General features: G+C 70.0%; 53 protein-coding genes and 1 tRNA gene (1 of these 54 running past the window's edge). 25 read left to right on the top strand and 29 right to left on the bottom strand.

Features of this window, described 5'->3' with window-relative positions; all coding sequences use genetic code 11:
- Together WD341_RS20180 and WD341_RS20175 are read left to right on the top strand one after the other, a co-directional pair.
- A protein-coding gene (locus WD341_RS20180; protein ID WP_368427292.1) for a glutathione S-transferase N-terminal domain-containing protein crosses the window boundary here: on the top strand, window positions 1-66 show its final stretch. 630 nt of this gene lie to the left of the window's left edge; only the last 66 of its 696 coding nucleotides appear in the window; the start codon falls outside the window, past its left edge; the stop codon is at window positions 64-66.
- A gap of 203 nt (window positions 67-269) precedes the next feature.
- Window positions 270-890, top strand: coding sequence for a glutathione S-transferase N-terminal domain-containing protein (locus WD341_RS20175; protein ID WP_368427291.1), 621 nt, complete (start codon window positions 270-272; stop codon window positions 888-890).
- A 20-nt stretch (window positions 891-910) separates the two neighbouring features.
- Here the strand turns inward: WD341_RS20175 and WD341_RS20170 are convergent, their stop codons facing one another.
- Window positions 911-1,165: a hypothetical protein gene (locus WD341_RS20170; RefSeq protein ID WP_368427290.1), complete on the bottom strand. Its 255-nt coding sequence runs from the start codon at window positions 1,163-1,165 to the stop codon at window positions 911-913.
- 352 nt (window positions 1,166-1,517) lie between these two features.
- Between WD341_RS20170 and WD341_RS20165 the strand changes: the two genes are divergently transcribed.
- Window positions 1,518-1,609: transfer RNA gene (locus WD341_RS20165), tRNA-Ser, on the top strand.
- A 582-nt stretch (window positions 1,610-2,191) separates the two neighbouring features.
- Here the strand turns inward: WD341_RS20165 and WD341_RS20160 are convergent.
- Window positions 2,192-2,881 carry a winged helix-turn-helix transcriptional regulator gene (locus WD341_RS20160; RefSeq protein WP_368427289.1) on the bottom strand — a complete coding sequence of 230 codons (690 nt, stop codon included), beginning with the start codon at window positions 2,879-2,881 and terminating at the stop codon, window positions 2,192-2,194.
- Window positions 2,882-3,024: 143 nt separating this feature from the next.
- Between WD341_RS20160 and WD341_RS20155 the strand changes: the two genes are divergently transcribed.
- From WD341_RS20155 to WD341_RS20145, 3 genes are all read left to right on the top strand, one after another.
- Window positions 3,025-3,453: a GFA family protein gene (locus WD341_RS20155; protein ID WP_368427288.1), complete on the top strand. Its 429-nt coding sequence runs from the start codon at window positions 3,025-3,027 to the stop codon at window positions 3,451-3,453.
- A gap of 37 nt (window positions 3,454-3,490) precedes the next feature.
- Window positions 3,491-4,363: a class I SAM-dependent methyltransferase gene (locus WD341_RS20150; RefSeq protein WP_368427287.1), complete on the top strand. Its 873-nt coding sequence runs from the start codon at window positions 3,491-3,493 to the stop codon at window positions 4,361-4,363.
- A 104-nt stretch (window positions 4,364-4,467) separates the two neighbouring features.
- Entirely contained in the window at window positions 4,468-5,403 is a 936-nt protein-coding gene (locus tag WD341_RS20145; protein ID WP_368427286.1) for a carbon-nitrogen hydrolase family protein, read from the top strand.
- 173 nt (window positions 5,404-5,576) lie between these two features.
- On the opposite strand, the gene WD341_RS20140 is transcribed toward WD341_RS20145, so the two are convergent.
- A complete protein-coding gene (locus WD341_RS20140) occupies window positions 5,577-5,999 on the bottom strand; it encodes a hypothetical protein (protein WP_368427285.1) in 423 nt (140 codons plus the stop codon).
- A gap of 75 nt (window positions 6,000-6,074) precedes the next feature.
- On the opposite strand from WD341_RS20140, the gene WD341_RS20135 reads away from it, so the two are divergent.
- A complete protein-coding gene (locus WD341_RS20135; protein WP_368427284.1) occupies window positions 6,075-7,064 on the top strand; it encodes an IS481 family transposase in 990 nt (329 codons plus the stop codon).
- Here the strand turns inward: WD341_RS20135 and WD341_RS20130 are convergent.
- The 3 genes from WD341_RS20130 to WD341_RS20120 all read right to left on the bottom strand — a co-directional run bounded on the left by WD341_RS20130 (window position 7,061) and on the right by WD341_RS20120 (window position 9,805).
- The gene (locus WD341_RS20130) at window positions 7,061-8,380 is read right to left on the bottom strand and encodes a recombinase family protein (protein ID WP_368427283.1); all 1,320 of its coding nucleotides are present in this window, start codon (window positions 8,378-8,380) and stop codon (window positions 7,061-7,063) included. The two genes, WD341_RS20135 and WD341_RS20130, sit on opposite strands and share 4 nt — an antisense overlap.
- A complete protein-coding gene (locus WD341_RS20125; protein ID WP_368427309.1) occupies window positions 8,377-8,742 on the bottom strand; it encodes a DUF2924 domain-containing protein in 366 nt (121 codons plus the stop codon). Before WD341_RS20125 ends, WD341_RS20130 begins: the two co-directional genes overlap by 4 nt.
- A 331-nt stretch (window positions 8,743-9,073) precedes the next feature.
- Window positions 9,074-9,805, bottom strand: coding sequence for a glutathione S-transferase family protein (locus tag WD341_RS20120; protein ID WP_368427282.1), 732 nt, complete (start codon window positions 9,803-9,805; stop codon window positions 9,074-9,076).
- A gap of 98 nt (window positions 9,806-9,903) precedes the next feature.
- Between WD341_RS20120 and WD341_RS20115 the strand changes: the two genes are divergently transcribed.
- A complete protein-coding gene (locus WD341_RS20115; protein WP_368427281.1) occupies window positions 9,904-10,794 on the top strand; it encodes a LysR substrate-binding domain-containing protein in 891 nt (296 codons plus the stop codon).
- A gap of 21 nt (window positions 10,795-10,815) precedes the next feature.
- On the opposite strand, the gene WD341_RS20110 is transcribed toward WD341_RS20115, so the two are convergent.
- From WD341_RS20110 to WD341_RS20055, 12 genes are all read right to left on the bottom strand, one after another.
- Complete coding sequence (locus WD341_RS20110; RefSeq protein ID WP_368427280.1) at window positions 10,816-12,009, bottom strand: CDP-alcohol phosphatidyltransferase family protein; 1,194 nt, start codon at window positions 12,007-12,009, stop codon at window positions 10,816-10,818.
- Window positions 12,010-12,016: 7 nt separating this feature from the next.
- Window positions 12,017-13,036 (bottom strand): NAD-dependent epimerase/dehydratase family protein, encoded by a 1,020-nt coding sequence (locus WD341_RS20105; protein ID WP_368427279.1) that lies wholly within the window; start codon window positions 13,034-13,036, stop codon window positions 12,017-12,019.
- Between the two features lie 78 nt (window positions 13,037-13,114).
- Window positions 13,115-14,173 carry a ketopantoate reductase family protein gene (locus WD341_RS20100; RefSeq protein WP_368427278.1) on the bottom strand — a complete coding sequence of 353 codons (1,059 nt, stop codon included), beginning with the start codon at window positions 14,171-14,173 and terminating at the stop codon, window positions 13,115-13,117.
- Between the two features lie 212 nt (window positions 14,174-14,385).
- Window positions 14,386-15,381 (bottom strand): LysR substrate-binding domain-containing protein, encoded by a 996-nt coding sequence (locus WD341_RS20095; RefSeq protein WP_368427277.1) that lies wholly within the window; start codon window positions 15,379-15,381, stop codon window positions 14,386-14,388.
- A gap of 147 nt (window positions 15,382-15,528) precedes the next feature.
- Window positions 15,529-15,912 (bottom strand): carboxymuconolactone decarboxylase family protein, encoded by a 384-nt coding sequence (locus WD341_RS20090; protein ID WP_368427276.1) that lies wholly within the window; start codon window positions 15,910-15,912, stop codon window positions 15,529-15,531.
- 87 nt (window positions 15,913-15,999) lie between these two features.
- A complete protein-coding gene (locus WD341_RS20085) occupies window positions 16,000-17,247 on the bottom strand; it encodes an ABC transporter substrate-binding protein (protein ID WP_368427275.1) in 1,248 nt (415 codons plus the stop codon).
- A 63-nt stretch (window positions 17,248-17,310) separates the two neighbouring features.
- Window positions 17,311-18,018, bottom strand: a complete 708-nt coding sequence (locus WD341_RS20080; RefSeq protein WP_368427274.1) for an ABC transporter ATP-binding protein — start codon at window positions 18,016-18,018, stop codon at window positions 17,311-17,313.
- Window positions 18,005-19,807, bottom strand: a complete 1,803-nt coding sequence (locus WD341_RS20075; protein WP_368427273.1) for an ATP-binding cassette domain-containing protein — start codon at window positions 19,805-19,807, stop codon at window positions 18,005-18,007. The genes WD341_RS20080 and WD341_RS20075 overlap by 14 nt, the downstream gene beginning before the upstream one ends.
- A gap of 2 nt (window positions 19,808-19,809) precedes the next feature.
- Window positions 19,810-20,772, bottom strand: coding sequence for a branched-chain amino acid ABC transporter permease (locus tag WD341_RS20070; RefSeq protein ID WP_368427272.1), 963 nt, complete (start codon window positions 20,770-20,772; stop codon window positions 19,810-19,812).
- Window positions 20,769-22,184: an MmgE/PrpD family protein gene (locus WD341_RS20065; protein ID WP_368427271.1), complete on the bottom strand. Its 1,416-nt coding sequence runs from the start codon at window positions 22,182-22,184 to the stop codon at window positions 20,769-20,771. The genes WD341_RS20070 and WD341_RS20065 overlap by 4 nt, the downstream gene beginning before the upstream one ends.
- Window positions 22,165-23,058 (bottom strand): NAD(P)-dependent oxidoreductase, encoded by an 894-nt coding sequence (locus tag WD341_RS20060; protein ID WP_368427270.1) that lies wholly within the window; start codon window positions 23,056-23,058, stop codon window positions 22,165-22,167. Before WD341_RS20060 ends, WD341_RS20065 begins: the two co-directional genes overlap by 20 nt.
- Before the next feature lie 152 nt (window positions 23,059-23,210).
- Window positions 23,211-23,960, bottom strand: coding sequence for an SDR family NAD(P)-dependent oxidoreductase (locus tag WD341_RS20055; RefSeq protein WP_368427269.1), 750 nt, complete (start codon window positions 23,958-23,960; stop codon window positions 23,211-23,213).
- A 161-nt stretch (window positions 23,961-24,121) separates the two neighbouring features.
- Between WD341_RS20055 and WD341_RS20050 the strand changes: the two genes are divergently transcribed.
- On the top strand, window positions 24,122-24,901 hold the full coding sequence (locus WD341_RS20050; protein ID WP_368427268.1) for a GntR family transcriptional regulator: 780 nt from the start codon (window positions 24,122-24,124) through the stop codon (window positions 24,899-24,901).
- On the opposite strand, the gene WD341_RS20045 is transcribed toward WD341_RS20050, so the two are convergent.
- Both WD341_RS20045 and WD341_RS20040 read right to left on the bottom strand, forming a co-directional pair.
- A complete protein-coding gene (locus WD341_RS20045; protein WP_368427267.1) occupies window positions 24,898-25,698 on the bottom strand; it encodes an N-acyl homoserine lactonase family protein in 801 nt (266 codons plus the stop codon). The two genes, WD341_RS20050 and WD341_RS20045, sit on opposite strands and share 4 nt — an antisense overlap.
- The gene (locus tag WD341_RS20040; protein ID WP_368427266.1) at window positions 25,695-26,609 is read right to left on the bottom strand and encodes an NAD(P)-dependent oxidoreductase; all 915 of its coding nucleotides are present in this window, start codon (window positions 26,607-26,609) and stop codon (window positions 25,695-25,697) included. Before WD341_RS20040 ends, WD341_RS20045 begins: the two co-directional genes overlap by 4 nt.
- Window positions 26,610-26,783: 174 nt before the next feature.
- On the opposite strand from WD341_RS20040, the gene WD341_RS20035 reads away from it, so the two are divergent.
- The 8 genes from WD341_RS20035 (at window position 26,784) to WD341_RS20000 (ending at window position 35,362) form a co-directional block, all read left to right on the top strand.
- The gene (locus WD341_RS20035; RefSeq protein WP_368427265.1) at window positions 26,784-27,809 is read left to right on the top strand and encodes a LacI family DNA-binding transcriptional regulator; all 1,026 of its coding nucleotides are present in this window, start codon (window positions 26,784-26,786) and stop codon (window positions 27,807-27,809) included.
- Window positions 27,810-27,980: 171 nt separating this feature from the next.
- On the top strand, window positions 27,981-28,763 hold the full coding sequence (locus WD341_RS20030) for an SDR family NAD(P)-dependent oxidoreductase (protein WP_368427264.1): 783 nt from the start codon (window positions 27,981-27,983) through the stop codon (window positions 28,761-28,763).
- On the top strand, window positions 28,760-30,382 hold the full coding sequence (locus WD341_RS20025; RefSeq protein WP_368427263.1) for a thiamine pyrophosphate-binding protein: 1,623 nt from the start codon (window positions 28,760-28,762) through the stop codon (window positions 30,380-30,382). Before WD341_RS20030 ends, WD341_RS20025 begins: the two co-directional genes overlap by 4 nt.
- A 56-nt stretch (window positions 30,383-30,438) precedes the next feature.
- On the top strand, window positions 30,439-30,942 hold the full coding sequence (locus tag WD341_RS20020; protein ID WP_368427262.1) for an aromatic-ring-hydroxylating dioxygenase subunit beta: 504 nt from the start codon (window positions 30,439-30,441) through the stop codon (window positions 30,940-30,942).
- 19 nt (window positions 30,943-30,961) lie between these two features.
- Complete coding sequence (locus tag WD341_RS20015) at window positions 30,962-32,212, top strand: Rieske 2Fe-2S domain-containing protein (protein WP_368427261.1); 1,251 nt, start codon at window positions 30,962-30,964, stop codon at window positions 32,210-32,212.
- Between the two features lie 159 nt (window positions 32,213-32,371).
- A complete protein-coding gene (locus WD341_RS20010) occupies window positions 32,372-33,448 on the top strand; it encodes a C4-dicarboxylate ABC transporter substrate-binding protein (RefSeq protein ID WP_368427260.1) in 1,077 nt (358 codons plus the stop codon).
- 79 nt (window positions 33,449-33,527) lie between these two features.
- Complete coding sequence (locus tag WD341_RS20005; RefSeq protein WP_368427259.1) at window positions 33,528-34,034, top strand: TRAP transporter small permease subunit; 507 nt, start codon at window positions 33,528-33,530, stop codon at window positions 34,032-34,034.
- Between the two features lie 2 nt (window positions 34,035-34,036).
- Window positions 34,037-35,362 (top strand): TRAP transporter large permease subunit, encoded by a 1,326-nt coding sequence (locus WD341_RS20000; protein ID WP_368427258.1) that lies wholly within the window; start codon window positions 34,037-34,039, stop codon window positions 35,360-35,362.
- A 15-nt stretch (window positions 35,363-35,377) separates the two neighbouring features.
- On the opposite strand, the gene WD341_RS19995 is transcribed toward WD341_RS20000, so the two are convergent.
- The 3 genes from WD341_RS19995 to dctP all read right to left on the bottom strand — a co-directional run bounded on the left by WD341_RS19995 (window position 35,378) and on the right by dctP (window position 38,300).
- Window positions 35,378-36,736 (bottom strand): MmgE/PrpD family protein, encoded by a 1,359-nt coding sequence (locus WD341_RS19995; protein WP_368427257.1) that lies wholly within the window; start codon window positions 36,734-36,736, stop codon window positions 35,378-35,380.
- Window positions 36,737-36,760: 24 nt separating this feature from the next.
- Window positions 36,761-37,141: a carboxymuconolactone decarboxylase family protein gene (locus WD341_RS19990; RefSeq protein ID WP_368427256.1), complete on the bottom strand. Its 381-nt coding sequence runs from the start codon at window positions 37,139-37,141 to the stop codon at window positions 36,761-36,763.
- Between the two features lie 106 nt (window positions 37,142-37,247).
- On the bottom strand, window positions 37,248-38,300 hold the full coding sequence (gene dctP / locus WD341_RS19985; protein WP_368427255.1) for a TRAP transporter substrate-binding protein DctP: 1,053 nt from the start codon (window positions 38,298-38,300) through the stop codon (window positions 37,248-37,250).
- A 240-nt stretch (window positions 38,301-38,540) separates the two neighbouring features.
- Between dctP and WD341_RS19980 the strand changes: the two genes are divergently transcribed.
- Window positions 38,541-40,598, top strand: coding sequence for a TRAP transporter large permease subunit (locus WD341_RS19980; protein ID WP_368427254.1), 2,058 nt, complete (start codon window positions 38,541-38,543; stop codon window positions 40,596-40,598).
- Between the two features lie 80 nt (window positions 40,599-40,678).
- On the opposite strand, the gene WD341_RS19975 is transcribed toward WD341_RS19980, so the two are convergent.
- Entirely contained in the window at window positions 40,679-41,791 is a 1,113-nt protein-coding gene (locus WD341_RS19975; RefSeq protein WP_368427253.1) for a sensor histidine kinase, read from the bottom strand.
- A 121-nt stretch (window positions 41,792-41,912) separates the two neighbouring features.
- Window positions 41,913-42,725 carry a class II aldolase/adducin family protein gene (locus WD341_RS19970; RefSeq protein WP_368427252.1) on the bottom strand — a complete coding sequence of 271 codons (813 nt, stop codon included), beginning with the start codon at window positions 42,723-42,725 and terminating at the stop codon, window positions 41,913-41,915.
- Window positions 42,726-42,838: 113 nt separating this feature from the next.
- Between WD341_RS19970 and WD341_RS19965 the strand changes: the two genes are divergently transcribed.
- The 3 genes from WD341_RS19965 (at window position 42,839) to WD341_RS19955 (ending at window position 47,443) form a co-directional block, all read left to right on the top strand.
- Window positions 42,839-44,044 carry a hydantoinase/carbamoylase family amidase gene (locus tag WD341_RS19965; RefSeq protein ID WP_368427251.1) on the top strand — a complete coding sequence of 402 codons (1,206 nt, stop codon included), beginning with the start codon at window positions 42,839-42,841 and terminating at the stop codon, window positions 44,042-44,044.
- Window positions 44,045-44,152: 108 nt separating this feature from the next.
- A complete protein-coding gene (locus tag WD341_RS19960; RefSeq protein ID WP_368427250.1) occupies window positions 44,153-45,232 on the top strand; it encodes a PLP-dependent cysteine synthase family protein in 1,080 nt (359 codons plus the stop codon).
- 132 nt (window positions 45,233-45,364) lie between these two features.
- On the top strand, window positions 45,365-47,443 hold the full coding sequence (locus tag WD341_RS19955; RefSeq protein WP_368427249.1) for an ATP-dependent helicase: 2,079 nt from the start codon (window positions 45,365-45,367) through the stop codon (window positions 47,441-47,443).
- A 47-nt stretch (window positions 47,444-47,490) separates the two neighbouring features.
- On the opposite strand, the gene WD341_RS19950 is transcribed toward WD341_RS19955, so the two are convergent.
- Window positions 47,491-48,426 (bottom strand): ketopantoate reductase family protein, encoded by a 936-nt coding sequence (locus WD341_RS19950; protein WP_368427248.1) that lies wholly within the window; start codon window positions 48,424-48,426, stop codon window positions 47,491-47,493.
- Window positions 48,427-48,636: 210 nt separating this feature from the next.
- On the opposite strand from WD341_RS19950, the gene WD341_RS19945 reads away from it, so the two are divergent.
- Both WD341_RS19945 and WD341_RS19940 read left to right on the top strand, forming a co-directional pair.
- On the top strand, window positions 48,637-49,404 hold the full coding sequence (locus tag WD341_RS19945) for an enoyl-CoA hydratase-related protein (RefSeq protein ID WP_368427247.1): 768 nt from the start codon (window positions 48,637-48,639) through the stop codon (window positions 49,402-49,404).
- A gap of 114 nt (window positions 49,405-49,518) precedes the next feature.
- Entirely contained in the window at window positions 49,519-50,355 is an 837-nt protein-coding gene (locus tag WD341_RS19940; RefSeq protein ID WP_368427246.1) for a sulfite exporter TauE/SafE family protein, read from the top strand.
- 19 nt (window positions 50,356-50,374) lie between these two features.
- On the opposite strand, the gene maiA is transcribed toward WD341_RS19940, so the two are convergent.
- Together maiA and WD341_RS19930 are read right to left on the bottom strand one after the other, a co-directional pair.
- Entirely contained in the window at window positions 50,375-51,028 is a 654-nt protein-coding gene (gene maiA, locus WD341_RS19935) for a maleylacetoacetate isomerase (RefSeq protein WP_368427245.1), read from the bottom strand.
- A 33-nt stretch (window positions 51,029-51,061) separates the two neighbouring features.
- The gene (locus tag WD341_RS19930; RefSeq protein WP_368427244.1) at window positions 51,062-51,676 is read right to left on the bottom strand and encodes a glutathione S-transferase; all 615 of its coding nucleotides are present in this window, start codon (window positions 51,674-51,676) and stop codon (window positions 51,062-51,064) included.
- A gap of 208 nt (window positions 51,677-51,884) precedes the next feature.
- On the opposite strand from WD341_RS19930, the gene WD341_RS19925 reads away from it, so the two are divergent.
- Window positions 51,885-53,060, top strand: coding sequence for a TauD/TfdA family dioxygenase (locus WD341_RS19925; protein WP_368427243.1), 1,176 nt, complete (start codon window positions 51,885-51,887; stop codon window positions 53,058-53,060).
- 6 nt (window positions 53,061-53,066) lie between these two features.
- On the opposite strand, the gene WD341_RS19920 is transcribed toward WD341_RS19925, so the two are convergent.
- Window positions 53,067-53,546 (bottom strand): ureidoglycolate lyase, encoded by a 480-nt coding sequence (locus tag WD341_RS19920; protein WP_368427242.1) that lies wholly within the window; start codon window positions 53,544-53,546, stop codon window positions 53,067-53,069.
- Window positions 53,547-53,804: 258 nt separating this feature from the next.
- Between WD341_RS19920 and WD341_RS19915 the strand changes: the two genes are divergently transcribed.
- On the top strand, window positions 53,805-54,908 hold the full coding sequence (locus tag WD341_RS19915) for a DNA topoisomerase IB (RefSeq protein WP_368427241.1): 1,104 nt from the start codon (window positions 53,805-53,807) through the stop codon (window positions 54,906-54,908).
- Window positions 54,909-55,265: the final 357 nt, after the last annotated feature.

Raw genomic sequence — 55,265 nt, 5'->3', positions numbered from 1 at the left:
AAGGAAGGCTTCGACGACAAGGCCAAGGAGATGCTGTTCGGCGCGACCCAGTTCCAGCGCCGCTGATCCTTCCGCCCACGCCCGATCCCGCGCCGCGGGTGGCGCCGCCCCGCCGCTTGCGGCAGGATCGCCGGGCGCGCCCGATCGAGACGTCACCGCGCCGGGCGCGCCCAATCGAGAGGCCGCGCCGGGCGCGCCCAATCCGACAGATTACCGCGCTTGGCGCGCGCAATCCCTAGACATCAACGAACGAGGGGAGAAGTCCGACGATGACGATTCAGCTCTACACCTGGGGCACGCCCAACGGACGCAAGGTCTCGATCGCCCTGGAGGAGCTCGGGCTGGCCTACGAGGTCCACCCGATCGACATCACCAAGGACCAGCAGTTCGACCCCGCCTTCCTGAAGATCAGCCCGAACAACAAGATCCCGGCGATCGTCGACCCCGAGGGTCCGGGCGGCAAGCCGATCGCACTCTTCGAGTCGGGGGCGATCCTGATCTGGCTGGCCGACAAGACCGGCAAGCTGCTCGCCAAGGACGGGCCGGCGCGCTACGAGGCGCTGCAGTGGCTGATGTGGCAGATGGGCGGCTTCGGGCCGATGCTCGGCCAGGCCCATCACTTCCTGCGCTTCGCCAAGGAGGAGGTGCCCTACGCCAAGGACCGCTACTCGAACGAGACCCGGCGGCTCTACGGCGTCCTCGACAAGCGCCTGGGCGAGAGCGAGTTCCTGGCCGGCGAGGCCTACGGCATCGCCGACATCGCGACCTACCCCTGGGCGGCGCGCCACGAGTGGCAGCAGGTCGCGCTCTCGGACTTTCCCCACGTCGAGCGCTGGTACGCGCAGGTCGGCGCGCGCCCGGCCGTGGCCAAGGGCATGCAGGTGCCCTGAGTCGGCGCCGGGGCTCTAGCTCAGAAGGCGGCGGCCTGCTGGCGCAGGGCGGTGTCGGCGGAGCGCGGCCGGCCGCGCCGGCGCGGCGCCATGGCGACGACTTCGCCGCCGCCGCCGACAGCGTCGCCGCCGGGCCGCAGGCCGGCGAGCTCGTTGCGCGCCAGCTCGAGGTTCTGCAGCTCGCGGCGGTCCTCGCGGTCCCAGACCTCCATGCAGCTCATCTTGATCTCGACCAGGTCGAGCAGGGTATCGAGGCTCCGTTTCGACAGGGACATCACGCTTCTCCGTCCTCTCTCGTGCGGCGGGCCTCGCGGGGGGCGGGCCCTTTGCCGTCAGGGGGTTTCCTTGAAGACGACCCTGGGGCGTTAAGATTAACGGAGTGTCACTAACATTCGCGTTCCTGTGGATAAAACCGCCTCGCTACACCGATTCCGTGCATCGGTTGAGGCCACTGCCGAGGGAGCCTCGCGCATCGCGCGAACCGCCTCGACGGCGCCCCGACCCGGACCCGACCGGGACCCGGCGCGGCGTCTTCGCCGGGGCCGCTCGCCGTCGTTGACAGGCCGAGCGGCAGCCGTCTAGAACAGCGGGCCCGCAAACGTCGTGGTTATAAGCCGCTCGTATTGCGGAGGGGTGGCCGAGCGGCTGAAGGCGACGGTTTGCTAAACCGTTATACGGTTAACACCGTATCGAGGGTTCGAATCCCTTCCCCTCCGCCAACTTCCTTTCGCAAACTCGCGAAGGCGCGCCAGTGACGTCGAAATTCCTCCTTTTTCAAAGGGGTTTGGCCAGACCGACCGAACCTCAGAGACTGGCAGGAAGCCGATTTTCGGTCTCTGAACGGCTTTCGTCTCTAACCGAGCGAACCTCGCCGGATTTGGTTCTGTCAAAGAAAACACAACGTTTCCAGTCGGTTGCACGATTCGTGCCGACCGAACTTTTTACAGCCGTTCCCTCGCCAGGCATTCAATCAGAGACACCCAAGGTGGGCGTTGTGGGGCGCGTCGATGCGTCGGTCAGCGTATGCGCCAGTCCCTCGATGGCGCGTGCGGTGTAAGCGGGGTCACTCTTCCGGGCATCCAGGCGAGGAAGGACGACGGTGCGCGGGATCAGAACACGTAAGGTCAAAATACTGACACGGCTGAGAAGCCCGTGCTAAGCGAGGTCGGATATAGCCGCCCTGGAAAGGGCAATAACAAGGGCAGTGTCAAAGGTCTTGTTGGATGGGCACGGCGGAACCTGATGGTTCCCTTCCCTTCGTTCAGGCCGTCGCCTGTCCGCCTGTGATGTGGTTGTGAGTACTAGCCAGCCAACCGTTCTTCATGAGCAAAGGGGCTGAGGCCAAGCCATTCCTGCATTCGGGCGACGATCTCGCTTGGGCCGGTCAGTTCCAGTCTTCCATCGTTCACCGCTTTTTCGACCGACTCCAGGCCCATCCAGATCGCGGTCATAGTGCGCAGGCTGCATTCGGAGTAGAGATCAACGTCATAGCCTGGATCGGCATAGCAGGCCTCGACACCGGATTGCGGATCGGCAAGCAACCAGTAGTTCTGCCGCGCCTTTGGAAGATTGCTGAACACGAACTGGAGGCAAACCCGGCGCTCCGGCAGCGGATCGATATTCAGGAAACGATGCATATCCCATATCAGCAATTCGGGATCGAGATTGTTGAGGGAAATTTCGCTTTCCACCCATCTTTGCCCCCATGCGCCGATCCCCATGATAAGCGGGCGAAGCTCTTCTCCGGCTTTTGTCAGGCGGTACTCCTTAACGCCCTGGCCGCCCTTGGCAGACTGAATAACTCCTGCCGCCTCCAATTCTCCCAACCGCTTTGACAGCAGCGTTGGCGACATCCGCGGCAGGCCTCGCCGAAGATCGTTGAACCGCGTGCTGCCGCACAGAAATTCCCTGATCAAAAGCGGCGTCCAGCGCGCGCAAAAAATCTCCGAGGCCATCGAAACCGGACAAAACTGACCGTAGCTGCCGCGCATGATAGGCTTCTCCTTGCTCGAAAAATCCGATCGTTCGAGCCTAAGGGGCATATCCGGCTCGGTCCAGTACAGTTTTAGGACTATCGCGGCACAGCCATTACGGTGACTCTGGTGGCGCGCTTCGAATACCAGGGAGAGAGACCGTGACCACGATACATAAAGGAACCTGCTTTTGCGGCAGCGTTGAAATCGAAGTTTCCGGCACGCCGGAGGGGATGGGCTATTGCCACTGCTCGTCCTGCCGCGCTTGGTCGGCGGGGCCGGTGAATGCATTTAGCCTTTGGAAACCGCAAAGCGTGCGGGTCACCAAAGGGCAGGATCTCGTTGGCGAATATGCCGGTGTGTCGAACTCGAAGCGCAGGTTCTGCAAAAATTGCGGCGGGCACATCATGACGGATCACCCGGAATGGGGCGTCACCGATGTCTTCGCAGCGGCGATTTCCAGCTTGCCCTTCGAACCGGGCGTACATGTGAACTACGCCGAGACCGTGCTGCCGATGCGGGACGGCCTGCCCAAATTTAAGGACTTTCCAACCGAAATCGGCGGGTCCGGCGCGCAAATGGCGGAATAGTGCCCATCCATCGGGCTAGACCAAAAAGGAGAGTGAAATGACAGTCGCGACGAAAGTCTTCGATCCCGCCGCTTTCAAGCAGACCACCCGCCGCCAGTGGGACGAAGCCGCCGATGCCTGGAACCGGTGGACGCCCCTTCTGGACCGATGGTTGGGCCCATCGACGGAACTGATGCTCGACAAGATGGGCTTGACGGAGGGCAGCCGCGTTCTGGATGTCGCGGCCGGCGCTGGAAGCCAGACGCTCAATGCGGCGAAGCGCGTCGGACCATCGGGCCATGTGCTGGCGACCGATTTGTCGGCAGGTATCCTCAAACATGCCAAAGCCAATGCCGACTTGGCTGGGATCGCTCATATCAAGACCCAAGTGCTTGACGGCGAGGATGTCGGCGGGATCGAGGCCGAGCCGTTCGATGGCGTTATGTCGCGCGTCGGGCTGATCTATTTTCCGGACCAGCATAAGGCGCTGACGGGTATGCGCGCGCAGTTGCGCGTCGGCGGCCGGATCGGTGCGATCACCTATGCCGAGGCCGATCGCAACGGCTTCTTCTCGGTGCCGGTCGGCATCATCCGCCGCCGCGCAGAGCTGCCCGCGCCGCTGCCGGGCCAGCCTGGGCCTTTCTCGCTGGGCGACCCCGACGTGCTGGCCGGCCGGTTGCGCGACGCGGGCTTTACCGGCGTCGAAATAGAGCGTGTCGCGGCACCGGTCCTGCTGGGCTCGGCTCAGGAATGCCTGCAATTCGAGATGGAAAGTTTTGGGGCCTTGCATCAGATGCTCGCGGGGCTCACCGCGCCCGAGCAGGATGACGCCTGGGATGAAATCGAGGAAGCGCTGCGCGCTTTCGAAAAGGATGGCCGGTTCGAAGGGCCTTGCGAGATGCTTGTTGCCACCGGGACGAAAGCTGCCTGATCCATGCCGCGGGTCAGCATGATGCCCGGCAGCCACTGCCCAGGCTCAGGACTCACAGCCGGAACCGGTGGGCAACCTGATCAATCACGAAAAGGAAAAATCCGATGACAAAAATTGCAATCGTTCAGGAACCGCCTGTCTATCTGAACCTTGCCGCCAGCATGGAGCGCGCCGTCGGACTGGTAGCACAAGCCGCCAGCGAGGGCGCCCGGCTGCTGGTCTTCCCCGAGGCCTGGTTTCCCGGCTACCCGACATTTGCCTGGCGCCTGTCACCGGGGGCCGATATGGGCAAGACAGACGAATTGTTCGCCCTGTTGCAAGCCAATTCCGTCGATCTGAGCCGAAATGGTATGGCCCCCTTGCAGGAGGCCGCCGCCGAACATCAGATGGTGATCGTGGCCGGTTATCAGGAAGTCGACGGTGAGGTGTCGGGGTCGACCCTGTTCAATTCCTGCATCACCATCGACGCCGACGGCACCATCGCGAACAACCACCGCAAACTGATGCCGACCAACCCGGAGCGCATGATCTGGGGTTTTGGCGACGGGTCGGGCCTCAATGTGGTCGAAACAGCGGTGGGGCGGATCGGTGCGCTCATCTGTTGGGAAAGCTACATGCCATTGGCGCGTTTCGCGCTCTATGCCCAGAACATCGATATCTATGTCGCGCCGACCTGGGACAGCGGCGACACATGGTTGGCCACGATGCAGCATATCGCCCGCGAAGGCGGCTGTTGGGTGGTCGGATGCGCGACGGCACTGGAGGTGTCGGACATTCCCACGGACATCCCGCATTACGACATTCTGTTTCCGAACAAGAATGAATGGGTGAACTCCGGCGATGCAGTGGTCTACAAGCCCTTCGGCGGGATCGCTGCCGGGCCGATGCACCGCCAAAAGGGGCTTCTTTTGGTCGAGATCGACGTCTCCGAAGCCCGGGCTTCGCGCCGGAAATTCGACGCCAGCGGCCACTATTCCCGCCCCGACGTGTTCTCGCTCTCGGTCGACAGAAGCCACAAGCGACCGGTATCGTTCAGTTGACCGGCGGCCGTCTGCGCCAACGACCGATGCTGGCCGAGGCTGCTGTTCGCAGCAGGCGCAAGGCGCAGAAAGCGACCGTTGGTGCGAGCGCGGTGAAATGGAGCTTCATCCGCATTGCGGTCGTACGCACCGTGCTCGTCGCGGATTGCAGGTGCGGGTTCGAAGCGTCGGATTCAGATCACTAGCGGCACTCGCGGCCGACCAATGACTGCTAAGCTAAAAACGGCATCTATCTGCTCCTCCCACGGCAACTCTGCCACCGCCATCAGGTCATTGATCGATATGGCGGGCGGCTTACGGGTGATGACGAGAGTCTCAAGGACGCTCGGGGACAGATACGCCAACCGGATCATCCGTCCCACGAACCGGTCGGAGACCTTCTCGGCTACGGCGATGTCCTCGATGGTGGAAGCGACGCCGGCTTCCAGCTGCCGCCGCCAGCTCCACGCTCGGGCGATGGCGCGCAGCACATGGGGATCCTGCGCCCGGCCGTTTCGCGCGTCTACATCGTCGGGCGGCAGGATCTTCGGCCGCCCGTTGCGCTTGCGGATCGTCAGCGGAATGACCACGCGGATGGTGTCCGGCGTGGCGTTCATGCGCAGGCCTCCCTCTAGATGTTTAGTCCCGTGGTGTGATGGTACGCTTTCAGCGACCGTCAACAAGGATGCACTATGGGACAAGTACTGCACGGCTGCGCCACGACCACTCACGCCGTCCGAGCGGCAATACAGCGATCGGAAGCTTCGGTCCAGGAACTGAGCCAGCGCTACGGCATCAACTCGAAGACGGTTCGGAAATGGCGCAAGCGCCGTTCTGTCGAAGATGCGTCGATGGGACCGAAGGAGCGGCGCTCGACGGTGCTGTCAGCCGAGGAGGAGGCGCTCATCGTCGCCTTCCGCAAGCACACCCTGCTGCCGCTCGACGACTGTCTCTACGCCCTTCAGGCGACGATCCCGCATCTAACCCGCTCCAGCTTGCATCGGCTGTTCCAGCGCCACGGCGTCAGCCGTCTGCCAAGCGTCGAAGGCGACAAGCCGAAGAAGCGGTTCAAGGACTATCCCATCGGCTACGTCCACATCGACATCGCCGAGGTACGAACCGAGGATGGCAAGCTCTACATGTTCGTCGCCATCGATCGGGTCAGCAAATTCGCTTTTGCCGAGCTGCACGAACAGGCCACGCGGCGTAGCGCTGCCGACTTCCTGCGCCGCCTGATCGCGACAGTCCCCTACAAGATCCACACCGTCCTGACCGACAACGGTACCCACTTCACCACGCCGGGGAACGAGCGCTCCGCAGTCGCGGAGATCAAAGACGCCATCGCCGAAGGCGAGCTGTTTCGGGCTCACGCCTTCGAGTTTGCCTGCGCCAAGGCCGGCATCGATCACCGCCTGACCAAACCGAACCATCCCTGGACCAACGGCCAGGTCGAGCGCATGAACCGCACGATCAAAGAGGCAACGGTCCGTCGCTATTACTATGACAGCCACGATCGGCTACGGGCCCACTTGGCTGACTTCCTCAACGCCTACAACTTTGCCAAGCGCCTCAAGACCCTAAGCGGGCTTACACCGTATGAGGCAATCTGCAAACTGTGGACCGAGCAGCCCGGCCGGTTCAGGATCAATCCGGTCCATCACATGCCGGGACTATACATCTAGCGGGGCGCCATCATGTCCCGCAGGACCGAGCCCAGCCCCTCCTGACGGAGGTCAACCGCGATGCCGTTCTCGCCGACGGTCACACGCTCGACCAGAAGCTGGACAATGCGGGTCTGCTCCGCAGGATAGAGCGCCGCCCAGAGCTGATCGAACTCGCCGAGCGCCGTGACGACCGCCTGCTCGTCGACGTTCGAGCTCTTGTCCCGAAGGGCCTTGATCGTTCGCGCCGCGATCTCGGGAGCCCGGATCATGCGACGGATCTCCCCGACGAGGGCGTCCTCGACCATCCCGGCGGGCAAGCGCAGCGGACCGGTGGCGTTGCCGGTCGGGCGGTTCCTGATCAGATCCATCCACGCGTAGTAGCGATAGAGACGCGTGCCCTTCTTCGTCGCCGTCGGCGTCATCGCGGCTCCCGTCTCGGTGAAGATGATCCCTTTCAGCAGGGCCGGCGTCTGGCGGCGCGTGTTCTTCGCCCGCAGGCGTGGGCTCTCCTGCAGAATGCTGTGCACCTTGTCCCAGAGAGCCTGATCGATGATGGCCTCGTGCTCGCCGGGATAGGCCGTGCCCTTGTGGACGGCATCGCCCAGATAGACCCGGTTGTTGATGAGCTTGTAGAGGAAGCCTTTGTCGATCAGCTTGCTTCGCTTGTTCAGTACGCCTTCGGCCGCCAGCGCTTTCGCCAGCGTCGTCGCGGAGCCCAGCCGCACGAACCGCTCGAAGATCATCCTTACCGTCGCGGCCTCGCCCTCATTGATCACCAGCTTGCGCTCGCGCACGTCGTAGCCCAGCGGAACGTAGCCGCCCATCCACATGCCGCGCTTGCGCGAGGCGGCGACCTTGTCGCGGATACGCTCGCCAATCACCTCCCGTTCGAACTGAGCGAAGCTGAGGAGAATGTTCAGCGTCAGCCGGCCCATCGACGTCGTGGTGTTGAACGACTGCGTGACCGAAACGAAGGTCACCTGATTGTGGTCGAAGATTTCGACCAGCTTGGCGAAGTCCATGAGGGAGCGCGAAAGCCGGTCGATCTTGTAGACCACGATCACGTCGATCAGGCCGGCCTCGACGTCCTGGATCAGGCGCTTCAGGCCGGGGCGTTCCAGCGTGCCACCGGAGAAGCCACCATCATCGTAGGGCTCGCGAATGGCCGCCCAGCCTTCCGCCTTTTGGCTCGCCACGTAGGCTTCGCAAGCCTCGCGTTGGGCGTCGAGGCTGTTGAACTCCATGTCGAGCCCTTCCTCGCTCGACTTGCGGGTGTAGATGGCGCAGCGCTGGCGGCGCGGCAGAATCGCGACGGTTTCCTGAGAGCGGCTCATCGGTCGTCCCTCCGGGCTTCGCGCAGTCCGAAGAAGCCGTAGCCGTTCCATTGTGTGCCGGTGATCGCCCGCGCCGCCGCCGATAGCGACTTGAACTTCTGCCCCTGCAAGTCGAAGCCGTCCTTCATCACGGTGACGGTGTGCTCCATCCCGTCCCATTCGCGGATGAGCCGTGTTCCGACGACCGGGTTGCGGGAATCCGCGATGATCGACTTGCGCCCGATTTGGCCCTCGATCTCGTCGGCCAGCAGATCCAGCGTTCGCCGCGTCTCGCGCGAAAGCCCGCCGAGGGTGAGTTCCTGGATCCGGTAGCCGAGCCTCAGCTCGAGGTAGCCGCGGCTGTTGTTGGGTGGGACCCTCAGTTATCGAATCGAACGGTATCGATGCTTTTGACAAAGCGGAGCACCGCGCACACCGAGTCAAAGATGAACCGCGCCTCCGCCTTGTCGAGCAACTCATTATCATGAGCGAGACTTAGAGGATAGCGCAGTGGGGAATGATGGAAGAAGGTGCCAATCCCGCTGTGTTGTGGACGCAACCGTCAAACCGGGACCGAACGGCATCCAGGAATGATTCAGAGGGCTTTGGCGAAGGTGTAGTTCTCCGTTTCATTGTTCTCTGCCCGCCATTCTCGCGCCAGGAAAAGGGTTTCGCACGCCACCCACCAATGACGCGCTAGCCTCTTCTTGCATCTCAAGCCGCCGCCGCCTCGATACCTGCCTGGCGCAGCACGTCCGCGAGGGGAACGAGCCCCTTCATTGCGCCGCTGCCCCTCGCCGTCTCGCCGTCCTCGATAGCCAAGGCGAAGCGAAAGGCGGGATCGGCCTCGAGGCGCCGGCGCAGCGCCTGGAGGCGCGGGTAGTCGCGCGGTGCGATCGCCTCGTGGAAGTCGGCCCAGCGCGCCACCCCCGCGAACACCGCATCCGCCAGCGTCGGCCTGTCGCCGAGGAGATAGGCGCCATCGCCGATCATCGCCTCGAGCTGCTCGTGACGCTCCGCGACGAAGCTGCGGCCGAACTTGCGCAGGGTCTCGCGCTCGCCCGCGGTCGCGTCTTCCGCTTCCAGTGCGACCCACAGCGGATCGAAGGCGGCGGTGAAACCGGTATTGAGGAAGGCGAGGTACTGATGCATCCGGTCCGACTCCGGCGTGCCGGGCGCGAAGCTGACGCGACGCTCGGAATCCCGTGTCTCCAGCCACAAGGCGATCGCCATCGTCTCGGTCAGGACGTGGCCTTCCCCGGTCAGCAGCACCGGGGTTTCCACCCGCCCGTTCAGGCGCTTGTAGGCCTCGGTGCGCATCTCCCCGAGCATGTCCACGCGAGTCAGGCGATAGGGCTGGCCGAGCCATTCGAAGGCGGCGACGAGCCCGGCCGAGCTGCCGAGCGGAAAGCCGGACGTAAGGATGGGTTCGGATATCGGGATCATGTGGTTCCTCCATCGTCGATGCGATGGATATACAAACGTGGACGTTCAGCCTGTAGACCGGCATTGGTGAACCCTATGTCCACATCTGCAGACCTTCGATGCTGAACCTCAACGACCTCCGCTTCTTCGTCCAGGCCGTCGAGAGCGGCGGCTTCGCCGCCGCCGGCCGGCGTCTCGGCTGCCCCAAGTCGACGGTCAGCAAGCGGGTCGCCGCCCTGGAAGCGGCGCTCGGGGCGCAGCTGATCCACCGCACCTCCCGCAGCTTCGCGCTCACCGAGCTGGGGCGGGACGTCTGCGATCATGCCCGCGCCGCGCTGATCGAGGCGGAAGCGGTGGAGTCCGTCGTGCTTCAGCGCCTGGCGGAGCCCAGCGGCATCGTGCGGATCACGGCCTCCGTTCCGAGCGCCCAGTTCCGGCTGGCGGATCGCTTGCCGATCCTCGCACGCCAGTACCCGAAGCTGCGGATCCAGCTGCATGTCACGGACCGCTTCGTCGATCTGGTGCAGGAGGGCTTCGATATCGCGATACGGGATCACTTCGCGCCGTTGCCGGATTCCGACCTCGTGCAGCGGCGCATGGGCGAGGAGCGGATCACGCTGGTTGCCGCGCCCTCCTACCTCGCCCTGCGCGGAGAGCCGGCGACGCCGGAAGCGCTGAGCCACCACGACGGCTTGATGACCAATCCCGCGGTGAGGGTCTGGCGATTGAGCGACGCAGGCGGTCGCACGGTGGAAGCGGCGCCGCAGCCGCGGCTCCATGCCGACGAATCGCTGCCGCTGATGAGGGCGGCCGAGGCCGGTCTTGGCATCGTCTGCCTGCCGGAATCGATCTCCGCGCAGGCGATCCGAGAGGGGCGGCTGGTGGCGGTGCTGCCCGCCTGGACCGCCGGCAGCGTGATCTCGACGATCCTGACGCCGCATAAGCGCGGCCAGCTTCCCGCCGTGCGCGCGGTGATCGACTTCCTGGTGCAGAAGGCCCGCAATTACTGAGGCCTTGGCCAGAACACAGCCTCAGGCCGTCGGCGCCGACCGCCTGGAGAGGACGACGAGGCCCAGGGCGAACAGCGGGCTGCCGGCGGCCACCAGGGGGAGCAGCCAGTGCGCCTTGCCGAACAGGGAAAGCAGGAAGATCCCGTAGAGGAAATCCCGGTTGCCCAGGGCACTCATGAAGCGTGCCAGCCGCGTTTCCCTGTCCTGCGCCACCGAGGAGAACTGCGGGGCCGTCCCGGCCAGCGTCGTGCGCAGCGTCTGCCGGTAGACCAGCCAGGCCGTCACCAGGGTTCCCGCCACAGCCAGGACCGCCAGCCCAAGCGGCCAGACGGCCTCGATACCGAGGCTCCAGCCCAGTCCCATGCAGGAGAAAAGCGCCGCGTGCACGAGGTTGTCACCCCACAGATCCAGGATCATGCCGCGATGCGAAGACTGGAACTTCAGTCGGGCAAGCTCGCCGTCGCAGCCGTCGACGATATTGTGGACGAGGAGCAGGAGCGCTCCGGCCGTCTGCCAGAAGGGCGACAGCGAGAGGAAGAAGGGCGTACCCGCGAGGCCGATCAGGATGCTCACCACCGTGACCTGGTTCGGCGTGATCCGCGTCGGCGCCAGGCGCCGGGAGATGGCCAGCGAGATCGGCCGGGACACGCGGCGGGTCAGCGCCGAGTCGCCGCTCTTGATCAGGCGCTCGAGCAGCCACTTCCGTGCGGGCTCGAGGTCGGTCGACCTCTGCAGTACGAACCGGCCCGTCGGCTCTGGGTCGAGGGTCCCCGTGCGGGCTTCGCCGAGCGCAGCGAAAGCGCCCTCGCCCGGCCGCCAGCAGTCTCGCGCCAGCAGCCGGGCCGGCAGGTCCGTTCCCTCGAGCAGCGCCGCCGGGCCCTCGTCGAGGAGGATCGCGCCTCGGGCCAGAGGTCGGGTGCAAAGGCCGCGCAGCCAGGCGGAGTCGGCCAGCACGTGGCCCGCGAGCAGGATGACGCGTCCCTCCGGCAGGCTGAACTCCTCGGGTGTCCGTAGCGCCGCGAGGGTGCCTTCGAGGGGGACGGCCAGGGCCTCCGGGGTGCCCGTCACGACGACGACCCGCTCGATTCCGGCCCGCGCCGCGGAGAGAACGTTGCGCCGGACCAGGGGAAGCCCGAGCAGCTCGAGCTCCGGACCGATGCCGGGGGCGCCGCCGGCATCGCCGGGGAGGATCACGAGAGTTGTGCCGCTCTTCATGCCGAATTCATGACTCGCTGGCCGGAATCTGTCCTGCGGCGCGCAGGTAGTCGACGAGCTCGGCGATCGATCCCCGGCAGTCGCGCAGCGGACCCAGTCCGAGGGCGGCCGCCGACTGCCTGCCGTCGAATTGGAACGAGCGCCGGGTGAGCTTGACCCCGGTCACGGTCGCCATCGGCACGCGGTTGGTGCCAAGGCGTTCATGGAACCCCTCCTCGAGGTAGGCGAAGAGCAGTGCCGCGCCGTAGGGCACCGGCCAGCGAGGCGCCGGCCGGCCGGTCAGCTCCGACAGGAAGCGCATGACCTCGACGATCGTCCAGTTCTCGTTGACCAGCAGGTAGGGGCGTCCGGGCGCCCCGCGCTGCGCGGCGACCCAGATCCCCGAGGCGACGTCGCGGACGTCGATCAGGTTCACGTTGCCGCGCAGGTAGGCCTTGATGCGGCCCTTGGAGAAATCGCGGACCATGCGCGAGAAGGGTCCCATGCCGCGATCGCCTGGCCCGACCGGGACGCTGGGCCTGACGATGACCACGGGATCGCCGGCCTGCGCGGCTTCCCGGGCCGCCTGCTCGGCCAGCCACTTGCTGCGGCAGTAGTCGCCGATCATGTCGGCGAGCCTGGCCTCGGTCTCCTCCGTGATCGCGCCCCGATAGCCCGGCGGGGACAGGATCGATTCCGTCGACACGTGAACCAGGCGGCGTGCCCCGGCCGCGCGCGCGGCGGCCAGGACGCGCCGGGTGCCCTGGTGGTTCACCTCCTCGAACTCGTCCGGATCGGCGGACCAGAGGTTTGGATTGGCGGCCAGATGCAGGACGACCTCGCAGCCCGCGGCGGCCTCCCTGACCGCCGCCGCCTCTCGCAGGTCGGCGAAAGCGATCTCGATCCGCTCCCCGGGCAGGTGCGAGACGGGGGCACCCGGCCTTTCCATGACGCGCACCGAGCGCCCCTCGGCGAGCAGAAGCTCGACCAGATGGCTCCCGATGAAGCCCGCGCCGCCGGTGACCAGAATGCGTCCGGGTTCGCTCATCGGGCCTGCCTTCGCAAGGGCTGTCCATCGGGCAGCCCGGCGCGCCCTGCACCGCGGAGTGGTTCCATGCGGGACACCTCAGCCGGAACGAGGGGCAGGGGCAGTCTTGTCCCGGGGCTCGTCGAGCAGCTGCCTCAGCCAGCGCCGGTCCGGGGTCGCCCGCTCCGCGGACATGCGCGTCACCTGCTCGACGCAGAGCCGGTTCAGGCGGGCCTCCTGGCTTTGCGCCAGTCTCAGCAGGTGACCGTTGAAAAAGTCGATCTCGGTGCGGCCCTTCGGAATCTCACCCGACATCGAGCAATAGGTGTTGCGCAGGGAGAGCGAGAAGGGCCAGGCCATCAGCCAGGCGATCACCGGCAGCTTCAGGATCCTGTAGACCGTGTCGGGATGAAACGGCCCGACGACGCCGAGGGGCACGCCGGCGGCCTTCAGGATCTCGTAGTTCTCCCGGAGGATACGGAAGAACAGCCGGCGCGCCTCGGGGATTGTCAGGAGCTGGCTGTTGTCGAGCCCCGCCACGGCCGCCAGGGGGCTGATCGCCGCGTTGTACAGGAGCTTGGAGTACTTGTAGGGCAGCACGTCCGCGACCCGCTTGACCCGAAAGGCGTCGAAACGCTCCCAAGCGCGGATCAAGGGCTCGACGGCAGAGGGAATCCCGACGCCCGCGTTGGCGTCCCAGCGGCCGACATGGAGGTCGCCGCGCCGGGTGATGCGGGTATGAGGGCGATCGGGCAGGCACTCCGAGACGAAGGAGGAGATGCCCTCGAGCGAGCTGCGCGGCAGCAGCGCCGGATCGAAGCCGTTCTGGATCGGCATCAGGATCACCGACGTCGGCAGGCGGTCGAGGACGACGGCGTTGTCGAAGCACTTGGTGCACAGCAGGACCACGGCGCCCTCGGGAACCCGCCAGGTCTCGAAGGGGACGAAGGAGGCGGGCAGCGCCGGCCGCCGGTCGACCTGGACGCCGTGGCGGTTGCCCCAGTCGATCTTGCGCTCCTCGATCTCGACGAAGGTTACCTGGAGACCGCTGGCGAGCAGAGCGTACCCCAGAGCGCAGCCGATGCCACCGGCGCCGACGATGAAGACGCCGGGCGCCCCTTCGGGACGATCGGCAGGCGAATCGACGAGGGACGGCAAGTCTCTACGAACCTTGATCAGATCTCGAGCAAGCGGACAGGCCGGCACCGGACGCCGCTTGCGTTGCGAGCGCCGCACGACGCCGCCGGCTGGGCAGGCGCGCGCAGGCGGGTGCGCTGCGCCGAGGCTATCTAGCATAGGTCATCGCGGCTTTTGAACCAGATCCCTCAAGGCATGCGGAGCGGGCCTACGCTGGGCGCAACCTTGGTTCCCTAGGACATCAGCGAGACCGGGCGCGGTCGAGCGGTTCCCTGCAAACCCGGCCGGGACGCGGCTGTGGACGCCGCAGCCTCCGGCGCCCACAGCCCCTGCTCGAGCTGGCGGCGGACCTGCTGGCGGACCATGTCGGTCAGGGCGCGGGTGGCGACGGTGGTCGGGCGTTGGCTGGACGTCGCCAGCACCAGGTGGCGGGTCAGCGGCGGGTCGACGATGCGCCAGATCCGGATCCGGCCCTCGGCGACCAGGTGGCGGACGCTGGAGTAGGACAGGATGGTGTAGCCGCCGCCGCGCTCGACCAGGGCGAGGGTCGAGGGCATGGCCTCGATCTCGACGGTGACGTTGGGCGTGATGCCGGCCGCGTGCAGGCGCTCGTCGACCAGCACGCGCAGGCCGTGGGGCCGGCTCGGCAGGATCATCGGCAGCTCGGCGAGCCGGGCCGCGGCGACCGGCCCCTCGGGCGGCGCCGCCGGGTCGCGGGCGGGGCCGAGCAGGAACAGCTCGTCCTCGAGCAGCGGCTCGGCCAGCAGGTTGCTCATGCGCGGCGCGTTGTAGAGCACGGCGACGTCGATCTTGCCGGTCACCAGCCATTCCAGGACATGGCCGCTGAAGCCCTCGATCACGCGCATGGAGATCAGCGGGAACTGCTCGCGGAAGCCCTGGACCAGCGGCACGGTCAGCACGAAGCCGACCGAGGGCGGCATGCCGACGGCGATGGTCCCGCGCGGGCGCGAGCGCATCGCCATGACCTCGTTGCGGGCCGCCGCCGCGGTCTCCAGCAGCCCCTTGGCGTAGTCGTTGAGCAGCTTGCCGGGCTCGGTCAGCACGATGCCGCGGCCGTTGCGATAGAGCAGCTCGACGCCGAGCTCGGTCTCCAGGGCCTTGATCTGCCGGCTCAGCACTGGCTGCGCCAGGCCGAGCACGGCGGCGGCGCGCGAAAAGCTGCCGAACTCCGACACGGTCGTGAACAGGCTGAGCTGCTTGAGCTCCATTCCTCCCCGCCGGCCCGATCGCTCGGACCCCTCGTTCCTTCCGGCGTCTGGCGGCCGGTATGACTTCCACGCGAGCATAGCCGCCGGCGCGCCGAGCGGCAATTTCCTTCGCGGCCGGCGCCCTGCCTGAATGGCGGGCGGAAGGTGCTAGTCGGCGCCCTCCTGCTCGGCGAAGACCTCGCGGGCGACGCGGAAGGAGTCGACGCCGGCGGGCACGCCGCAGTAGATCGCGACCTGCAGGAAGACCTCGCGGATCTCCTCCTTGGAGACGCCGTTCCGGAGCGCGCCGCGGATGTGCATGCGCAGCTCGTGGGGCCGGTTGAGCGCGCTGATCATCGCCAGGTTCAGCAGCGAGCGGGTCTTGCGCGGCAGCTCCTCGCGGCCCCAGACGGCGCCCCAGCAGTACTCGGTGACCAGCTCCTGCATCGGCCGGTTGAAGTCGTCGGCGGCGGCGAAGGATTTCTCCACGAACTCGCGGCCCAGCACGTCCTTGCGGATCTCCAGGCCCTTGTCGAACACCTCTTTGCTCATGCTCCCGCTCCTCGTGGTGCTTCTGGATGTCTCCGGGAAAGGTGCCGCGCCCGGCAGCCGGCTTGCGGGGCGCGGCGCGTCACCCGCTCAGTTGGTCGGCCAGATCGGCTCGGCCATCGCCAGCTCGGGCGGGTAGACGGTGATCGGCTTGCCGTCCTGCCACTGGATGATGGTCAGGCCGGCGTCGACCCGCCGCCCGTTCTCCTCGAACTTCAGCTCGCCGCCCGGGTAGTATGGCGAGGGGCCCTCGTCGAGGGTGCGGATCGCCTCGGCCACGGCCTCGCGGTCGGCCTTGCCGGCCTTCTCCAGGGCCGCCTTGAGGATCCACATGTCGCCATAGGTCGAGATCGCGTTCTGGGTCATCCAGGGCTCGCCGTAGCGCTCCTCGAGCCGCGCGATCATCTCCTCGTGGCCCTTGGAGCCCCAGTTGGCGACGACCGAGATGACGCCCTGCATCAGCTCCGGGCTGACCGTGTTGAGCAGGTCCGGCTCGGCGATGGCGATGCCGAAGGAGATCGTCGGGATCTTGCCCTCGCCGAGGCCGAACTCGCTCATTTTCTCGAGCAGCAGCTTGGCGTCGGAGATCACCGTCGGCAGGAAGAACAGCATGTCCGGCCGGGCTGCCCGCAGCCGCTGGACCAGCGGCGTCGCATCGGCGAGCGGCGGCGTGAAGACCTCGTCGACGACCAGCTCGAGCCCGGCCTCCTCCAGCAGGTCCTTCTTCATCCGCTCGACCGAGGAGATCGAGGCGGCGGTGTTGTCGGTGATGATCGCGACGGTCTTCGGCCGCTTGGCGCCGGCCTCCTCGGCCAGGCGGATCAGGGTCGGCATGGACTGCGCGGCCTGCGAGCCAGAGCTCGCCGAGGTCTGGAAGATGTAGCGGAAGCCGCGCTCGGTCAGCAGGTCCGAATAGGACAGCGTCAGCATCGGCAGGTTGGCACGCTCGGTCACCTCGGTCACCGCCAGGGTGAAGGAGCTGAGGTAGGAGCCGGTCGCCGCGACCAGGTCGGGATGCTCGGAGACCATGCGCTGGGCCGCGTTCTTGGCCTTCTCGGTGGTGTCGCCGGCGTCGAGCACGACCAGCTCCAGCTTGGCGCCGCCGAGCGCCTCGATGCCGCCGGCGGCGTTGATGTCCTCGACCGCGAGCTCGGCGCCCATGCGCATGACGTTGCCGGGCCGCGCGTAGAGGCCCGACATCGGCGCCAGCAGCCCGACCTTGACGGTTTCCTGGGCCTCGGCCGGTCCGGCGGAGGGCAGGGCGAGGCCGAGCGCCAGGGCGGCGCCGGCCAGCAGGGCGCGTCGTGCGACCTGCGCTGTCGAATAGGTCCACCTCATTGTCGTTTCCTCCTTGTTCGTTGTGTCCGCCCCCGGCCCGGATCCAAGCGCCCGGTGCCGCGGTCACATGCCGAGATAGGCCTGTCGGACCCGATCGTCGGCGCTGAGCGTCTCGTTGGTCCCCTCGAGGACAACGCGCCCGGTTTCCAGTACGTAGCCGTGGTCGGCGAACTGCAGCGCTTCCGCCACGCGCTGCTCGACCAGCAGGATCGTCAGGTTCGCGTCGCGGCGGATCTCGAGCAGCCGCTCGAAGATGAAGTCGGCGATGGCCGGTGCCAGCCCCATCGAGGGCTCGTCCAGCATCATCAGCTTTGGCGAGGAGGCGAGGCCGCGGCCGATCGCGACCATCTGCTGCTCGCCGCCGGACAGGGTGCCGGCGATCTGCCGGCGCCGCTCGGCGAGCACCGGCAGCCAGGCGAAGATCCGCTCGATATTGCTCGCCCAGTCGCGCCGCCCGGCCTCGGTGTAGGCGCCCATCTCGAGGTTTTCCATGACCGTCAGGGAGGCGAAGACCTGCCGCCCCTCGGGCACGTGGGCGATGCCCAGGTGGGCGCGCCGCGCCGGCGGCACGGCGAGCAGGTCCTGCCCCTCGAACTCGATCGCGCCGGACATTGCCGGCACGATTCCGGAGATCGCCTTGAACAGGGTGGTCTTGCCGGCGCCGTTCGGCCCGACGATCGAGACGAACTGACCGGCCTCGACGGCGATCGAGATGCCGTGGAGCACCGCGACCTCGGAATAGCCGGCCCGCAGGCCTTCAATCCGCAGCATGGCGGCCGCTCCACTTCTTGCCGAGATAGGCCTCGACGACGGCGGGATGGCGGGTGATCGCCTCCGGCTCGCCCTCGACCAGCACGGCGCCGTGGTCGAGCACGACGAAGCGGTCGACCAGGCGCACCATGGCGTTCATGGTGTGCTCGATGATGACGATGGTGATGCCGGCCTCGGCCAGGTCCTGGATCACCCGCACCACGTCGCCGACCTCCGCGTGGCCGAGCCCGGCGAGCGTTTCGTCGAGCAGCAGAAGGCGCGGCTGGCCGGCCAGCGCTCGGGCGATCTCCATCAGGCGCAGCTGCTTGGTGGTCAGGCTGGAGGCCGGGCGGTCGGCGATGTCGGAGAGGCCGACCAGGCCGAGCGCCTCCTCGGCCAGGCGCGTCGCCTCTTCCTCGCTGCCGGCGCGCACGTAGGCGCCGATCTTGACGTTGTCGGCGAGGCTCATGCGCGGGAAGGGACGCATGATCTGGAAGGTCCGGCCGACGCCGGCCTCGCAGAGCACGTGGGGCTTGCGGCCGACCATGTCGCGGCCGTCGAGCAGCACTGCGCCGGCGTCGGGACGCTGGAAGCCGTTGAGCAGGTTGAACAGCGTCGTCTTGCCGGCGCCGTTCGGGCCGATGATACCCAGGATCATGCCCTTGCGGACCGAAAAGGAGACGTCGTCGACCGCCCTCAGGCCGCCGAAGGAGCGCGACAGCCCACGCACCTCCAGGATCGTCTCCTCGCTGATCGTGCGGTTGCGCACCGGGCGCACCGCCGCCTCGGCGGCCTCCGCCGTGGCCAGGGAGGGCGCCGCCTCCGCGGCGGCTGCCTCGGCCTGCGCCTCCGGCGCCGGCGCCGGGCGGCGCCGGCGCAGCCGGTCGCGGACCTTCCAGTAGACGCCCTCGGGTGCTGCGATGATGACCAGCACGATGGCCAGGCCGTAGACCACGCCCTGGATGCCCGGCAGCCGCGCGCCCAGCTCGACGTGGAGCGCCTCGGCGACCGGGATCAGGACGACGGCGCCGATCACCGGGCCCCAGACGCTGCCGACGCCGCCGAACATGGTGACCGTCAGCGCCTGCGCGGAGACCAGCATGCCGAACACCGAGCCCGGCGTGACGACCAGCAGCACGACGGTGTAGAAGGCGCCGGTCGCCGAGGCGATCGCCGCGGACAGGGCGATGGCCTTCAGCTTCCAGCCCAGCGTGTCGATGCCGGCGGCCTCGGCCGCGGCCTCGTTCTGCTTGATCGCGAGCAGCGACTTGCCGAAGCGGCCGCGCTCGACGGCGCGGGTGATCAGCATGAAGCCGACCAGCATGGCGAGCGCGATCAGGGTGTAGACCCGGTTGTCGGCGAACTGCATGTAGAGCGCGGGATCCTCGCGCTCGAGCGGCAGCGTCACCTCCTGGTAGCCGAGCCACTCGAAGACGTAGAGCATGGCCAGCGGGTAGGCGAGCATCGAGAGCGCGAAGTAGTGGCCGCGCAGCCGGAAGGTCGGCAGGCCGATCAGGAGGCCGGTGGCCGCGCCGATCACGGCCGCCGCCGGGATCAGCAGCCAGGGCGTGATGCCGAAGTGGATGTTGCCGAGCGCGGTCGTGTAGGCGCCGATGCCGAAGAAGGCGGCATGGCCGAAGGAGACCAGGCCGGTGTAGCCGCTCAGCATGTTCCAGGACAGCCCGAAGCAGGCCCAGACCAGCACCAGGGTGATGATCAGTTGGTAGTAGGAGCTCGCGGTGAGCAGCGAGACCAGCGCGTAGACCGCGGCGAAGGCGAAGATCGCCCAGGAGGACTTGAGCAGGCCCATCGTCAGGTCCTCTCGACCACGCGCCCGAAGAAGCCCTGCGGACGGAGGATCACGATGATCAGGAAGACGACGAAGATCGCGGTGTTCTGCAGCTGTGTCGGCAGCACCAGGGTCGAGAGCTGCTGGACCAGGCCGATCGCCATGCCGCCCCAGAAGGCTCCCGTGATCGAGCCGATGCCGCCGAGCACGACGCCGGCGTACATGACGATGACGTATTCCAGCCCGACGAAGGGATGGAAGGGGTAGTTGGTCGCCAGCAGGCCGCCGGCGACGCCGGTGATCGCCGTGCCGAGCGCGAAGGCGATCCGGTAGGAGCGGTCGACGTCGATGCCCATGTAGGTCGAGGCTTCGGGGTTGTCGGCCGAGGCGCGCAGCGCCTTGCCGAGCCGCGAGCGGGCGATCAGCAGCGCCAGGGCGAGGATCGCCAGCAGCGAGAAGACCGCCGAGATGCTTCGGCCGCGGTTCAGGAAGACCGTGACCATCTCGCCCCAGAAGGGCCCGATCTCCCAAGCCGAGCTCGACAGCGGCGTGCGGATCGAGACCAGCTCCGAGCCGAACAGGATCATGCCGCCGTTCTGCAGGATCAGCGCGATGCCCAGGGTCAGGATCAGCTGGGCATAGTGGCCCTCGCCCTCCATCGAGACGGTGCGGATGCCGGTGACCCGCGCGATCAGCAGCTTGTGGATCAGGTAGCCGAAGGCGAAGAGCAGCGGCGCGGCCAGCAGGATCGCGACGTAGGGCCCGACGATGCTGCCGAAGATCGACGGCAGCCCCAGGCCGGTGAACATGAACAGCGCGGCGTACATGCCGAGCATCATGAAGTCGCCCTGGGCGAAGTTGATGACCCGCATGATGCCGAAGATCATCGCCAGGCCGACGCACATCAGGCCGTAGACCGCGCCGACCAGCAGGCCGGCGGCGAGCGACTGCAGGAAGCCCTCGAGCAGGATCTGGGACTCGCTCATGGCCGCGCCCTCGCCTTGCCGGGCGCGCAGAGCGTCGCCAGGCGGCCGGCGTCGGCCTGCTCGTCGAGGCTGTCGACGAAGGCCTCGACCGCGGTCGTCCGGGCGGTCCCGAGGACGGCCTCGGCGGCGGCGCGGAAGCGCAGGCGAACCTCGCCGGGCGTCGCCGGCACGACGTCGTCGAGGCGGTGGCTGAGCCGCCCGCCGGCGGCGAAGCCGACCTCGACCTCGGCGCCCTGGGCGGCCGGAAAGCGCGCGGTCAGCTCGGCGTCGACGGCCAGGCGCGTCCGGCCGACCAGCCGCAGGATCTCCGGGTCCCGGAGGTCGGCGTAGTTTGACTCGGCGACCGTGCCCCGGGCCAGGGCGGCGGCGACGCAGAACTGGATCGACATCTTGGCCTGCAGCGCGCGCTCGAAGGGGCCGATGAAGTCGCAGCCCGGGTAGGCCGCCGCGGCGGCCGGCACGCGGATCACCACGGAGCGGACAGGGCCGCGGCTGGCGCCGACCTCGCGAGCGACCCGCAGTGCCGCCTGGCTGGCGGTCTGGGCGAAATTGCAGGCCGGCACCGGCTTGTTGTAGACGGCCAGGATCTCGGCGTCGCCCTCCGGGAAGAGCCGCAGCTCGCGCGGCGCGGCGCCGCGCCGGTAGGCGGCGAACCAGCCGCCCTCGCCGTCGAGCGCCCCCTCCGAGGCATAGGCGCCGGCCTCGGCGAGCTCGACGCAGGTGACGGCGTTGCGCGCCGCGAAGCCGGGGTGGAAGTACATCTCGCTGCCGCCCCAGTGCGGCCAGGCGTTGAGGCCGGAAGACGTGTTGGCGGCCAAGCCGAGGGCACTGGTGGCGGCTTCGTCCCCGAGGCCCGCCAGCACCGCGCCGCCGAGCGCGGCGCCGAGCGGCGAGACCAGGCCGGTCGGCCGGTGCAGGCGTGCCAGGTCGGCGTCGATGAGGGCCCGGCCGAGCCGGCAGGCGGCTTCGTAGCCGACCAGCGCCGCGAGCAGGAAGCGGGCGCCGGCGACCGGGGCTCCTCCCGGCCGCGCCTGGGCCAGGGCCAGCAGCGCCGGCCAGACGACGACGCCGTGGTGGCCGATGCTGGCGGCGTGCATGTCCTCGCGCACCAGGCCGTGGCCGAGCGTGCCGTTGGCGAAGGCGGCCTCGGCCGGCGCGAAGCCGCCGGCGAGGCCGATCACGCCGGCGCCGCCCGGCGTCGGGCGCAGGGTCGCCACCGCCTGGCGGCTCCAGGGCAGGGGCCCGGCCTCGAAGGCGCAGGCCAGGAAGTCGAGCAGGCAGGTCCTGAGCTTCTCGCCGACCAGCGGCGACAGCAGCTCCGGCCCGACCGCGCCGGCGGCCCGGGCCAGGCGGCGCGCCAGCGGCACGGGCGCCGGCCGCAGCGGGATCGGGTCAGCCGCGGATCTCGACACCGGCCCACTCCTCGACGACCTTGGCGATGCAGGTGAAGTCCGAGGCCGGGCCGTACTTGGCGTTGGTCACCGCGAGCATCTGGCGGACGATGGCGCCGACGATCATCGGCACGCCGAGTGCCTCGGACTCGTCGACGCAGAGCCGGACGTCCTTGTAGGACAGCCCCGTCGCGAAGCCGAAGTCGAAGGTGCCCGGCAGCACCGAGCGCGGGAACTTGTCCTGGGTCGCGCTGTTGCGGCCGCTGCTGGCGTTGATGATGTCGATCATCACCCGCGGGTCGATGCCGGCCTTGACGCCCATCGCCAGTGCCTCCGAGGTGACCGCCAGGGCGGCCGCGGCGAGCAGGTTGTTGCCGAGCTTGACGACCTGGGCGAGGCCGGGCTTCTCGCCGACGAAGAACAGCTTTCCGAAAATCCCGGCGATCGGCTCGAGCGCCTCGAAGGTCGCCCGCGGGCAGGACAGCATGACCGCCAGGGTGCCGTTGGTGGCGCCGGCGACGCCGCCGCTGACCGGCGCGTCGACCCACTGGATGTCGTGCTCGCCGAGCGCGGCGGCGACCCGGGCGGCGGTTCCCGGGCCGGTCGTCGACAGGTCGAGCAGGATCTTGATCCGGGAGCCCTCGGCCAGCCCCTCGGGGCCGATGGCGACCGCCTGGACGATGTCCGGCGTCGGCAGGCTGGTCAGCACCAGCTCGGCCAGGTCGGCGACCTCCCGCGGCGAGCCGGCCTGGCGCGCGCCGCGGGCGACCAGGGGGGCGCAGGCCTCGGGATTGCTGTCGAAGACCACGAGCTCGTGGCCGGCGTCGAGCAGTCGGCCCGCCATCGGGCCGCCCATGCGCCCCAGGCCGACGAACCCCAACGGCTGGTTCGGCATACAGTATTCCTCCCGGCACGGCTCATCTATTTCGGAACTTACGTGAGCCGAATGCTTGATCGTTATTTGCAGTCTAGAAGCGCGCGCCGGATCCTGGCAGTTACCGATTGCGCATATCAGTAATAGCCGAACCGGTCTCTACGCGGCCTCGCTCAGGGACCGGCGACCGTGACGCCGCCGTCGATCTTCAGGGTGACGCCGGCGATGCTCTGCGCCTGCGCCGAGGCCAGGAAGACCGCCGCCTCGGCGACGTCCTCGGCGGTCGCGAGCCGCCGGATCGGCGTCCGCGCCCGGCGCGCGGCCCAGCCGGCCTCGTCGATCACGGCGCTGGCGCCTGGCGTCTCCACCGGCCCCGGCGCCAGGGCGTTGACGCGCACCCCCTGGGGGCCGAGCTCGCAGGCCTGCTGGCGGGTCAGGGTGTCGATGGCGCCCTTGATTGAGCTGTAGACCGCGGCGTTCTTGATCGCGAAGGAGACCGCCACGGAGGAGAGGTTGATCACCGAAGCGCCGCCGCCGCGCGCGACCAGATGCGGCGTCGCCGCCTGGAGCGCCCAGTAGGTGCCCTTGATGCCGACGTCGAGCATGCGGTCGATGACCTCCTCGGGCATGTCGACGAGCGGCGCGTAGTGGAAGGCGACGGCGTTGTTGACCAGGATGTCGAGGCCGCCGGCACGCGTCGCGAAGTCGTCGACGGCCTGCCGCACCTGGTCGCGCCGCGAGACGTCGCAGGCGTAGCCTAGGCTGTCGTTGCCGGCCTCGGCGGCGGTCGCCATCGCTGCGGCCTCGTCGATGTCGGCGACGCCGACCACGGCGCCCTCCCGCGCGAAGGCGAGCGCCATGGCGCGGCCGAGACCGGCGCCCCCGCCGGTGATGAAGGCAGTCTTCCCCTCGAGTCGCTTCATGCCGCTCCCTCTCCCTGGCCGCAAGAAGGGCCCTGGCGACCACTATCGCCCCGGGGAGCAAGGCAGACAATCGACCGAGCACATTGTATGACTGAAATACCGAATGCGCATAACCAGCCCGGGCGCAGCCGCGACCGCGAGACCGAGACGGAACGAACCCCATGAGCCAGGCCGAGCCGCTCGAGCACGATTTCCGCGTCAACCGGATCGCCGCGCCGCTGCGCCACAGCGTCATAGAGAGCATCCGCAACGCCATCGCGGTCGGCCGCTTCAAGGCCGGCGAGCGCCTGCCCGAACGCCAGCTCTGCGAGATGACGGGCGTCAGCCGGACCCTGGTGCGCGAAGCGCTTCGGCAGCTCGAATCCGAAGGCATCATCCAGGTCGTGCCGCATCGCGGACCGCTCGTCGCCAGCCTCAGCGCCGAACAGGCGCGCGGCGTCTACCAGGTGCGCGAGCAGCTCGAGGGCCTGGCAGCGGAGCTCTTCGCCCGCCAGGCCGGGGAGGCCGAGCGGGCGGCCCTGGCCTCTGCGCTGGAGCAGGTCCGTTCTTCCTACGAGCGCCAGGACGCGATCGGCCGGATCGCCGCCAAAAACCGCTTCTACGAATGCCTGATCGAGGGCTGCGGCAACGAGGCGCTCGGCTTCACCCTGCGCATGCTCAACTCGCGGGTCACGGTGCTGCGCGCCTGGTCGCTGCAAGCGCCGGGCCGCAGCCGGCACAGCCTGGAGGAGCTCCGACAGCTGGTCGAGGCGCTGCTGGCGCGCGATCCCGTCGCCGCCCGGGAGGCCGCGGTCCGCCACGTGCGCGAAGCGGCGGCCTCGGCGCTGCGCCTGCTCGTGGCGAACGACGGGGCGAACGACGGCGTGAACGACGGCGTGAACGACGGGGCGGGCGCGGAGACCGCGGCGCCGGCCAGGGCCGTCGGCGGACGCCGCCGCTAGCCGCCGATCGGGTCGGCGTCGAGACGCACGACCCAGTCCTCCAGGCCCGGCCGCGCCGCCGGGAAGCGCGACAGCACCGCCGGGTCGTGGCCGGGGATGACGTGGGCCTCGGAGTCGGCGAGCTCGCGCACCTTTTGGTAGCCCTCCAGCATGTCGCCGACGTTGTAGACGACCGGAAAGGGCCGCTGCTGCTCGATGTTGGCGTAGAGGTGCGAGGCGTCGGAGGCCAGCACGACCCAGCCGCGCCGGGTGCGCACCCGCACGACCTGGAGGCCGTTGGTGTGGCCGCCGACCAGGTGCACCGAGATGCCGGGCGCGACCTGCGAGGCGCCGTCGTGGAACCGCACACGCCCCTCGAACAGCCGGTGGATCATCACCGAGACGTCGGCCGGCTCGTAGGCGTGGGTCAGGGCCTGGTGGCACATGCACCGGCCGGTGCAATAGGCCATCTCGCGGTCCTGCAGGTGGTAGCGCGCCTGGGGGAAGAGTGCGTGGTTGCCGGCGTGGTCGTAGTGCATGTGCGTGACGATCACGTCCTCGACGGCCTCCGGCTCCAGGCCCAGGGCCTTGAGGCCGGCGGCCGGCGGCTGGGTGATCTGGCGGCCCCGCTTGGCGCCCATCTCGGCGTCGAAGCCGGTGTCGACGACGAAGCTGCGCTCCTGCCCGACGATCGCCCAGACGAAGTAGTCGAGCGGCATGTTGGTCTCGTGCGGGTCGCCGCCCAGGAAGTTGTCGCGCGCCGGCCGGTCGTGGTGCGCGTACTTGACCGCGTAGATCTCGTAGGTCGACTCGCTCATCGTTCCTCCGCCTTCCTTCCCTTGACCTCGACGCCCATCCAGCCTTCCAGCGGCTTGACGATGGTCGTCAGGTCGGCCTCGGCACCCTGGGTCGCCAGGGCGATCTTCAGGACCTGACGCGCCGCGCTGCCGACGATCATCGGCATGCCCAGGGCGTCCGAGTGCTCCAGGCACAGGCGGGTGTCCTTGTCGGACAGGCCCAGCGCGAAGCCGAAATCGAAGCTGCGCGGCAGCACGAAACGGGGGAACTTGTCCTCCGTCGCGTTGTTGCGGCCGCTGCTGGCGTTGATGATGTCGATCATGACGTCGGGGTCCAGTCCCGAGGCGCGGCCCAGCACCAGCGCCTCCGAGGCCATCGCCAGGGCGGTTACCGACATCAGGTTGTTGATGACCTTGATGGTCTGGCCCATGCCGGGCTCGGCGCCGGCCACGAAGACCCGGCCGAAGCATTCCAGAACCGGCCGCAGCGCCTCGAGCTGCGCCGCCTTGCCGGCCGCCATGACCGCAAGCGTGCCCTTGGCGGCGCCGGCGACGCCGCCGCTGACCGGGGCGTCGATGGTCTCGATGCCGTGGCCGGCGAGCAGGGCGGCGAGCGCCTGGGAGCCCTTGGGGCCGGTCGTCGAAAGGTCGATCACGGTGCGCAGCCGGCGGCCCTCGATCAGGCCGCCGGGCCCGCCGGCCACCGCCAGGACGATCTCCGGCGTCGGCAGCGACAGCAGGACCACCTCGACCGCGTCGGCGACAGCGGCCGGGGAGGCGGCGCGCGTCGCGCCGAGCTCGAGCAGCGGCGCCAGGGCGCGCTCGTCGGTGTCGAACAGCGTCAGCGCATGGCCGGCCTCGATCAGCCGGCGCGTCATCGGCGCGCCCATGCGCCCGAGGCCGATGAATCCCAGGGCCGCTTTCTCGGTCATGTCGTCTTCCCTGTTCCGGTGCTCGGCCACGGCGGCCCGTTCGGGCGCCACCGGCCGCGTCGTGTTATCGTTATCATCACGGCGCTTTCGCCGAAAGTTCAAATTGCCCTGAATCGCGGCAGGGCCGACACTCGCGTCGCGATAGAGGATAGAGACAGCGTCAGGGCGGGCCAGATGCCGAGAAGCAACGAGCGCAGCGGCGCGCAGCGGGTGCGCATGACCGACGTGGCGCGACGGGCCGAGGTTTCGCCGATGACGGTCTCGCGCGCCCTGCGCGAGCCGGACAAGGTCTCCGCCGAGACGCGCCGGAAGATCCTCGAGGCGATCGAGGCGGTCGGCTACGTGCCGAACCGCCTGGCCGGCAGCCTCGCCTCGAACCGCTCCAACGTCGTCGGGCTGATCGTCCCCAGCATCAAGAACTCGCTGTTCGCCGAAACCATCCAGGCCACGGCCGGCGCGCTGGCCGAAGCCTCCTTCCACCTGCTGATCGCCGAGAGCGGCCACGACATCGTGGCGGAGGAGAAGCTGATCGCGGCCTTCGTCGAGCAGCGGGTCAGCGGCATCGTCCTGCACAACACGACCCATACGGAGCGCGCGCGGGCGCTGGTGCGCAACGCCGGCGTGCCTGTGATCGAGACCGGCGACCTGTCGCGCGACCCGCTGGACATCGTCGTCAGCTACTCGAACTTCGAGGCGGCCAAGGCGATGACCCGCTACCTTTTCCGCCGCGGCTACCGGCGGATCGGCTTCGTCTCGCTGGAGACCGGCAGCAATGACCGTGCTAGCGAGCGCCGCCGCGGCTACCTCTCGGCGCTGGAAAGCCTGGAGGTCGAGGCAGAGCCGCTGCTGATCCGCACGACGCCGCCGGGCCTGGCGGCCGGCCGCGGCGCGCTGCTGGAGCTCATGAAGGTCAGTCCTCGGCCCGACGCGATCTTCTTCGCCGGCGACGTGCTGGCGATCGGCGCCGCCTTCGAGTGCCAGCGCCAGGGCTGGCGGGTGCCCCAGGATCTCGCGATCGCCAGCTTCGACGACCTCGACATCCTCCAGCACATGGTGCCGACCGTGACGTCGCTGCGCCTGCCGCGCCGCGAGATCGGCGAGTTCGCCGCGACGATCCTGCTCCAACGTATCCAGGGGCTGGATTCCGGGATCGTCGAGAAGGATCTCGGCTTCGACATCGTTCAGCGCGAAAGCACCTGAGGCGCCGCCTGCAGGCCGCTCATCGCCGGCAGCTTGACAGAATGTTATCGCTATCAATACTCTCGCCGGGAGCCGACGAGCAGGGCGGAAGAGGGTAGAAGGCGTGAAGCGAGGCGGTGCGGCGCTAGCGGGAAGAGGGGGCTCCGGTCTTCGGACGGGAAGGAGCAGGCCGTGCTGAAGGGCAGGACCGTCCTGATCACCGGCTCGACCGCGGGCATCGGATTCGCCGGCGCCTGCGCCTTCGCGGCCGAGGGCTGCAACGTCGTGATCAACGGCGTCGAGGGTCCGGCCGTCCTGCGCGAGAAGGAGGGCCTGCTGCGCGAGCGCTACGGCGTCGAGGTGCTGGCGAGCGACGCCGACGTCGGCGAGGCGGCGGCGGTCGAGCGGCTGGTCGCCGAGGCCGAGGCGCGCTTCGGGGCGGTCGACATCCTGGTCAACAACGCGGTGACGCGGGTCTTCGGCCCGATCGAGGAGTGCAGCGTTGCCGACTGGGAGCGGGCGCTCTCGGTCAACCTTTCCTCGGCCTTCCACACGATCCGCTGCGCGCTGCCTGGCATGCGCGCCCGCGGCTGGGGCCGCATCATCAACGTCTCCTCGGTCTTCGGCCTCTTCGCCGCCGCCGACCGGGCCAGCTACATCACCACCAAGACCGCGCTGATCGGCCTGACGCGCGCGGTCGCCCTGGAGACGATCAAGACTGAGATCACCTGCAACGCGATCTGCCCGGGTTCGGTCAACACGACGCACAGCGGCCAGGTGATCGCGGCGATGATGGAGGCCGAGCAGCTGACCGAGGAGGCCGCCATCGAGCGCTTCCTGGTCGGCCGGCAGCCGGGCGGGCGCTTCGTCGAGCCGGACAGCGTGGCGGCCATGATGACCTTCCTCTGCGGCCCGGGCGGCCGCGACATCTCGGGAGCGACGCTGCCCATCGACCTCGCCTGGTCGGTCAGTTGAGCGCGGCGGGCCGCCAGGGCGTCACCGGTGCGGAGGTTCTCGCCGCCAGCCTCGCGGCGCGCGGCGTGCGCCGCATCTTCGGCGTGCCCGGCGGCGACTGCAGCCTGGACGTCATCGACGCCGCCGCGCGCGCCGGCATCGAGTTCGTGCTGACGCGCGGCGAGACGGCCGCCGCCCTGATGGCCGCGGCGACCGCCGAGGTGACCGGCGGGCTCGGCGTGGTGCTGACCACGCGCGGGCCGGGCATCGCCAACGTCGTCAACGGCATCGCCTACGCCGACCTGGAGCGGGCGCCGCTGCTGCTGATCGGCGACGGCTACGAGGACGCCCAGGACTTCGTCAGCCACCAGCGCCTCGACCAGGCGGCGATGCTGGCACCGCTGGTGCGCGGCGCGCTGCGTCTGGACGGGGCCGCCGCCTTCGAGGGGCTGGAGGCGCTGCTCGACCGCTCGGCCGGGCCGCCGGCCGGCGCGGTCTACCTGGAGGTCCTCGGCGGGGCGCTGCGCGCGGAGCTGGCGGCGCAGCCGGGTGGCGGGCGCGGGCCGCGCCGCGAGCCGGAGATCGCCGAGGCCGACCTGGCTCCGGCGCGCGCGCTGCTCGCCGCGAGCCGCCGCCCGCTGGTCATCGCCGGCCTGCAGGCCTGCGAGCCGGCGGCCGCCCAGGGCCTGCAGCGGTTGCTCGCCGCCTGGGACTGCCCGCTGCTCTACAGCTACAAGGCCAAGGGCGTGGTGCCGGACGACGGCCGCCACGCCGTCGGCCCCTTCATCGACGGCGACGCCGAGCGCGGCCTGATCGAGGCCGCCGACGCGGTCGTCTTCTACGGCGCCGACCCGATCGAGTTCCCGCCGCAGCGCTGGCGCTACGACAAGCCGGTGCTCGATCTGCGCCGCCACGACCTGGAGCGCGACTACCTGCCGCCGCAGGCGCGCCTGACCGGCGAGCTCGGCGGCCTCGCGGCGCGCCTGGAAGGCGCCCTGCGGCCGGGCGGCTGGACTCCGGGAGAGATCCTGGCGGCCCGGGCCGAGATCCACCGCCGCGCGCATCTCGGCACCGGCGGCCCGATCGCGCCCCAGGACCTGGTCGACGCCGCGATCGCCGCCGCGCCGGCCGGGACCCGCGCGACCGTCGATGCCGGCGCGCACATGCTGCCGGTGATGTCGCTCTGGATCGCCAGGGCGCCGCGCGACGTGCTGATCTCGCGCGGCCTCTCGACCATGGCCTTCGCCCTGCCGGCAGCGATCGGCGCCTCGCTGGCCGAGCCGGAGCGCTGGACCCTCGCCTTCACCGGCGACGGCGGGCTGATGATGTGCGCCGGCGAGCTGGCGACGGCGGCCCAGAACCGCTGCCGGCTGGTCGTCGTCGTCTTCAACGACTCGAGCATCGCGCTGATCGACGTCAAGCGGCAGCGCCGGCAGCTGCCGCGCATCGGCATGAGCTACTCCGCGACGGACTTCGCCGCGGTCGCCAGGGGCTTCGGCTGCCGGGGCTACCGGGTCGAGGCGCCGGAGGAGCTGCCGGGGGCGCTGGCCGAGGCCTTCGCGGGCGAGGGACCGGCCGTGGTCGACGTGCAGGTCGATGCGGGCGCCTACCACGAGCAGATCCGGGCGCTGCGCGGCTGACGGGTTCGAGGGACGGCCGGCCGTCCGCCAGGAAGCGAAGGGGTATCAGAGCTGCCATGACCACCGTCGCCACCACCGTTGCCACCCAGAAAGAGCGGGAAGTCCGCGCCCTGCTGCGCGATCTCAACGACGACTACGCGGTCTGCCTCGACGACATGGAGCTCGCGCGCTGGCCCGACTTCTTCGAGGAGGAGGCGGACTACCGCGTGGTCTCGCGGGAGAACCACGAGCAGGGGCTCGAGCTCTCGGCGCTCAGCTGCACCGGCCGGGCCATGCTGCTCGACCGCGTCGCCGCCCTCGAGTCGACGACGGTCTACGAGCCGCGCGCCATCCGGCACCTGGTCGGCTGCGTCACCCTCGACGCCCTCGAGGGCGAGCTCTGCCGGGCGCGCGCGAACTTCGCGCTCTACGAATCCCTGTCGGACCGGGAGCCGCACCTGCTGATGGTCGGCCGCTACCTGGACGTGGTGTCGCTGGCCGGGGAGCGTCCGCTGTTCCGGCAGCGTTGGTGCGTCTACGACAACTACCGGATCCGTACCTCGCTGATCATCCCGGTGTGAGCCGGCAAAGGAGGCAAGCATGACCCCAGCGGCGCAGTCGAGCGCAGCACCCCGCGCCTGGCCCGAGGAGGCGGCCCGCGTGCCGGCCTGGATCTACTCCGACCCGGCGCTCTTCGAGCGCGAGCTGGAGGTCTTCCACCACGGCGCGACCTGGAGCTACGTCGGGCTGGAGTGCGAGATCCCCGAGCCCGGCTCCTACAAGCGCAGCTGGGTCGGGCGGCGGCCGGTCATCCTGGTGCGCGACAAGGACGGCGAGATCAACGTCCTCGAGAACCGCTGCGCCCATCGCGGCACCATGGTCTGCTGGCAGAACAGGGGGCAGGCCAAGGACCTGACCTGTCCCTATCACCACTGGAACTACGACCTGAAGGGCAACCTCCAGGGCCTGCCCTTCCTTCGCGGCGCGCTCGGCAAGGGCGGCATGCCCCGCGACTTCGACAAGTCGGCCCACGGCCTGCGCCGGCTGCGCGTCGAGCGGCGCGGCGGCACCGTCTGGGCGAGCTATTCGGAGGAGGCGCCGAGCCTGGAGGCCTTCATCGGGCCCGAGATGCTCGCCTGCATCGACCGGGTGTTCCCGGCGAACCGCCGGCTGCGACTGATCGGCTACAATCGCCAGCACCTGCCGTGCAACTGGAAGCTCTACTTCGAGAACAGCCGCGACCCCTACCACGCGGGACTGCTGCACAGCTTCTTCGTGACCTTCGGCCTGCTGCGCACCGACACGCCCTTCCGGGCCGTGCCGACCGAGGGCGGCCGCCACGGCATCATGGCCTCGACCTACTCGCCCGAGACCGCCAGCCAGCAGAACGAGGTGACCCAGCAGCTGACGAGCTGGCGGCCGGACTTCCGGATCCAGGACATGGAGCTGGTCAAGCCGGTCGACGAGTTCGGCGACAGCTCGATGATCAACCTCTCGGTCTTCCCCTCGGTCTTCTTCCAGCAGCACGGCAACTGCCTGGCGGTGCGCCAGATCCTGCCGAAGAGCCAGTCCGAGACCGAGCTTTCCTGGACGCACTACGGCTTCGAAAACGACGACCCGGCGATGCAGGCGCGCCGGCTCAAGCAGGCCAACCTGGTCGGGCCGGCCGGCTATGTCGGCATCGACGACAGCGAGGTCCTGGCCCAGCTTCAGCCCAGCGCCGAGAAGCTGCCCGAGGCGCTGCAGGTGGTCGAGATGGGCGGGCGCGACACCGGCGCCCACGAGACCATGGTCAGCGAGACCCTGATCCGCTCCTTCTACGCCTTCTACCGCGCCAGCATGGGCCTCTGAGGGCTCGCGCGGCCGGCCGAGCAGGCGTCTTGCCAGTGTGAAATGTGAGCGCTATCATCATGACTCTCGCGAAGGCGCCGAACGGGCGCGGCTTCGCGCGGCCGGACCAAGACCCCGGGCAGGGGCTCCGGCGACAACACCAACGGGAGGAATGCGGACATGAGAGACTGGATCAGGAAGCCCCTGGCGCTCGGCCTCGGCCTCGGCCTGTGGGTCGGCGCGGCGACCCTGCCGGCCACGGCCCAGGAGGCCAAGTCGGTGAACTGGAGCATGGCGACCTACGTCGGCGGCCACTGGCTCGAGTTCGGCATGCGCAACTTCGTCAAGCTGGTCGGCGAGATGACCGAGGGGCGGGTCACCATCAAGGTCACCCAGCCCGGCACCCTGGGCAGCGCCCTCAAGGTCACCGATTCGGTGCGAACCGGCGTCGCCGAGGTCGGCCACAACTGGCCGGCCTACGACTGGGGCGCCGACCGCGCCGGCGTGCCCTTCGGCGGCTGGGCCGGCGGCCTGACGCCCGAGGAGTACCTGATCTGGCTCTACAACGAGGGCGGCGCCGAGATGTGGCGCGAGTGGCGCGATGAGGCCTTCGGCGTCGTCTCCTTCCCCTGCGCCCTGGCCGAGACCGAGATCTTCCTGCACTCGCACAAGCCGGTGCGCACGCTCGAGGACTTCGCCGGCCTGCGCATCAGGACCTCAGGCGCCTGGGCGGAGATCGCCTCGGAACTGGGCGCGACGACCACGATCATGCCCGGCTCGGAGGTCTTCAGCGCGCTCGAGCGGCGCGTCGTCGACGCCATCGAGTGGGCCGGCCCCGGCAGCAACCTCGAGGCCGGCTTTCCGAGCATCGCCGAGTACATTATCACGCCGGGCATCCACGCCCCGGCGAGCGGCCAGGAGTGCATGTTCAACAAGGACGCCTGGGCCGAGCTGTCGCCCCACGACCAGCGCATGATCGAGCTCGCCGCCCAGCTCAACACCTTCCTGACCTTCGGCCAGTACGGCGAGGCCGACCTGGCGGCCTGGGACAAGCTGAAGGCCGGCGACAACACCTTCGTCGAGCTCGACCAGAGCTTCATCGACGAGGCCCGCGCGGCCTCGCTCGCCTGGGCCGAGAAGCAGGCCGCTGAGAACGCCTGGTTCAAGCGCGCCTACGACAGCCAGAAGGCCTTGCAGGAGAAGCTCGGCACCTGGGGCGAGTTCCGCCTGCCGATCGGCGCCGCCGCCAACCGCTAGCGCACTTGCGGCGGGGTCCGGGCGCGCCGCCCCGACCCCGCCGCCGCGCCTCCGTCGTGGTCCCGGAGAAGAACTCGCCATGCGCATCGTCCTCGTCCTGGAGCGGATCACCTCGCTCGCCGCGGCGGTCGGCGTCTGCCTGATCCTGCCGCTGGTCGCCGCCATGGTCTTCGAGGTCTCCAGCCGGTACCTCTTCGCGGCGCCGACCTCCTGGGCCTACGAGATCAGCTACATGTTCATGGCGGCGATCTTCATGATGGGCATCGCCTACGCCCTTAAGATCCGCCAGCACGTCAACGTCGACCTGGTCTACGGCGCCCTTGGCCCGCGCGGCCGGGCGGTCGTCGACCTGCTCGGCTACTGCTTGCTGCTGCCCTGCGTCGCCTGGCTGACCTACGCCCTCTTCGGCTTCGCCGCCGACGCCTTCCGGAGCGGCGAGCAGAGCGGCATCTCGGCCTGGAACCCGGTGATCTGGCCCTACCGCGCGGTGCTGACGCTGGGCTTCGCGGTCTTCGTCCTGCAGGTCCTGGCGGAAGTCGCGAAGTCGCTGCAGGCGCTGGTCGCGAACGCTCCGGAAGGCCGCTAGGCATGGAGCTCTTCGTCGGGCTGTGGATGTTCCCGGCACTGCTGGTGCTGGTCGCCGCCGGTTTCCCCGTCGCCTTCTCGCTGATGAGCGTGGCCCTGGTGTTTGGCCTGTTCCGCTTCGGCGACGCGCTGGTCTTCCAGTTCGTCGCGAAGGTCGACGACGTCGCTTCGAACTACGTGCTCGGCGCGATCCCGCTGTTCGTCTTCATGGGCGCGCTGCTCGCCCGCGCCGGCATCGCCGAGAAGCTGTTCGACGCCATTCATCTCTGGACCCGCCGCCTGCCGGGCGGGCTGGCGATCGGCGCCGTCGTCATGTGCACGATCTTCGCGGCCGCGACCGGCGTGGTCGGTGCGACGGAGACCGTGGTCGGCATGCTGGCGGTGCCGCCGATGATGAAGTACGGCTACGACAAGCGGCTGATCTCCGGGACGCTGTGCGCCGGCGGCTCGCTCGGCACCATGATCCCGCCCTCGATCACGGTGATCGTGCTGGCGCCGATCGCGAACCTGCCGGTCGGCGACCTCTTCGCCGGCATCCTGCTGCCCGGGCTGATCATGTCGGGGCTGTTCATCGCCTACATCGTCGCCGTCGTCTCGCTGCGCCCGGCGCTGGCGCCGCGGCCGCCGCGCGAGGAGCTGGCGGCGGTGCCGCTGGCCGCCAAGCTGCGCCTGACCGCGGCGGCGCTGCTGCCGCCGGTCGCGCTGATCTTCGCGGTGCTCGGGACGATCCTGCTCGGCTGGGCGACGCCGACCGAGGCTGCCGCCTGCGGCGCCTTCGGCAGCCTGCTGCTCGGCCTGCTGCACGGGCGCCTCAGCTTCGCCGTGGTCCGCGACTCGCTCTACAGCACGCTGTCGATCACGGCGATGATCCTGTTCATCGTGCTCGGCGGCAGCATGTTCGCCGGCGTCTTCTACGCCTCGGGCGGCATGGAGTCGGTGCAGATCCTGCTCGACCAGTACGGCCTCGGCGGCTGGCCGGCGCTCGCCATCATCCTGCTGCTGACCTTCCTGGCCGGCTTCGTGCTCGACCTGATCTCGGTCGTGCTGATCGTCATCCCCGTGGCCATGCCGCTGATCGCGCTCTATGGCGTCGATCCGCTGTGGTTCTGCATCATCTTCCTGATCGTGCTGCAGACCAGCTACCTGACGCCGCCGATGGCGCCCTCGATCTTCTACCTGCGCGCCATCACGCCGCCCGAGATCCGGCTGGTCGACATGTACCGCGGCGTGCTGCCCTTCGTCGTCCTGCAGCTGGTCACCCTGGCCATCGTCATCGCCTATCCCGCCCTGGCGACCTGGCTGCCGCAGCAGATCTACGGCCTGCGGTAGTCAGGCGAGTTCGGTCTAGCTCGGCACCGCGAGACGCAGCAGCTCGCTGGCGTCCGCCAGGTCCTCGAGGCCCCAGACCGCTTCGATCAGGGGCTCCGGCCGGCAGCCGGGGGCGCCGTCGGCGGCGAGGCGGCGCAGCTTGTCCTCGAGCTCGGAGTCGGCCAGCGGCCGGCCGGCGCTGCCGCGTGCCTGCTCGACGACCAGCGTCTCGCGGGTCCCGTCGCGCCGCTTCAGCTCGATGCGGATGCCCTCGACGGGAATCTCGGCATCGTCGACGATCGAGACGGTGCGGCGCAGCGCCAGCACCCGCGGGTCGCGCACCGCGGCGTCGCTGAACTGCGCCAGCCCGGCGGCCCCGAACAGCAGGCAGACGGCGACGGCGTGGTGGGCGCTGACCTGGGCCTCGCGGCCGGTCGCGACGTCGGGGCGGTCGGTGCGCTGGCGCAGCAGCGGGTGGCCGTGGAGCGTCACCGACTCGACCGCCTCGGGCGGGCAGTCGCCGCGCGCCTGCAGCGCCAGGCAGCCGTCGATCACCGAGTTCAGCACGACGCCGCAGGGGTAGGGCTTGTAGGTGTTGTCCAGCAGCTCCCAGCGCTCGCCGAGCGCGCCGGTGATCTCCGAGGGATCCGCCGCCTCACCCATCACCTGCAGGAAGCCGCGCGGTCCCTCGAGCGGCCGCGCCGGCCCGTCGAAGCCGCGCTCTGCGAGCAGCGCCGAGAGCAGACCGTTGCGCGCGGCGTTGCCGACGCCGAGGCTCTTGGCCATGAAGCCCAGGGTCTCGACCAGCCCCGAGGACTGCGCCGAGGCGTTGCCCAGCGCCCAGAGCAGGCCCTGCGCGTCGAGGCCGAGCAGCTTGCCGCTCGCCGCCGCCGCGCCGAAGACGCCGCAGGTCGCGGTGATGTGCCAGCCGCGCCGGTAGTGCCCGGGCGAGACGGCGTTGCCGATCCGGCACTCGGTCTCGGCGCCGAGGACGAAGGCGTGGAGCAGCGCCGGGCCGCTCACCCGCTGGCGGTGCGACAGCGCGAGCAGGGGCGCCGCGGCGGGGGCGGTCGGATGAATGACAGTGCGCGGATGGGTGTCGTCGAAGTCGTAGACGTTGGCGCTGGCGCAGTTGAGGAAGGCGGCGGTCGCGAGGTCGGTCCGCTCCGGCCGTCCCACGATCGCCGCCTGGGGCGGGCCTGCGAACTCCTGGAGCAGGCCGAGCGCCGTCTCGACCGCGATCTCTCGGCTGCCGGCGAAGGCGACCGCGAAGAAGTTGAGCAGCGACCGCTTGGCCTCGTGGCGCAGCGCCGCGGGCAGGTCCTCGTAGCGCGAGGCGGAGAGGAAGCGCGCCAGCTCGAGCGAGGTCTCCGGCGCGCCTGCCTCGCGGCTCATGGCGCGCCCCTCACAGCTCACCCCTCACAGCTCACCGGCCTCCTCCAGGACCTTGCGGGCGACCCGGAAGCATTCCAGGCCCATCGGCACGCCGCAGTAGATCGCCACGACGTGCACCGCGGCGCGGATCTGCTCCTTGGTGACGCCGTTGTTGAGGGCGCCCCGGCAGTGGGTTTCCCACTCGTGCAGGCGACCGAGCGCGCCCAGCATGGTCAGGTTCATCAGGCTGCGCGTCCTGGCGTCGATCGCCTCGTCGCCCCAGCCGAAGCCCCAGCACCATTCGGTCATCGCCTCCTGGAAGGGCCGGGAGAAATCGTCGGCGGCCGCGAGGTTCTTCTCGACGTACTCGGCGCCCAGAGTCGCCTTGCGCTGCTCCAGGCCCTTCTCGAAAAGTGCCTTGTCCATGCTGTCTCCTGTTCGTCGTGTGGCGGTGGGGTGCGCGCGGCCCGAAGGGGGGCGCCGTCGACCCCGGCGGCGACCGGCTCGTGCCGCCGCCGGGAGCCGGCCGTTCTCAGCGCAGCAGATCCTTGCCCAGGGTCTGGCGCACCTTCTCGATGTAGGCCTTGCCGTCGAAGCCGACCTCCTCGGCCCGCTTGTACCAGGAGTCGTAGACGGGCTGGGTGTACTGGGGGTCGAAGATCCGGGCCTTCTCGGAGTCGGGGGCCACCCAGAAGGTCACGCCCTTGCTCTCCATGTCGAGCATGGCCTCGCGCACGAAGTCGTAGTAGCCGTAGATCGCCTCGCCCTCGAAGCGGTCCATCTCGGCCTGGACCTGCTCGCGCAGCTCTTCCGGCATCTCCTCCCAGGCCTCCTTGTTGATCAGGATCGCCCAGCCGTTGATCGGGCCGAGGCCCCAGTTCTGCACGTTGGGCGCCAGGCGCCAGTACTCCTGGCCATGGCCGTAGCAGGTCGAGGTGAAGAGGCCGTCGATGATGCCGCGCTCGAGCGCCGGCATGACCTCGCTGAGCGCGAGCGGCACCGGCTTGGCGCCGAGCGCGTCCATCAGCGCCGCGGTCTGCGGGTTGTGCACGCGCAGCTTCTTGTTGCGGAAGTCCTCGACCGTGCGGATCGGCTCCTTCGAGAACAGCTGCTGCGTGCACCAGGCGCCGTTGGCCAGCGAGATCGCGTTCCAGCGCTCCAGCCAGATCGCATCGACGTCCTCGCACCAGAAGGCCTCGCAGACGTAGGCGTACTCCGGCATGTTGTCGATCAGGCCCGGCAGGTTGAAGATGCCCATCCGCGGCTCCTCGGCCGCGAGGTAGGTGTGCAGCGCCGAGGACATCGGCACGCGGCCATCGCGCACGGCGGCGGCGATCTGCGGTCCTCCGACCAGGGAATCGTTCAGGGTGATCTTGACCTTGCCGCCGGTCGCCTCGGCGATCCGGTCGGGGATCGTCTCGGCCATCTTCAGGTAGGCCGTGTGCGGCGACGGCAGCACGGCGATGGTCAGGTCGTAGTCCTGCGCCTGGGCGCCGCCGGCCAGCGCCAGCAGGGCCGCCGCGCCGGCGGCGAGGCCGAGCGCGCCGCGCGGCACGCGAGGCGTCCGGGAAAGGGTCTCGTTCATCGTTTCCTCCTCGTTCGATTGTCGGCTTCTGTTTCCGATGGGACCCGCTCCATGAGCGGGGCGACGGACGCTGCTCCGCGGGTGCACCCCCGTGAGGCCGTTCCGATCATACAATCCTATCAGTCGATTGATGTCGCTGCACGCCTATGTTAGCGCTAAAATCCACACCGACGGACAGGCTTGTATCCTGCAGGCCGGTGCGGCTGCGCTGAGGAGGAGGCTGTCATTCTCGGGCCAATAGTGGAGGGCGCGCCGGCGCTCCCGGAGCAGCGCGCCGGCTTCGTCCTGATCCGGGCGATCGACGGCGTCACCGACGCGACGGGCTGGGCCGCCGCGCTCGGCCTGGTGGCGATGACCGCGATCGTCTGTTTCGAGATCTTCGCCCGCTACGTCCTCAACGAGCCGACCTACTGGGGCACGGAGATCGCGACCTACCTGCTGGTCGGGATGACCTTCGCGGGGCTCGCGCTCGCCCAGAAGGCGCGCGCGCACGTCCGGGTCGAGCTGCTGCTCGGCTGGCTGCCGGCCGGTCGGCGCGGCTTCCTCGAGCTGGTCGCGCTCTGGATCGGCCTGTTCTTCCTGCTCTTCGCGGCCTGGCAGATGGTCGCCTTCAACTACCAGGAGCTGGTCCACGACACCCGTGACTGGGGTCTGCTCGCCACGCCCCAGTGGATCCCGGAGCTGCCGGTCTCGCTCGGCTATCTCGCCTTCGTCCTGGCGATCCTTGCGGACCTCTTCCTGCGCCGACCGCCCGCCTCGGCCTTCCGGCGCTGGGTCGTGCCGCTGCTGTTCGCGGGCCTCGTCGCCCTGCTGTGCCTGCTGGGGCCGGTGCCGGCCAAGATCCCGGGCACCCGACTGGACTGGGGCAGCCTGGCGATCGCCGCCGTCTTCCTGGCGGCCGCACTGGCCTGGAGCGGCCCGCGGGTCGCGCTGGCGGCCGGTGGGCTGCTTGCCGCCCTGGCCCTCGCCTACTGGGCGGCGCGCGGCCTGCCGCTGCTGCCGGTCGGACTGCTGCTGGTCGGCAGCCTGCTGCTGCTGCTGCTGATCGGCGTGCCGGTAGCACTGGCCCTCGGCCTCGCCGGCCTGCTCGGCGTCTACTTCCTGCTGCCGCTGCCGCAGCTCTCGCTGCTCGCCGAGCGCTCGTGGAACAGCGTCAACACCTTTACGCTCACCGCGGTGCCGATGTTCATCCTGATGAGCGGCCTGCTGATGCGCAGCGGCGTCACCAACGAGATGTTCGATGCTCTGATGCGCTGGTTCGGCCGCGTGCCCGGCGGCATCGCCTACGCCAGCGTCAGCGCCTCGACGATCTTCGCCGCGGTCTCCGGCTCCAGCCTGGCGACCGCGGCGGCGATGGGCAAGGTCGCCTGCCCTGAGATGGTGCGCCGCGGCTACAGCGCCCGCCTGACCTACGGTGTCGTCGCGGCCGGCGCCACCCTCGGCATCATGATCCCGCCGAGCATCGCCATGATCATCTACGGCACGACCGTCGGCGCTCCCGTCAACGTGCTGTTCATCGCCGGCATCGTGCCCGGCCTGATCCTGACCGTGGCCTTCATGCTGGGCGTCTTCATCTGGACCCGCAGCGTGCCCGGCTCCGCCCCGGCCGGCGACTCCTACAGCTGGCGCGAGAAGCTCAGCGCCTCCAAGGGCACCTTCCCCTTCTTCCTGGTCATCGTCGGCGTGCTGGGCTCGCTCTACGCCGGCGTGGCGACGCCCAGCGAGGCGGGCGGCGTCGGCGCCGCGCTCGCCTTCCTGCTCTGCGTCCTGCGCGGCACGATGAGCTGGCAGATCATGCGCGACACGGCGATGGAGACCGTGCGGATCACTTCCTTCCTGCTGCTGATCGTGGTCGGGGCGGCGATCTTCAGCTGGGTCTTCGACTACCTGCGCCTGCCGCGCTCGCTGGTCCAGGTGATCCAGGACGCCGAGCTGGCGCCCTGGATGGTCATGGCCATGATCGCCCTGATCTACATCGTGCTCGGCATGTTCATCGAGTCGATCTCGATGATGCTGATGACCCTGCCGGTCGCCTACCCGATCGTGATCGCGCTCGGCTTCGACCCGATCTGGTTCGCGGTCTTTCTGGTGCTGATGATCGAGGTCGGCCTGGTCACGCCGCCGGTCGGCATCATCCTGTTCGTGCTGCGCGGCATGAGCGGCAACGTGCCGCTGCGCGAGATCGCGCTCGGCGTGCTGCCCTTCATCGCGATCATCCTGCTGTTCAACGTCTTCATCTACCTCTACCCGGAGGTCATCGCCTGGCTGCCGAGTCAGATGGCGGGGCCGCCGCTATAGGGGGCGCCGCCAGCGAGGCAGCTGGCCTACGGCGAGGAGGGGCCGGCGACCTGGATGGGCTGAGGTCACGGCTGGTCAGGCTAGGCCGGCGCCTGCCGCTCCGCCCGGGACAGCGGGAAGCGCAGGCGCACCTCGACGCCCTCGCTTTCGTAGCGCACGCTGGCGTCGCCGCCGAGCTGGGCGGCGGCGATCGAGAACAGGCGCGTGCCGAAGCCGTCGGCCTCGGGCGCCTCGACGGCCGGGCCGCCGCGCTCGATCCAGGCCAGCTCGACGCCCGGCCCGGCGCCCGACCCGGCGCCCGACCCGGCGCCTTCCCCCGCGACGCCGTCTCCGGCCGCGCCGTCCCAGGAAATCTCGATCCTGCCGTCCGGCACCGAAAGGGCGCCGTACTTGACGGCGTTGGTCGCCAGCTCGTGCAGCACCAGGCAGAGGGTCACCGCGGCGCTCGCCTCGACCAGGAGCGGCGGCCCCTGGAAGCGGATCGCCTCCTGCCGGCCGCCGCCGCCGAAGGGCGCCAGCGTGCCGGCGACGAGGTCGGTCAGGCAGGCGCCCCGCCACTGCTGCCGGGTCAGCAGCGAATGGGCGGTGTCGAGGGCCGCCAGCCGCGACTGGAAGGCCCGCTTGAAGGCCTCCGGCTCGGGCGTCTCGCGCAGGGTCAGGCCGGCGATCGACTGGACGATCGCCATGATGTTCTTGATGCGGTGGCTGAACTCGTCGAGCAGCAGGGCCCGGCGCTGCTCGTTCTCCTTGCGCTCCGTGACGTCCAGGCAGACACCGATCATGCGTGCGGGCGCGCCGGCCTCGTCGCGGAACAGCCGGCCGCGGCCCTCGACCCAGCGGAGGCTGCCGTCGGGCAGGAGGATGCGATACTCGATGTGGTGGTCGTCGCCCCGCTCGACGGTGCCGGAGATGGTGCGCAGGACCCGCTCGCGGTCCTCCGGATGGATGTCTTCCTGGAAGGCCTCGAAGGTCCCGGCGAAGCTGCCGGTAGCGAGGCCGTGTATTTCCTCGAGGCCCGCCGACCAGACCACCCGGCTGGTCGCGACCTCCCATTCCCAGGTGCCCATGCGCCCGGCTTCGAGCGCGAGCTGCAGCCGTTCCTCGCTCTCCAGAGCGCGGGCGGCGAGGCTTTTCCCGGGTTCGGCCCCCGCGACGCCGTCACGCCCGAAATCGTACGCCCCCTCGCGATCCACTTGCAGCCCCTCCAAAGCACTGCGCGCCGCCGGCCCGGCCAGGCGGCGGCCTACGTCCCGCCGACCGCCCGCAATCCTAGCCCCTCGCCGGGGCGAAGGGTAGCGCGGGCGAGGCGGGGCGCTACTGGAACATATCGGGCTGGCTGGCCGCGAGCTGCTCGTAGACCGGCTGGAAGTGCAGCCAGCCGATGTACTCGCTGCCGACGTGCTCGCGGCTGTAACGGGCGCGCTCGGGCGAAATGAGGATCGGCGCGTGGCCAGAGGCTTCGACCATCAGCTGCTGCCGGCAGCAGCGCTCCAGCGCCATGAACCAGAAGGCCGCGGATTCGATCGAGTGGCGGCTCGCCGTCAGCAGCCCGTGGTTCTGGTGGATCGCCGCCTTCACCCCCTTGAAGGAGGCCGCGACGCTGGGCCCGGCCGGGGCCTCGACCGCGACGGCGCCGGCCTCATCGCGGATCACCACGTGGTCCTCGAAGAAGGCGCAGGCGTCCTGCGTGATCGGCTCGAGCGGCCGGCCCAGCGAGGCGAACGCGGTGCCGTAGAGCGAGTGGGCGTGGCACATCGCCAGGATGTCGGGATGCGCCTCGTGGACCGCGGCGTGGAGCACGAAGCCGGCACGGTTGACGGCGTAGTCGCCCTCGACGACCTGCCCCTCGTGATCCACCAGGATCAGGTTCGACAGCCGGACCTGCCGGAAGTGCACGGCCATCGGATTGGTCCAGTAGAGCTCCGGGCGCTCCGGGTCCCGGATCGTCAGATGGCCGGCGAAGCCGTAGTCCAGGCCGGCCTCGGCGAAGGCGCGGCAGGCGCCGACCAGGCGCTCCTTGCGGTACTGCCGCTCCTCAGCGGCGGTCGCGAATTCCCGCCTGATCGGGAACTTCAGGTCGGGCTGTTCCGGCTGATAGATCGACTCGCGGTTGCCCAGGTCCGGCATGCGCATCTCCCCTGTGGCAGGTTTTCCGGCGAGCTTACGGGTTGCCAGGCGCCCTGGCGACAGGCCATTGAGGAAGTGCGCCCTGTTTTGAAGACATACCGGAAGGTCCCACCATGACCGAGATCGCGATCCGACCCGAACGCCTGCTCGAGGATCTGGAGACCCTGCGTTCCTTCGGCCGCTGCGGCAGCGGCGTCGTCCGGCCCGCCTATTCCGAGGCCGACATCGCGGCGCGCCGCTGGCTCGCCGGGCGCATGGCCGAGGCCGGCCTCGAGCCGGTCTTCGACCCCGTCGGCAACCTTTTCGGCCTGCCGCCGGGCGCGGCGCCCTGCCTGCTCATCGGCTCGCACTCGGACAGCCAGCCGGAAGGCGGCTGGCTCGACGGCGCCTACGGCGTGCTCGCCGGCCTGGAGGTCGCCCGCGCCAGCCTCGAGTGCGGCGGCCCGCCGGTGGCGGCGGTCTCCTTCCAGGACGAGGAGGGGCGCTTCACGACCCTGACCGGCAGCCGCATCTGGTCGGGACTGATGCCGCTCGAGGAGGCCGACCGGATGACCGACCACGAGGGCGTCAGCTTCGCCGAGGCGCGCCGCACCATGGCCGACCTCGCCGGCGCCGACTTCCTGCCGGCCAGGCGCTTCGACGCCTTCATCGAGGCCCACATCGAGCAGGGCCCGGTGCTTGACAGCGCAGGCGAGAAGATCGGCGTCGTCGAGGATATCGTCGGCATCCGCAGCGAGCGCTACCGCCTGACCGGGCAGCAGAACCACGCCGGCACCACCCCCATGCGCCTGCGCCGCGACGCCTTCCAGGGCCTCGCCGACTTCACGACCCTGGTCAATGCCCGCCTGGCGCCCATCGTCACCCCGGCGACGGTCTGGACCATCGGCCACGTCGCGCTGCATCCCAACGCCTCCTCGATCGTGCCGGGGCGCGTCGACTTCACGATGCAGTGGCGCGACGGCGAGACGGCGCGGCTCGACCGCATGGAGGCGGTGATTCGCGCCACCGCCGAGGAGGTCGCCGGCGCGCGCGGCCTCGAGTGCACGCGCTCGGCCTACGCCGCGATCGAGCCGGCGCGGATGGCCCCGGCGCTGGCCGCGCGCATCGAGGCGGGGGCGAAGGCCGAGGCGCCCGGCCTGTGGCGGCGCATGCCCTCGGGCGCCCTGCACGACGCCGCCAATGTCTCCCGACTGATGCCGGCCGGCATGCTCTTCGTGCCGTCGAAGCGCGGCATCAGCCACTCCTTCGAGGAGGACACGGCGCACGACGACCTGGTGATCGGCGCCCGCGTCCTGGCGGCGGCGGCCGGCGCCGACTGAGGCAGGCGCAGCCTGCGGGTCGGAAGTGCCTTGCCAAATTATCGCGTGACCAGCGGCGCGCGATCCGCTGGACTCCCCCGGCAGACCGGCCAAGGAAAGGGATCAGCCATGAGCAGCGACAGCACGCGACGGACCGAGGGACGGGGCCGGCTCTACGAGTCGATCGTCGACACCATCGGCGACACGCCGGCGATCCGGGTCAACCGCCTGGCGCCCGAAGGTGTGCGCCTCTACGTCAAGGCGGAGTTCTTCAACCCCGCCGCCTCGGTCAAGGACCGCCTGGCGATCTCGATCATCGAGGAGGCCGAGCGCCGGGGCGAGCTGAAGCCGGGCCAGACGGTGATCGAGGCGACGAGCGGCAACACCGGCATCGGCCTCGCCATGGTCTGCGCCGCCAAGGGCTACCCGCTGGTCGTGACCATGGCCGACAGCTTCTCGATCGAGCGCCGCAAGCTGATGCGCTTCCTCGGCGCCAAGGTCGTGCTGACGCCGCGCGCCGCCAAGGGCTTCGGCATGTACCAGAAGGCCAGGGAACTGGCCGAGGCGAACGGCTGGTTCCTGGCCCGCCAGTTCGAGACCCGCGACAACGCGACGATCCACGAGAACACGACGGCGCGCGAGATCCTCGCGGACTTCGCCGGCGACCGCCTCGACTACTGGGTCACCGGCTACGGCACCGGCGGCACCATGACCGGTGTCGGGCGGGTCCTGCGCCGCGAGCGCCCGGACACGAAGATCGTGCTGAGCGAGCCGGCCAACGCCGCGCTGCTCTCCAGCGGCACGGCCCAGGAGCGCACCGCCGACGGCTCGGCAGCGGCCAGCCACCCGGCCTTCGAGCCGCACCCGATCCAGGGCTGGACCCCCGATTTCATCCCGCTGGTCCTGCAGGAGGCTATCGACGAGCGCTACTACGACGAGCTGATTCCGGTGTCGGGCCCAGTCGCCATGGAGTGGTCGAGGAAGCTCGCCCAGCAGGAGGGCATCCTGACCGGCGTGTCGGGCGGCGGCACCTTCGCGGTCGCGATGCAGATCGCCGAGAAGGCGGAGCCGGGATCCGTGATCCTCTGCATGCTGCCCGACACCGGCGAGCGCTACCTCTCCTCGCCGCTCTTCGAGGGCGTGGCCGAGGAGATGACCGAGGAGGAGAAGGCGCTGTCGCTCTCGACCCCGGGCTTCCACATGGCGTAGCGGGGGCCGCCTCGCACCCGCCTCGACCGCCTCGGGACGACGCGGAGGCCGGCCGGGCGGGGCCGCCGTCGTTGCGAACGAAAGGGGACCGTGATCCAGTGGGTGGCCCAGCCACCCGAGTCGCGCCTCCCCATGCCCAGCCCTACGCCCGCCGCCTATCTCGACAGCCTCAACCCGGAGCAGCGCCGCGCGGCCGAGTACGCCGTGGGCGCGCCCGGCGTGGCGCGGCCGCTGCTGGTCATCGCCGGGGCCGGCTCGGGCAAGACCAGCACCCTGGCGCACCGGGTCGCGCACCTGATCGTCGAGGGCGCCGACCCGCGCCGCCTCCTGCTGATGACCTTCTCGCGGCGCGCCGCCGCCGACATGATCCGGCGCGTCGAGCGCATCGCCCGCCAGGCGCTCGGCGAAAAGGCGGGCGTGCTGGCCGGCGGCCTGAGCTGGGCCGGGACCTTCCACGGCGTCGGCGCGCGGCTGCTGCGCGACTATGCCGGGCAGATCGGCCTCGATCCCGGCTTCACGATCCACGACCGCGAGGATTCGGCCGACCTGATGAACCTGGTGCGCCACGAGCTCGGCTTCTCGAAGACCGACCGGCGTTTCCCGACCAAGGGCACCTGCCTCGCGATCTACTCGCGCTGCGTCAACGCCGAGCTGCCGCTCGAGACGGTGCTGCAGGAGGCCTTCCCCTGGTGTGCCGACTGGGCCGATGCGCTGCGCCGGCTGTTCGCCGGCTACGTCGAGGCCAAGCAGCGCCAGAACGTGCTGGACTACGACGACCTGCTGCTGTGCTGGGCGCAGACAGTCGCCGATGCCGGGCTTGCCGCCGAGATCGGCGGCCTGTTCGACCACGTCCTGGTCGACGAGTACCAGGACACCAACCGGCTCCAGGCCTCGATCGTGCTGGCGCTGAAGCCTGACGGGCGCGGCCTGACCGTGGTCGGCGACGACGCCCAGTCGATCTATTCCTTCCGCGCCGCGAGCGTGCGCAACATCCTCGACTTTCCCGGCCACTTCAGCCCGCCGGCCGAGGTCGTGACGCTGGAGCGCAACTACCGCTCGACGCAGCCGATCCTGGCCGCCGCCAACGGCGTCATCGCGCTGGCCGCCGAGCGCTTCACCAAGGACCTCTGGACCGAGCGCGCCGCGACGGCGCGGCCGCGCCTGGTCGCGGTCGGCGACGAGGCGACCCAGGCGCGCTACCTGGTCGAGCGGATCCTGGAGAACCGCGAGGCCGGGACCGGCCTGAAGCAGCAGGCCGTGCTGTTCCGCACCTCCCACCACAGCGGCCCGCTCGAGATCGAGCTGACCCGGCGCAACATCCCCTTCGTCAAGTTCGGCGGCCTGAAGTTCCTGGAGGCCGCCCACGTCAAGGACCTGCTGGCGCTGCTGCGCTTCGCCGGCAACCCGCGCGACCGGGTCGCCGGCTTCCGGCTGATGCAGCTGCTGCCCGGCGTCGGCCCGGCCTCGGCGCAGCGGGTCCTCGACCTGATGGCCGAGGCCGCCGATCCGCTGGCGGCGCTCGCCGAGGCCCCGGCGCCGCCGCGCGCCGGCGCCGACTGGCCGGCTTTCGTCGAGACGCTCGCCGCGCTGGATCCCGCCAGCGCGCGCTGGCCGCTCGACCTGGAGCGCGCGCGGCTCTGGTACGAGCCGCACCTCGACCGCATCCACGACGACGCGCTGGTGCGCCGCGCCGACCTGATCCAGCTCGAGCAGATCGCCGGCGGCTATCCCTCGCGCGAGCGCTTCCTGACCGAGCTGACCCTGGACCCGCCGGACGCGACCAGCGACCAGGCCGGCGTGCCGCTGCTCGACGAGGACTACCTGGTGCTCTCGACGATCCATTCGGCCAAGGGCCAGGAATGGAAGTCGGTCTTCGTGCTGAACGTGGTCGACGGCTGCATCCCTTCCGACCTCGCGACCGGCACCACGGCGGAGCTGGAGGAGGAGCGCCGCCTGCTCTACGTCGCCATGACCCGGGCCCGCGACGAGCTCGAGCTGATGGTGCCGCAGCGCTTCTTCACCCACGGCCAGAGCGCCCGCGGCGACCGCCACGTCTACGCCTCGCGCAGCCGCTTCATCCCACGCGAGCTGCTCGACCTCTTCGAGCGCACCGCCTGGCCCCGCGCCGCCTCGGGCCCGATCCAGGTGCCGCTGCCCGCCGCGGCGCCGCGCGTCGACGTCGGCGCCCGGCTGCGGCAGATGTGGCGATAGCAGCCGGAGCCTTCACGCCCCGGAGTCTTGCCGCTCGCCGCCCCGCATCAGGCCGGACGGCCCTCCTGGTCGAGCTTCAGGGCCGCACAGACGAAGCCGTTGGCCGGCGTCGGTACCCCGAGCGCGCGGCCCAGGGCGACGACCTTGCCGCTCAGCCAGGGCAGCTCGAGACGGTTGCCCCGCTCCAGGTCGACGGCCATCGAGGCCTTGACGTTGGCGCCCAGGCTGTTGGCGCGCTCGGCCATGGTCTCGGCCAGGTCGTCGGGCAGGGGCACGCCGCTCGCCTGGCCGACCGCCAGGGTCTCGCCCATGACCTGCAGCAGCAGGGCGCGGGTGTCGGGGTCGGCACGGATCTCGCCGACCGGGCGGCGGGTGACCGCGGTCAGGGCCGAGAGCCCAACCAGCATGATGAACTTGTTCCACAGCGCGGCGCGGATGTCCCCGGGCTGCGAGTGCTCGATAGCGGCGGCGGTCAGCGCGGCATCGAGGGCTTCGCAGCGCGGGCTGCGGCTGCCGTCCAGCTCGCCGAAGCGGATGCGCTGGAAGGGGCTGAAGCAGCGGATCAGGCCGGGCTCGGCGATCGTCGCCGAGATTTCCGCGACACCGCCCAGGACGTGCCGCTCGCCCAGGATACCGGCGATCCGCTCCTCGGAATCGACGCCGTTCTGCAGCGACAGCACCGCCGTTTCCGGCCCGATCAGCGGCCGGCAGGCCTCTGCCGCCGTCTCGGTGTCCCAGAGCTTGACCGAGAAGAGCACGAAATCGACCGGGCCGATCGTCGCCGGGTCGTCGGTCGCCTGCACCTCGACGCTGTAGGCCTCCTCGCTCGTCTCGATGCGCAGGCCCTGGTCCCGCATCGCCGCCAGGTGCGCGCCGCGGGCGACGAAGACCGTCGGATAGCCCGCGCGCGCCAGCTTGGCGCCGAAAAAGCCGCCGACGCCGCCACTGCCCATGATCGCGAAGCTGCTCTGCCTGTCGCCCACCGATCCCCTCCTGCCGTGGTCGTCTCTTGCCGTCGGCAGGCATAGGCGAAGGCGGCGGGCCGGCGCAACGGCCGGCGGCTGCAGGTCAGACCCGCAGGAGCGGCCCTGCCGCGCTGCCACGTTGCCCGGCCGCCACGTTGCCCGGCCGCCACGTTGCCGGGACGCCCGGCGCATGGCAGCCTGCGCGCGCAAGGGAGGAGCCGAGAGCCCATGACCGAAGACCGCGAGATCCTCCTCGAGCGCACCGGCGGCGTCGCCCGCATCACCCTCAACCGCCCGGACAAGCTCAACGCCTTCACCGTCTCGATGGTCGAGGCCCTGCGCTCGGCCCTGGCCGAGGCGGAAGCCGACCCGGAGGTGCGGGCCGTGCTGCTCTCCGGTGCCGGGCGCGCCTTCGGTGCCGGCTTCGACCTCTCGGCCGCCCAGGGCGAGGACGCCCCGTCGCTGGGGGCCGTGCTGGACCGGCACTTCAACCCGCTGGTCCGCGCCCTGCGGCGCTCGCGCCTGCCGGTCGTCGCCGCCGTCCAGGGCGCCTGCGCGGGCGGCTCGGTCGGCGTCGCCCTGGCCTGCGACCTGGTGATCGCCGGACGCTCGGCCTTCTTCTACGAGCCCTTCGTCGGCATCGCCCTGGTGCCGGACGTCGGCAACAGCCTGTTCCTGCCGCGCCTGGCCGGGCGCATCCGCGCCGCGGGCGCGGCCTTCCTCGGCGAGCGCGTCGCCGCCGAGGAGGCCCATGCCTGGGGCCTGGTCTGGAAGGTCGTGGAGGACGCCGCGCTGGCCGCCGAGAGCGAGGCCGTGGCGGCCAGGCTCGCGGCGCAGCCGCCCGAGGCCCTGGCCGCGACCAAGCGCCTGCTGGGCGCCGCCGCCGAGCCGGACCTTGATCGCCAGCTCGACCTGGAGCGCGACCTGCAGGAGGCCGCGGGGCGCAGCGAGGCCAGCCGCGCGGCGATCCGCGGCTTCCTGGCGCGCCGCCGCTGAACCCTGCGCGGAAGTCGGGTCTGCCTCCCTCGGGGCCGGGTGGATCGCGGCGGCGGCAGGCTCTAGAACAGCGCCCCTGTCCCCAGTCTCCCGTCCCCTGCCGGAACCCGTCCCTTGATCGAACTTCCTCCCCTCGGCGAGCTGGCCTGGCTCGCCGGCGCCATGGTTGCGACCGGCGCCCTGGCCGGCGTCCTGGCCGGCCTGCTCGGCGTCGGCGGCGGCATCGTCATCGTCCCGGTCCTGAGCGTCATCCTGGCGGTGCTCGGCGTCGAGCCGGAAATCCTGATGCATGTCGCCGTCGGTACCTCTCTGTTGACCATCGTGCCGACCTCGATCGCCTCGGCGCGCGCCCACGCCAGGCGCGGCGCGGTCGACTGGAGCCTGATCCGGCGCTGGGGCGCGACCATCGTGCTGGGCGCGATCCTCGGCGGTGTCGCCGCCGCCTACCTGCGCTCGGCCGAGCTCAGCCTTGTCTTTGCGGCCATCGCCCTGGCGGTGGCGCTCTTCATGCTGGTCCGGCGCGAGGGCCGGCCGCTGTTCGCGCGCCTGCCCGGGGGGCCGGCCGGCCAGCCGCTGCCGCTGCTGATGGGCGGGATCTCGACCCTGATGGGCATCGGCGGCGGCACCCTCGGCGTGCCGCTCCTGAGCGCCTGCGCCTATCCGGTGCGCCAGGCGGTGGCGACGGCCAGCGTCTTCGGCCTGCTGATCGCGGTGCCGGGCAGCGCCGGCTTCGTCGTCGCCGGCTGGGGCCATCCGGACCTGCCGCCCTTCAGCCTGGGCTACCCGAACCTGCTCGGGCTGGTCTGCATCGCGCCCCTGACCATCCTCTTCGCGCCGCTCGGCGCCCGGCTCGCCCACAGCATCCGGCCGGGGCTGCTGCGCGTGCTCTTCGCGGTCTTCCTGATCCTGACCTCGGCGAAGATGCTGCTGGGGGCGCTGGGGGTGTTCTGAGCGCGCCGCCGGGCGGCGCTCAGGACACCGCGTCGGGCTGATGCTTGGGCTGGGTCGTCTCGAAGGCCGGCAGCGCCATGCAGGCCTCGAAGACCGCCATGGTGCGCGGGTAGGCCTCGAGCGGGCAGCGGAAGCGCTGGGCGTTGAAGATCTGCGGCACCAGGCAGATGTCGGCGATCGTCACGCTGTCGCCGTAGGACCGGCCCGCGCTGCGGCCGCCCTGTTCGTCGAGCCGCGCCAGGCTGTTCTCGTAGTTGTCCAGCCCTTCGCCCATCCAGTGGCGGTACCAGCGGTCGCGCGCCGCCTCGTCAAGCGCCAGCGGCCCCTTCAGGTACTTCAGGACCCGCAGGTTGTTGAGCGGATGGATCTCGCAGCCGACGATCTGGGCGAGCGCGCGGACCTGGGCACGCCCGCCGGCGTCGGGGGGCAGCAGCGGCGGCTCGGGGTGGGTCTCGTCGAGATACTCGAGCAGCGCCAGCGATTGGGTGTAGGCCGTGCCCTCGTCGATCAGCGTCGGCACCAGCCCCTGCGGGTTGACCGCCAGGTAGTCGGGACTGCGCTGCGCCTCGTCGGGAAGGCTGACGTAGTGCGCCCGGTACTCGATCCCCTTGAGCGCCAGCGCGATGCGCAGGCGGTAGGAGGTCGAGGACCGGTAGTAGCCGTAGAGCTCCATGATGGCCTCCTTGTCGATGCCGGGGAGGAAGAGTCAGCCCTGCGGCCGCGTCTCCTTGAGGGCGGGCCGCTCGGCGACCGACTCGAACCAGGCTGCGAGCCTCGGCGCCGCCTTGCGCCAGTCGCGCTCGGGGAAGCGGAAGTCGAGGTAGCCGAGAGCACAGGCGACGCCCAGCGCGCCGATGTCGAAGCGGCCTTCGAGATGCTCGATCCACTCGGCCTCGAGCGCAGCCACCGAGGCGTCGATCTTGCCCAGCTGCCCCGCCAGCCACTCGTCCCAGCGCTTCTCGGCCGGCCGCATCGCCAGCTCGTAGCGCGCCAGCAGGGCGGCGTCGAGCAGCCCTTGGGCGAGGGCGAAGAGGGTCAACGCCTGCCAGCGCGCGGCACCTTCGGCCGGAAAGAGGCGCTCGCCCGGGTGCTGCGCATCCAGGTATTCGCAGATCACGCGGCTGTCGAAGAGGACCGTGCCGTCGTCGAGGATCGCGGTCGGCACCTTGCCGGTGGGATTGTGCACGCGGATCGTCTGGTCCGGCTTGACCGGCACGGCCGCGCTCGGCAGCCGCTCGATCTTCGCGGCCTGCCCGGTCTCGATCGCCAGGGCCATGACCATGCGCACATAGGGCGAGGCGGGCGAATGGAAGAGCTTCATGAAGGCGCGTTCCTTGTCTGGTTGGCGGGAGTCCGGGTTGGCGGGGGCCTGGCTGGCGGGGGTCCGGCTGGCGGGACAGCCGGCACTATCGGGGAGCCGTGGGTCGCCAGCAAGGGCCGCGGCGCCGCCAGCTCGGGCACCTTTCGGCCGGACGGCCGTTCGTAGTATGCCCTGTCACCCCTCCCATACTTCCTGCCAAGAGGTTTCCGTGTCGCTGTCCCCCGCCGTCCAGTCGGCCGCCGCCGACTCCGCTGCCGACTCCGCCGCTGTCTCGGAGGCCGCCCTCGAGGAGGGCGCGCTGGTCGTCGCCTGGAGCGACGGCCGGCGCTTTTCCTTCCACCCGCTCTGGCTGCGCGAGCGGGCGCCCGACGGGCAGACGCTTGACGGGCGCAACGGCCAGCGCACGCTGGAGGCGGCCTTCCTGCCCCTCGATCTAGCCGTGACCGGCGCGCGCCTGGCCGGCGACGATAGGGTGGAGGTCACTTTCAGCGACGGCGCCACGGCGCTCTTCGAGGGCGCCCGGCTGCGCCGCGCCCTGGCGCCGCGGGACCAGGTCGACCTGCTCGGCGACCGAGAGCTCTGGGATGCCTCGCTCGGCGGCTTTCCGCGCTATCGCCTTGGCGATCTGAAGCAGGGCCGGCCGCTGCTCGGCCTGCTCGACGACCTGGCGCGGCTCGGCTGCGTGCTGATCGAGGAGGTGCCGCCCGAGAAGAACGGCATCCTCGAGTTCATGGGCCTGATCGGCAACATCAAGCTGACCAACTGGGGTGGCGTCGAGGACGTCAAGGTCGATGCCGACGCCTTCGACCTGACCCTGACCAACCGCGGCCTCGAGCCGCACGTCGACAACCCCTATCGCTTCTCCACGATCGGCTACGTCGTGCTGCACTGCCTGGAGAACTCCTTCGAGGGCGGCGAGAGCACCATCGTCGACGGCTTCGCGGTCGCGGAGCGGCTGCGGCGTGAGGATCCGGCGGCCTTCGAGGTCCTGGCGACGACGCCGGTCTATTTTCGCTACGAGGACGGAACGACGGTGCTCGACAACCTGCGCAGCCTGATCGGAGTGGATGCCGAGGGGCGGGTCGAGCGCGTCGCCTGGTCGAACCGCACGGAGTTCGTGGACGTCCGGCCGGTCGCCGAGCTGACCCGCTACTACGCGGCGCGCCGGCGCTTCGCCGAGCTGCTCTACGCGGAGGAGATGACCGTGACCTTCAAGCTGCAGCCGGGCCAGGCCTTCATCCTCGACAACTACCGGGTGCTGCACGGCCGCACGCCATTCGAGCTCGCCGGCGGCGGCAACCGCCACATGCGCCAGGGCTACTTCGACCGCGACATGGTGTCGAGCCGCCAGAAGGTCCTGCGCCGCGACCTGGATCCGGACTGACCGGGGTCAGGCGGGCCGCAGCTCGAGGGGCGCCGCCAGGCGGACCTCTTCCAGGTTGGTGCCGGGGCCGGCGCGCTCCACGACCAGGAAGTCCTGTGGCTCATCGAGCACCAGCAGCGGGTGGTGCCAGACGCCGGGATGATACTGCACGCCCTGGTCGCCGCGGACCCGGAAGGCGCGGCAGGTTTCCGCGCGCGGGGTGTCGGCGACGACGACCAGCCAGGGGCGGCCGCCGAGCGGCATGAAGGCCCGGCTGCTCAGGGGGTGGCGTTCCAGCAGGTCGATCTGGAGCGGCCGCGGTCGGCCGCGCAGCAGCGACAGCATCGCCTTGCCGTTGGGCCCGGCCGCGACCTCCGCGAGCGCGTGGAAGCGGGTCGTGAAGCCCTGGTCGATCTCCAGGGCCGCTTCGCTGCGCGCTTCGATGACCGTGCCGAAGGCGGCGAAGGCGGCGGGCGTGAGAGGATGGGTTTCGAGCTGGCGGGGCATGGTGCTCTCGGTCTGGAGGGAAGGCGGCCGGCGCAGGGCGCGTCGCGCGGGAGAGCGGCGCGCCAGGAGCGAGGATGGGTCGGGTCGTGGGCGACCCTACAGCATCCTCGCTGCCGGCGCTGCCCGCCATTGCGCGGCCCCACGGGACGGGTTGGCGAGGGCCGCGACGCTCGGCGCGCCGGAACTGCCGGCAACGGGCGCCGTTCATGGCTCGGCGGCTGGCGGCGCAGCTGCCGCGTTCGTCAGGGAAGGTCGGCAATGGCGGCAGTGCAGGGCGAAGTCGAAGGCACCGGCGAGGCCCGCGAGGCGGCGCGGCAGGCAGCGGCCGGGGCGGGCCTGCGCTACGTCACCGATGCGGGGCCGGGCCTGCGGCGGCGGGGCCGGGGCAAGGGCTTCAGCTATCACCGCGAGGATGGCGGCCGGCTCGAGGACGCGCGAACCCTGGCGCGCATCCGCTCGCTGGCGATCCCGCCGGCCTGGAGCGACGTCTGGATCTCGCCCGACCCGCGCGGCCACGTGCAGGCGACGGGCCGCGACGACCGGGGCCGCAAGCAGTATCGCTACCACGCCGACTGGCAGGCGCGGCGCGGCGAGGACAAGTACGACCGCGTGCTGGCCTTCGGCCGCGCCCTGCCGGAGATCCGCCGCCAGACCAAGGCCCACATGGGCGGCACGCCCTGTGGTCGCCGCACCGTCCTGGCGACGGTGGTGCGCCTGCTCGAGACGACGCTGATCCGCGTCGGCAACGCCCGCTACGCGCGGGAGAACCGCAGCTACGGCCTGACCACCCTGCGTCGGCGCCATGTCGAGGTCGAGGGCGGCGCCGTGACCTTCGAGTTCGTCGGCAAGGGCGGACGCAAGCATCTCATCGAGCTCACCGACCGGCGCGCCGCGCGGGTCATCGGCCAGCTTCAGGATCTGCCCGGCCAGGAACTGTTCCAGTACGTCGACCGCGACGGCGCCCGCCACGCCATCGGCTCCGACGAGGTCAACGACTACCTGCGCGAACTGGCCGGAGAGCCCTTCACCGCCAAGGACTTCCGGACCTGGGCGGGCACCGTCCTGGCCGCCTGGGCGCTGAGCGAGTTCGAGGAGATCGACAGCGAGGCGGCCGCAAAGCGCAACATCCGCTGGGCCGTGGAGCGGGTCGCGACCCGTCTCGGCAACACCCCGGCGGTCTGCCGGCGCAGCTACGTCCACCCGGAGATCCTGGGCGCCTACCTCGACGGCAGCCTGGTCGGGAGCCTGCGCGACAGGATCGCCGATCGCCTGCGCCGGGACCTCTCCGGTCTCAGCCCCGAAGAGGTGGCGGTCTTCCTGCTCCTGCAGCGCCGGCTCGAGGCAGCGTCGACCGCCGGCTGATCCTCGCCGAGACCTGCCAAGCCCCATACGGCAACGCGCTTCGTGGTTCGACAGGCTCACCATGAAGCGCGGCCCTGTAGCCGGCCATCCGCCGCGACCGCCGAAAGAGATGGAGCCGCAGCACCGGCGCCCCCGTCGCTTCATGGTGAGCTTGTCGAACCATGCAAGCGCTACGCCTCTGCCGCCAGCGACCTGCTGAGGCCCGAGGTCCGCGCAGATCGCGCTTCGTGGTTCGACAAGTGTGCAGCCGCCAGACATGGTGGACAACAAGCTCACCATGAAGCGCGGCCCTGTAGCGTGCAGAGCCGCAGCACCGGCGCCCCCGTCGCTTCATGGTGAGCTTGTCGAACCATGCAA

It is taken from the genome of Tistlia sp., from assembly GCF_040905785.1.
Lineage (GTDB): Bacteria > Pseudomonadota > Alphaproteobacteria > Kiloniellales > DSM-21159 > Tistlia.
Note: the sequence above shows the minus strand (reverse complement) of the source record. Positions and strands in the feature narration are given on the sequence as shown.

Coding starts and splice junctions, on each gene's coding strand:
- WD341_RS20175 (WP_368427291.1), top strand. CDS start 270: ATGACGATTCAGCTCTACACCTGGGGCACGCCCAACGGACGCAAGGTC.
- WD341_RS20170 (WP_368427290.1), bottom strand. CDS start 1,165: ATGTCCCTGTCGAAACGGAGCCTCGATACCCTGCTCGACCTGGTCGAG.
- WD341_RS20160 (WP_368427289.1), bottom strand. CDS start 2,881: ATGCGCGGCAGCTACGGTCAGTTTTGTCCGGTTTCGATGGCCTCGGAG.
- WD341_RS20150 (WP_368427287.1), top strand. CDS start 3,491: ATGACAGTCGCGACGAAAGTCTTCGATCCCGCCGCTTTCAAGCAGACC.
- WD341_RS20145 (WP_368427286.1), top strand. CDS start 4,468: ATGACAAAAATTGCAATCGTTCAGGAACCGCCTGTCTATCTGAACCTT.
- WD341_RS20140 (WP_368427285.1), bottom strand. CDS start 5,999: ATGAACGCCACGCCGGACACCATCCGCGTGGTCATTCCGCTGACGATC.
- WD341_RS20135 (WP_368427284.1), top strand. CDS start 6,075: ATGGGACAAGTACTGCACGGCTGCGCCACGACCACTCACGCCGTCCGA.
- WD341_RS20130 (WP_368427283.1), bottom strand. CDS start 8,380: ATGAGCCGCTCTCAGGAAACCGTCGCGATTCTGCCGCGCCGCCAGCGC.
- WD341_RS20120 (WP_368427282.1), bottom strand. CDS start 9,805: ATGATCCCGATATCCGAACCCATCCTTACGTCCGGCTTTCCGCTCGGC.
- WD341_RS20115 (WP_368427281.1), top strand. CDS start 9,904: ATGCTGAACCTCAACGACCTCCGCTTCTTCGTCCAGGCCGTCGAGAGC.
- WD341_RS20110 (WP_368427280.1), bottom strand. CDS start 12,009: ATGAAGAGCGGCACAACTCTCGTGATCCTCCCCGGCGATGCCGGCGGC.
- WD341_RS20105 (WP_368427279.1), bottom strand. CDS start 13,036: ATGAGCGAACCCGGACGCATTCTGGTCACCGGCGGCGCGGGCTTCATC.
- WD341_RS20095 (WP_368427277.1), bottom strand. CDS start 15,381: ATGGAGCTCAAGCAGCTCAGCCTGTTCACGACCGTGTCGGAGTTCGGC.
- WD341_RS20090 (WP_368427276.1), bottom strand. CDS start 15,912: ATGAGCAAAGAGGTGTTCGACAAGGGCCTGGAGATCCGCAAGGACGTG.
- WD341_RS20085 (WP_368427275.1), bottom strand. CDS start 17,247: ATGAGGTGGACCTATTCGACAGCGCAGGTCGCACGACGCGCCCTGCTG.
- WD341_RS20080 (WP_368427274.1), bottom strand. CDS start 18,018: ATGCTGCGGATTGAAGGCCTGCGGGCCGGCTATTCCGAGGTCGCGGTG.
- WD341_RS20075 (WP_368427273.1), bottom strand. CDS start 19,807: ATGGGCCTGCTCAAGTCCTCCTGGGCGATCTTCGCCTTCGCCGCGGTC.
- WD341_RS20070 (WP_368427272.1), bottom strand. CDS start 20,772: ATGAGCGAGTCCCAGATCCTGCTCGAGGGCTTCCTGCAGTCGCTCGCC.
- WD341_RS20060 (WP_368427270.1), bottom strand. CDS start 23,058: ATGCCGAACCAGCCGTTGGGGTTCGTCGGCCTGGGGCGCATGGGCGGC.
- WD341_RS20055 (WP_368427269.1), bottom strand. CDS start 23,960: ATGAAGCGACTCGAGGGGAAGACTGCCTTCATCACCGGCGGGGGCGCC.
- WD341_RS20050 (WP_368427268.1), top strand. CDS start 24,122: ATGAGCCAGGCCGAGCCGCTCGAGCACGATTTCCGCGTCAACCGGATC.
- WD341_RS20045 (WP_368427267.1), bottom strand. CDS start 25,698: ATGAGCGAGTCGACCTACGAGATCTACGCGGTCAAGTACGCGCACCAC.
- WD341_RS20040 (WP_368427266.1), bottom strand. CDS start 26,609: ATGACCGAGAAAGCGGCCCTGGGATTCATCGGCCTCGGGCGCATGGGC.
- WD341_RS20035 (WP_368427265.1), top strand. CDS start 26,784: ATGCCGAGAAGCAACGAGCGCAGCGGCGCGCAGCGGGTGCGCATGACC.
- WD341_RS20020 (WP_368427262.1), top strand. CDS start 30,439: ATGACCACCGTCGCCACCACCGTTGCCACCCAGAAAGAGCGGGAAGTC.
- WD341_RS20015 (WP_368427261.1), top strand. CDS start 30,962: ATGACCCCAGCGGCGCAGTCGAGCGCAGCACCCCGCGCCTGGCCCGAG.
- WD341_RS20010 (WP_368427260.1), top strand. CDS start 32,372: ATGAGAGACTGGATCAGGAAGCCCCTGGCGCTCGGCCTCGGCCTCGGC.
- WD341_RS20005 (WP_368427259.1), top strand. CDS start 33,528: ATGCGCATCGTCCTCGTCCTGGAGCGGATCACCTCGCTCGCCGCGGCG.
- WD341_RS20000 (WP_368427258.1), top strand. CDS start 34,037: ATGGAGCTCTTCGTCGGGCTGTGGATGTTCCCGGCACTGCTGGTGCTG.
- WD341_RS19995 (WP_368427257.1), bottom strand. CDS start 36,736: ATGAGCCGCGAGGCAGGCGCGCCGGAGACCTCGCTCGAGCTGGCGCGC.
- WD341_RS19990 (WP_368427256.1), bottom strand. CDS start 37,141: ATGGACAAGGCACTTTTCGAGAAGGGCCTGGAGCAGCGCAAGGCGACT.
- dctP (WP_368427255.1), bottom strand. CDS start 38,300: ATGAACGAGACCCTTTCCCGGACGCCTCGCGTGCCGCGCGGCGCGCTC.
- WD341_RS19970 (WP_368427252.1), bottom strand. CDS start 42,725: ATGCCGGACCTGGGCAACCGCGAGTCGATCTATCAGCCGGAACAGCCC.
- WD341_RS19965 (WP_368427251.1), top strand. CDS start 42,839: ATGACCGAGATCGCGATCCGACCCGAACGCCTGCTCGAGGATCTGGAG.
- WD341_RS19960 (WP_368427250.1), top strand. CDS start 44,153: ATGAGCAGCGACAGCACGCGACGGACCGAGGGACGGGGCCGGCTCTAC.
- WD341_RS19955 (WP_368427249.1), top strand. CDS start 45,365: ATGCCCAGCCCTACGCCCGCCGCCTATCTCGACAGCCTCAACCCGGAG.
- WD341_RS19945 (WP_368427247.1), top strand. CDS start 48,637: ATGACCGAAGACCGCGAGATCCTCCTCGAGCGCACCGGCGGCGTCGCC.
- maiA (WP_368427245.1), bottom strand. CDS start 51,028: ATGGAGCTCTACGGCTACTACCGGTCCTCGACCTCCTACCGCCTGCGC.
- WD341_RS19930 (WP_368427244.1), bottom strand. CDS start 51,676: ATGAAGCTCTTCCATTCGCCCGCCTCGCCCTATGTGCGCATGGTCATG.
- WD341_RS19920 (WP_368427242.1), bottom strand. CDS start 53,546: ATGCCCCGCCAGCTCGAAACCCATCCTCTCACGCCCGCCGCCTTCGCC.
- WD341_RS19915 (WP_368427241.1), top strand. CDS start 53,805: ATGGCGGCAGTGCAGGGCGAAGTCGAAGGCACCGGCGAGGCCCGCGAG.